The organism is Archangium sp. (genome assembly GCF_057119385.1).
This window is the reverse complement of the sequence record NZ_DBNGVP010000098.1, coordinates 1-57,671: the sequence shown is the minus strand read 5'-3', so window position 1 is coordinate 57,671 and position 57,671 is coordinate 1. Positions and strand designations below refer to the sequence as shown.

The following is a 57,671-nucleotide window of genomic DNA, read 5'->3' as shown; positions in this document are numbered from 1 at the left end:
CTATCAAGTGGAGTATGACACGCCCACGTCGGGCCGTGGCCCTGGCCACCAATCGCGCATCACGTCCAACGACCCCGACGCGAAAATCATCCTGCTGATCGTGCCCTGACGGATGAGGCTTACCTGATGACAGAGAACATGAAGGGACTGCTCCTGGATGACCGCTGGGCTCCCGTCACTTCGGAGATGGGATTCCTGGAGACCGGTGCGGAGCACGCTGCCCGTGCCTTCGCGGCGTGGCAGGCAGGGCTGTTTGTATCCCGTGGAATCACCGTCGAGGTGCGTTCTGTGCCGGGCCCATTGGAACAGGCCCTCTCCGCTCTGCTGCCTCTGACCGATGCGGAGAGGCGGCGGTACCTCTTCATGCCGACACGTAGCCCCTGGACGGCGTACGTCGATAACGGGTGGAGGGGAACCGATGTGGCGAGCCCCATATCCTACATGGCCGAGGTGCTGGGCTGCCGCGGCCTGCGGGTGGTTGCCGTGCCCAACACCCTCCGCAAGGACAAGGGCCGCTATGGGGCGGTGATGCTCTCGGTGTACGGACCCCACCGGACGGACTGGCTCAACTACGTGCGCACCCTGGGCGCGTCCAATGACGGGGGCCGCTGGGTGTTCGATCAATCCGGCGAGCCCTTCCCCTTCGAGCAGCTCGAGCAGTACCAGGCGCGCCGGGTGAGGGACCGGTTCACCTTCGACATGCTCAAGGACTACCTGCGCCACCTGGGGCTGTCCCCCTTCGAGGAGGACTTCTACCTGCCGCAAGGCGCCCCCGCGTGGCTGGTGGAGCGCAAGGGCCCGGTGCTCCCCAACCACAAGGAGTACACCCTGGCCCAGGTCCGGGCGGACTTCTGATCAGTCCAGCACGAACGTGTACGAGTACTTCATCTCCGTGGAGACGGCTTCCCCGTTCTTGATGGCCGGCTTGAAGCGGAAGCGCATCAGCGCGGTGCGCGCGGCCTCGTCCAGCCCGTAGCCGAGTCCCTTCACGACGGAGGCCTTCACCACGCGGCCCTCGTTGTCGATGGTGATGGACAGCGTCACCGTGCCCTCGATGCCGGCGCGCCGGGCCTCGTCGGGGTAGGGAATCTTCACCTCGGAGGCCACGCTGGGCTCGGTGTCCACCTGGTACACGGGCACGTACTTGGGCGCCGAGTAGGCCTTCACCTCCTTGGGATCCACGGCCTTGTCCCCCGTCTTGCCATAGAGGGTGTTGCCCACCGGGGCGGCGAAGCCACCGGCGCTCGTGGTGGAGGACATGGAGATGCCCACCACCAGCGGCACCGGCTTGGAGGGCTGCTCGGGCGGGGGCGCGTCGTTGGGCGGCGGAGGCGCCGCGTCGGGCGGAGGCGGCGGGGGGGGCTTCTCCGCCTGGGCCACCTTCACCTGTGGAGGCTTGGGCGCCACCTTCGGCTTGGGCGGGGGCGGCTTGGGCTCCTCCGGGGGCGGAGGCGGCGGCGGGGGCGGCCTGGCCACCTCCACCATCACCATCTCCAAGGGGCGCTGGGCCGGAGGCAGCGTGCGCTCCCGCACACGCGACAACATGAAGAAGCCCGCGCCGTGCACCCCGAGGGACACGAGCAGGAAGAGCAGCACCGCCCGCGACGAGTCGCGGCGGACGGGCATGGGTGGATCGATCGCGGCCTGGCTCATGGCCCTGGGATATCCCTCAGGGCGCCGCGGGTGCTGCCGCGGGCGCCACGTCCTTGTCGATGTTGAGCGCGAACTTCGCGACGCCCTGGCCCTTCACCAGGTCGAGGAGCCAGATCACCCGCGCGTAGGGCAGGCTCTGGTCCGCGCTGATGAAGGCGCGCGTCTCCTTGTCCTTCGCCAGGGCCTCGGCCACCTTGCGCCGCAGCTCGTCCTCGCTCACCTCCGCGCCGTCGAAGAAGAGCTTGCCCTGCTTGTCCAGCACCACGTTGACGAGCCCCTGCACCGACTCCCCGCCATTGGCGGCCCGGGGCAGGTCCACCTCCATCGAATCGCGGACGATGAAGTTGGCCGTCACCATGAAGATGATGAGCAGCACCAGCACCACGTCCACCAGCGGCGTGACGTTGATACCGGTGATCTCCTCGTCGTTGTCCTGAGCGCCGCCGGCCATGACCTAACGAGCCTCCCCGGACGCCAGGGCGCGAGGGGCGCCCGGGCCGCGCTCGGCGCGCAGGCTGCCCACCAGGGCGTGGCCCAGGGCGTTGGTGCGCGAGGTGAGCGTCTTGAGCTGACGGTTGAAGACGTTGAAGGCCACCACCGCGGGGATGGCGACGGCCAGACCCACCGCCGTGGCCACCAGCGCCTCGGAGATGCCCGCCATCACCGTCTGCTGCATGGCCGCGCCCTTGACGTTCATCTGGCCCAGGTCATTGAAGGCCTTGATGATGCCGAGCACCGTGCCGAACAGGCCGATGAAGGGCGCGTTGTTGCCCAGCGTGCCCAGGAAGGACAGGTAGCGCTCGTACTGGGGGCGCTCGCGGGCCACCGTGGAGGCGATGACCTGCTCCACCGTGTCCGCGCCCTGGTCCACCGAGGCCAGCGCCTCGCGCAGCACGGCGGCCTCCATGCCCTTGTGCCTGGCCACCGCGGTGCGCACGGCCTCCAGCTCACCGCGGGCCAGCCTCGCGGCCAGCTCCTCGGAGTTGGGCAGCCGGTGCGTGGCGAAGTACACGGCGCGCTCCAACATCAGCGCGATGGACAGCACGGAGAGGATGACCAGCACCCAGAGCACCCACTCGGCGCTGGTGAGCGTCACGCCGAGCAGCTTTCGGCTGAGCCAACCCAGCTGCTCGGTGTGGCCCATCTGGGCCAGGAGAACGAAGGACGTCATGGAGACCTGTGATGGCTGAGGGATGAAGCGACGCTTCCAATTCTTCCGCATCGCGTCGAAAGTCAAATGAATCAGCCACGTTGGCCCTTGCCTCCCCGCCTGTCACAGGGCCGTTTCCCGCCTGCCCGGCGAGCGGTCCGGGAATCGGCGCTCCGGCCGGTTGTTGGGAGGTCGTCGGGGTCCCTGTCCCAGCGGTGCGGGGTCCCTCCCGCGCCCGTAAGTGTCTGGAATCCGGGCGGAAACGAGACCGCCGGCCCCGGCCTGGCGCGCTCGCGTGACGAGCGCCAGGCCGTGCCGGCGGCTTCACTGTCGGGACAACGACGCTACGGCGTTCCGCAGGTGCCGTCGGGCAGGCACTGCAGGCTGGGGTCGCAGTCCGCGTTGCTCATGCACCGGGTGCCGGAGGGGCAGTCGTAGCCGCCACCACCGGACATGCCGTTGACCTTGAAGTCCAGGGTGCCGTTGACGGCCTCGGTCATGGCCCGGTTGCCGAACGAGCCCTCCTTCTGGTGCGTGACGGTCACGGTGTTGCCGCTGGCCACCGCGGTGATTTCGAAGGCGAAGTCCGTCACCTTCGTGTTGATGGCGGTGGCGATCAGGTTGGCGATCTGCGCCGCCGTATCCGAGTTGTTGTAGGTGATGCCGATGTTGTTCTTGCCCACGCCGCCGCCTCCGAACAGGTCGAACTCGAAGGTCGCCGAGGTGTTGTTGATGCCGTCGGGGATGGTGAACTTGTCACCATCCCGGAGGCTCGAGCCCGGGGCGGTGGTGATGGTGCCCGTGGCCTTGGTGAACTGGGGGCGGTTGCACGTGAGGCTGCAGGTGCCGCAGGCATCGGCGTTGCCGTCATCGCAGACCTCGGCGTTGGTGACACTCCGGTCGCCGCAGTAGGGGCCCGTGAGCGGCAGGGCCTTCGCGCACGCCGCGTCGCACCGCAGGCAGCTCGTGGTGCCGTAGGGGCACTCGGTCTCCGTGGTGGTGTTGCCGTCGTCGCACACCTCGCTCACGTCGTTCTTCACGCCGTCACCGCAGAAGCGGCCCGTCAGCGGGCGCACGGCGGAGCAGGTCGAGTCGCAGGTGTTGCAGCTCGCCTGGCCATAGGGGCACTCGGTCTCGTTGGTGGTGTTGCCGTCGTCACAGGCCTCGCTCACGTCGTTCTTCGCGCCATCGCCGCAGTAGCGGCCCGTGAGGGGGATGAGCCCCGTGCAGTCCGAGTTGCACATGTTGCAGCTCGCCTGGCCATAGGGGCACTCGGTGTTGTCGAGCTTGTCCCCGTCGTCGCACAGCTCGCTGGGGTGGTTCTTGAGGCCGTCACCGCAGAAGGCGCCGGTGAGGTTGAGGACGGCGGTGCAGTTGGCGTTGCAGGTGGAGCAGTTCGCCTGGCCATAGGGGCAGGAGCCCTCGGAGACGTTGTTGCCGTCGTCGCACGCCTCGCTCGGGTCGTTGCGGGCACCGTCACCGCAGTAGCGGCCCGTGAGCGCGATGGGCGCCGAGCAGTCCGCGGTGCACAGGGTGCAGGTCTTCTCGCCGTACCTGCACTCGGAATCGGTGATGGTGTTGCCGTCGTCACAGGCCTCGCTCGCGTCGTTCTTCGCACCGTCACCGCAGTAGCGGCCCGTGAGGGAGAGCGCCGCCGAGCAGGCCGCGTCACAGGCCGAGCAGCTCCGGGTGCCGTAGGTGCACTCGGTCTCGGTGGTGTTGTTGCCGTCGTCGCACGTCTCGCTCGCGTCGTTCTTCGAGCCGTCACCGCAGTAGCGGCCCGTCAGGTTGAGGACGGAGGAGCAGGTGCCGTTGCAGTAGGTGCAGGTGCGGGTGTTGTAGGCGCACTCGAGCTCGGTGCTGGTGTTGCCGTCGTCACAGGCCTCGGTGCGGGCGGGGCCGTTGACGTTGACGCGGCCATCCCCGCAGATGTTGGGCTGGCAGGTGCCGAGGCAGTCGTCGTCATTGGCGGTGTTGCCGTCGTCGCACTTCTCACCGGCGGCCGTGTTGAGCGTCCGGTCGCCACACAGGGGGGGCGTGCAGTCGTTGTCGCAGTAGGGCGAGTTGGGGCCGTCGTCGCACTGCTCGTTGGCCGTGGTATTGAGGTACTTGTCGCCGCAGGCCGCCGGCTTGCAGTTGGCGTTGCACGTCAGGGTGTCGCCGCCGGTGTCGCAGATCTCCCCCAGGGCGCCGTTGACGTGGCGGTCACCGCAGTAGGGGATGGTGCAGTCGTTGTCGCAGGCGGTGGTGTTGGAGGTGGAGCCGTTGTCGCACTGCTCGCCGGCGCTGGAGTTGACGATGCCATCGCCGCACCGGCGCGCCGTGCAGTTGGTGTTGCACTCGGCCGACTCGCCGCGGGTGTCGCACTGCTCTCCGGCGGTGCGGTTGAGGATGCCGTCGCCGCACAGGCGCAGGGTGCAGTTGGCGTTGCAGTTGACGGACTCGCCCGCGTCGTCGCACTGCTCCTCCGGGTCGCGCACGCCGTTGCCGCAGCCCTCGCCGGACAGACAGTCGGAGCTGCAGCCGTCGCCGCTCACGATGTTGCCGTCGTCGCAGAACTCGCCCACGGAGACGTCCTTGATGCCGTTGCCGCACGTCTCGTTGGAGCGGCAGTCGGAGCTGCAGCCGTCGGCGTTGACGTTGTTGCCGTCGTCGCAGACCTCGCCCTTGACGGTGTCCTTGTAGCCGTTGCCGCAGCTCTCCTGGGACTTGCAGTCGGAGCTGCAGCCGTCACCGCTCTCGTTGTTGCCGTCGTCGCACTTCTCGTTCTTGGCGGTGTCCGTGTAGCCGTTGCCGCACTGCTCCAGGGACAGACAGTCCGCGCTGCAGCCGTCACCCGAGCGGGTGTTGTAGTCGTCGCAGACCTCGCCCACGGCCCGGTCCACGATGCCGTTGCCGCACAGCTCGCTGGACTTGCAGTTGGCGCTGCAGCCGTCCTTGTCCCGGGTGTTGCCGTCGTCGCAGACCTCCTCCCTGGCCACGTCGACGACCAGGTTGCCGCAGATTTCAATGGACGTACACGTGCGGTTGCAGCCATCGCCGTCGACGATGTTGCCGTCGTCACAGGCCTCGCCCTGCTGGACGATGCCGTCGCCACAGTCCGTCTTGATGCACACGTCCTGCCGGGCGGCGCACTTCTGGCCGGTGGGGCAGAACAGGCCGGAGGGGCACTGGACGCTGGTGGGCTCGAAGCAGGAGGAGAGGAAGGGGAGGGCCAGGAGCGCCAGGGTGAGCGCGGCGATGCGGCCATTCATCTGGAGAGGCTGCTCTCGTCTCATAAGGGGGGGCTCTCGGAGGGGGGGACTGTCAGAACCGGAAGGTGGTGAGGATGCCGCCCGTGCCACCGCCGACGAGGGGCGCGACACTCATACCCGTCTCCAGCTTCTTCTGGTTGGGGTCGATGCGGAACGGCTGGGGCTGGTTGATGAAGACGAGCACGACGCCGGTGACGAGCGCGGCGCCGCCGACGGCGTACCCGCCGATGGCGAGCGCCTGGTAGGTGTTGCCCCGGGTGAGGGTGGCGTCGAGGGCGGGCGTCAGGAAGCAGCCACCGCACGCGGTGACGCCGGCATCCAGGGCGCGCAGGTTGTCGCGGGCCTGGAGGTGGAGCCAGCCACTGCCCGCGCCCAGGGCCACGCCCGCGCCCACCACCGTCCAGGGCATCCACGCGGCCCACTTGCGCCGGTACTCGATGAGGTCCTCGGAGGTGAACATCTTCAGCTGGAGGGCCGCCGTCTCACCGGGCAGCAGGGTGCGGCTCTGGTCGGTGGGGAGGAAGCCCTCCTTGGTGGCGACGATGCTGTGCGCGCCGGGGCGCACCAGCCCCGAGTACTTCCCGGGGGCCACGAAGAGCGTCTGGCCATCCATCGTCACGGTGGCGCCGGGCGTGTCGCAGGAGATGTCCACCCGGGCGAGCTGCCGCTCCATGAGCGTCTTGTAGTTGCGGGCGTACTCGTACTTCTCGTTCTCCAGGGGCGCGGGGCCGTAGCGCAGCGCGGCCACCAGCTGCTCGTGCACTTCCACGGGCTGGTCCAGGTTCATCAGCGCCAGCGCCAGGTTGTAGTGGATGGCCGGGTGGGGCCACGCCTCGAGCGCCTGGCGGTACTTCTCCACGGCCTGGACGAAGACGGACTCCTTGAGCAGCGCATTGGCCGACTGGAAGAGCACCATCGCCGCCTTCTGCTGCTCCGGCGACACGCCCTTGGCCCAGGGCCGATCTCCCAGCACCTCGGGGGCGGAGCTCGCCTGCTGCGTGTCGGGGGCCGGAGGCGTCAGGCCGGGCGGCGGGCTCGCCGTGTCCAGGGGCGCGTCGGACGTGGTGGGCAGCCCGGAGACGGACGTGTCGTCGGCGGGCTGCTCCTCGGCAACGGGCCGCTGCTTGCCGCGTTTCAGCTTGGAGCCGGACAGCTTGGAGCCGGGCTTCTTCGCGCCGGGCTTCTTCGTGCCGGCCGGCTTCGCTCCGGCCTTGCGCGCCACGGGGGCCTTCGGCTTGCCGCGGGGCGTCTGGGCCTCGGCGGGCAGGGTCCACAGCGCGAGGAGCGCCGCGGACAGGGTGAGCGCGAACCTGGACCTGTTCATCACCATTCTCACTTCAGGACCTCGATGACCGGACTGCCGAGCTGGGACTGCAGGCGCTGGGCGCGCTCCTGCTCGCGGCGCAGCAGGTTGGCGAGGCTCTGCGCCGCCTTGATGGCCTCTTCCTTGGCCTGGCGCGCCTCCCGCGCACTGGACTCGGCGCGCCGCTTGGCGCCCTTGGCGCGCAGCTGGGCCTCCTGCGCCCGCTTGAGCGCCAGCAGCAGCTCGTCGTTCTTGCTGAGCAGCTCCTGGTTGGCGAGCGCCACCTGCGCGTTGGCCGCCTCCGCCGCCTGCTGCGCCTTCTGGCGCTCCAGCTCCTTGGCCTGCACCTCGGCCAGACGCTGCTTGGCCTCCACCTCGGCACTGCGCGCCGTCTGCTCGGCGGTGCGCGCCACGGCCTCGGCCTTGAGGGCCACCTCCGCCTGCCGCTGGGCCTCGCGCTGCGCGTTGCTGATGACCACCAGCGCCACCGCCGCCGCGATGACCAGCAGGCCCAGGAAGGTGGTGCCGCCGAAGAGCAGCGCCTTCCTCAAGCGCCGGCCCTTCTTCGCCTGCGCGAAGACGGACGTCAGGTAGTCCTGCTGCAACTGCGGCAGCTCCCCGCGGAAGCGCCGCTGGAAGCGCAGCGCCTCCTCCACCATCTCGCCGCGCCACAGCAGGTTGTTGTCGAAGTTCTTCGCCTGCCACTGCCGGGCCGCGTTGCGCAGCTGCTCGAGGAAGCCCGCGTCCTCCTGGCCCTCGTCCAGCCAGCGCTTGAGCGTGGGCCAGCTGTGCAGCAGCGACTCGTGGACGAGCTCCACCGTCGCGCCCGTGGCCCCGCCTCCCGTCTGCACCACCAGCAGACGCGCCTGCACCAGGTGGTCGATGAGCCGCGACATCTCCCCCGAGTCCTTCGTCAGCTCGCGCAGCTCGTCCACCGACACGATGGCGCGCGTGCGCTCGGGGGTGACGAGCCGCAGGAAGACGGCGCGCACCAGCGTGCGCTCCGCGTTGGACATGCTCGCGAGCACGCTGTCGGCGTGGGTGGCGAGCGCGCCCGCGATGCCGCCGATGGACTGGTAGGCGCTCTCGGTGAGCAGCTTGTTCTTGGTGTCGCGCGACTCCCACAGCTGGGTGGCCGCGAACTGGAGCAGCGGCAGCGCGCCCTGGCTCGCGTCCAGGTGCTCCAGCATGTTGTCCACCATCGCCGGGCTCTCGAACTGGTAGCCGGCCATCTCCGCCGGCTGCACCAGGGCGTCCCGCAGGCCGTCGCGGTTGGGCGCGGTGAGGAAGTAGAGCCCCTGGCTCAGCTCGCCCATGAACTGCTCGTCCTCGGGCACCCGGTCCAGGAAGTCCGAGCGGATGGAGAGGATGACGCGGATGGGCGAGGTGGCGTCGTCCGCGATGCCCGACAGGCACGCGGTGAAGGCCAGCCGCTCGCGCGCGTCCGGCACCAGCGTGTAGAGCTCCTCGAACTGGTCGATGAAGAGCAGAATCTTCCGGCGCTCGCGGCGGGCGCGGCTGCGCAGCAGGCTGCCCACGTAACCGGGCTCCGCCTGCAGGCGCTCGACGAGCCGCTGCTGCTCGGCGATGTCCTCCTCCACGGTGGTGGAGGAGCTCACCAGCGGCGCCACGATGTTGGCCAGGGCCGCCAGCGGGTTGCGGCCGGGGCGGATGACGAGCGACTCCCAGGCCGTGCCGGAGCGCTTGAGCACGGGCACCAGGCCCGCGCGCACGAAGGAGGACTTGCCCGTACCCGAGGGGCCGACTACAGCCAGCAGCGGCCGGTCACTGATGCGGTTGACCAGCGCGGCGATCTCCCGCGTGCGGCCGAAGAAGCGGTCCGCGTCGGCTTCCTGGAAGGAGCTGAGGCCCGCGTAGGGGCTCTCGTCGATGCGCAGCTCGCGGCTGTAGCGCCCGGGGAGGAAGGGCTCCAGCGCCTTGAGCAGCGTGTGGGCGTCCGGGAAGCGCTGATCCTTCACCTTGAGCAGGCACCGGTCGATGACGGCCGCCAGGTCCGGCGGCACGTCCGGCACCACGCTCTGCAGGCGCGGCATCGGCTCGTCGAGGATGCCGGTGACCATGAGCTGCGGGCCGCGCAGCGGGTCCAACGGGTGCTTCCCGGCGATCATCCGGAACAGCATGATGCCCACGGCCCAGATGTCCGCCCGGTGGTCGATGGGCACGCCGATGCCCCACTGCTCCGGGGCCATGTACGCCATGGTGCCCATGATGGCGCCGCGGCGGGTGAGGTTGGAGACGTCCTCGCCCAGCTCCGCGGCCGAGGGCAGGTGGGGCTTGCCGTGGCCCTGGGCGATGAGGCCCTCATTGGGCTCGTCTCCCTGGAGCACCTTGGCGATACCGAAGTCGAGCACCTTGATGGCGCCCGCGTTCGTCACGACGATGTTCTCCGGCTTCAGGTCCCGGTGGACGATGCCCTGCTCGTGGGCGCACGCCAGGGCGCGCACCACCGGCACCATCAGCTCCACCGCGCGCGAGGGGGGCAGGCGCTGCTTGCCCATCACCTTCATCAGCGGCTGGCCCTCGAGGAACTCGAGCACCATGAACGGGCCGGCCTGCGACTCGCCGACCTCGTAGATGATGACGATGTTCTCGTGGCTGCAGCGCGCCGTGGTGCGCGCCTCGAGGATGAAGCGCCTGGTGACGTCCGCGTCCTGCGTGTGCAGGAACTTGATGGCCACGCGCCGGCCCAGCCGCGTGTCACGCGCCAGGAAGACGGTGCCCATGCCGCCGCTGCCCAGCTCGCGGATCAGCTCGTAGTGCTGGATGCGGGTGCCGGGCTTGAGCCCATGGCCCTCCATCTCCCCGGGGCCCGTGAAGCCGGAGCCCGACGGGCTGGAGCCGGAGAAGCCCGAGCCCGACAGGCCCGAGTTCGACTGGCCCGAGCTGGAGTGCCCGGAGCTGGAGTGGCCCGAGCTGGAGGGTCCATCCCAGGTGTGGGGCTGTGCCTGCGGCACGGGAGCGAAGAGCGACTCCACGTCAGCGGCCAGTGTCCGCTCGTCCAGATCCTCATCCACCACCACGGAGGGCGAGGAGGACCAACTCACGGCAGCTGCTTCGTTCTTTTTCATCCGGCGACGTCCCCTACGAAGCATTCACGCTCGGGGAGCGCTTCGAAGGAGACTTCGCCAGTAGCTCCGGCTCAGGGAGCTTCCAACGTCATCCCCTTTTCTCCCCGTGATTGTACGTAATCATACATGGAGGATGGAATTCGGATAGTCCGTGACCCCCAGGAACCAACGGTTCCTCGGAAAGTGGGGATTGCCCGGCAGGGGAGCGGCCGGGCAGACGGGCGAGGTAGGACTCCCGGGCGGACTCAGCGGCTGGTGAAGACGAGGACGCGGTTGTTGCCGGCGTCCGGCACCACCACCTGGGGCCACGCCAGGAGGATACCGGCCGGCTGGCTGAAGCCGTTGGCGGTGGGGGGCGAGGGCGCGTCGGCGGAGGTGAGGTTGGGCTGGCCGAGGACGACGTCCGCCGCGACCCCGCTGGTGGTGGGGAACTGGTTCCACACCAGCACCCGGTGGTTCTGGCTGTCGGCGACGAAGAGCTGCAGGCCGGTGGAGGCGATGTAGGAGGGGATTCTCAGGCCCGTGGCGGTGGTGGCCGTGTCGCGCGAGGTGAAGCCGGGCTGTCCCAGCACCAGGTCCGCGGCCTGTCCGTTCCCGGTGGGGAAGCTGTTCCAGAGGAGCACGCGGTTGTTGGCGGTATCCACCACGGCGAGGCGGATGCCATCCGTCCACACCCCGGTGGGGCTGAAGAGCGTGGACGCGGAGGACGTGGCGTCCATGGTGCCGTCGCCCGTGCTGTCATTGGGGGTACAGGTGGTGAACGAGCGCTGGCCGAGGACGAGATCCGCCGGGGCTCCGTTCGTGGTGGGCGTGCTGTTCCAGATGAGGACGCGGTTGTTGGCGCTGTCCGCCACGAGCACCTTGCCGTGGCCGATGAAGGCGCCCTCCGGAAGGAAGAGCGACCGGGCGTCACACGCGTTGCCGGTGGCGGCGAAGTCCTGCTGGCCGAGCACTCCCGTGGGCATGGCCCCGGTGCTGGCGGGAAGCGACGGGTAGAGGAGGACGCGGTGGTTGCGGGAGTCCACCACCGCGAGCCGCGTCCCATCCGTGGAGAGGCCCGTGGGTCTGCGCAGGCCGCCCTGCCCGGGGTTCTCCCCGGTGTGGGTGAAGTCCGGCTGTCCGAGGACGAAGGCCGCCGAGGCATCGTTGGCCGCGGGCACGCCGGTGAAGCCGAGGACCCGGCTGGAGTTCTGGTCGGAGACGTAGAGCCGCCCGTTGGCGAGCACCGGGTTGCCCCAGGGTCCATCCAGGGTGTTGGCCCCGGCGATGTCCGCCTGGTGGGGGAAGCCGCTGGTGAAGTCCTTCTGGCCGATGACGACGCTGGCGGCCTGGTGGGTGTCCAGGGTGTACCAGTCGACGCAGCGGACCGAGAGGTTCGTCACGTCGCCGGCCACCGTGCCGGTTGCGTTCGAGACGGTGCAGCGCTGGCCCGCGGGCTGCGTGGCCACGCCCACCGTGTACGCGCCGCCGCGCGGCAGCTTCGTCGTGAAGGTGAAGGCCCCAGTCGCGGTCACCTGGAGCGTCTCGCCTCCGAGGCTCAGCCCGAGCGTCCCGCGCAGGCCCTCCACGGTGCCCCCGAGCGTGTACGTCCTCGTCCCGCAGCGCACCTGGATGGAGCTCACGTCCGCGCCGGCCACCCTGCCCGTGCCGCCCTCCACGGCGCACTCCTGCTCCACGGGCGCGCTGGCCACCGTCACCACGTAGTCGCTCCCCTCCTTCAGCGGCGTCCCGAACGAGAACGGCCCGTTCTCGCTCCGGGTGACGCTCTGCTGTCCGTTGAGCTGGAGGAGGAGCTCGCCACCGGAGAGGCCGGAGACCGTTCCGCCCACGCGGTACGCCGCGGGGGGCTTCTCTTCGCATGCGGCCACCAGCGTGGCCAGACCCAGGAGTCCAAGACGACCAATGCGCATGCCGGGGTTTATGTCACGGGCCCCGACGGAGCGACAAGCCGCGCTCCCCGAGGCGCGGGGCCTCGGCTCAGGGCATGTCCTGGCCGCGCGTCTTCCACCAGTTCTCCCCGTAGCTGATGCACAGCTGCTCGCCGGGCTCGATGTCGCGCAGGGCGTAGAAGGTGAAGACGTCCTTGGGCGAGTGGCCCTTCTGGAAGCCCCGGTAGTACGACACGTTGGGGTCCTGCGAGTGGTTGAAGATCATCCCCGAGCCCATGACGATCGCCACCCACTCGCCGCCGCGGTCCTCCTCGTGCGGGCCCCACTCGATGTTGAAGACGTAGTCGGACAGGGTCGAGTTGCGCACGGAGCGGAAGGGCACCTTGAGGTAGTGGCACTCCTCCAGGATGGTCCCCTCGGGAATGGCCACGTCCGTGAAGACGCCATAGCCCCACTCGCATGGTCTGACCTTCAGTCCCGGGTGGACGAAGAGTGCCTCTCCTGGCTGCATCCTTGGAAACCCTCACGAATGAAAACCGCCAACGGCCCGCTGTTCACTCCCGCCGCGGGGCCGGATTCGTTGAGCCCGAAAGCATTGCCGCAGGGCGGCATCTCTTCCCAGGCCCGTTTTCGACCCGACACTCCAAGTTATTTCCAGATACGCCCGGGGTACAATAAGTTCGCGTGTTGGCGGATAAGTCTGCCTTTCTCGCGAACCGGGAAGGTACGGTTCTCGGAATCCCCCAGAGGAAGCACCAGCGCCAGGAGAAGCGTATGGCAATCAGGAAGTTTGGAACGGTCGTCGCGTTGCTCGCGTGTGCCGCCCCCGCCTTCGCGGAGGCCGCCCCGAAGGAGAAGGAGGTGTGGATCACCATCGGGACGGACGCGCTGGAGCCCGCGCGCGCCTCGTTCCAGCAGAAGGGCCTGGCCCTGCCCGCGCCGGCGCTGGAGAAGGGCGGAGTGGCGGTGCTGCGCGTGCGCGAGTCGCAGTTGGAGACGCTGGCCGCGGCCATGCACGACAAGCTCAACCGGTGCGCGGGCTTCATCGCCCATGACACCGAGGAGCAGGCGCTGGCGGCCGTGGAGGGCTCCACCGCGCCGCAGTCCCTGGCGTCGCTGGTGAGCTACAACCTCAACAACGCCCCGTCCGTCAACGCGATGCTGAGCGGGGTGCAGGAGCTCAACATCCGCAACACCATCAACTCGCTGTCCACCAACTGGACCACGCGCCGCTACAACGTGCAGTCGGGCGCGGACGCGGCCACGTGGCTCAAGAGCCAGTGGACCACCATCGCCGGCTCGCGCACGGACATCTCGGTGGCGTTCTTCGCGCACACCTGGCTGCAGCAGTCCGTCATCGCCACCATCACCGGCACCACGCACCCCAACGAGGTGGTGGTGATTGGCGGGCACCTGGACTCCATCAACCAGAGTGGCTCCACCGCCGCGGCGCCGGGCGCGGATGACGACGCCTCGGGCGTGGCCTCGCTCACCGAGGCCTTCCGGGTGGCCGTGGCCAATGGCTACAAGCCGGCGCGCACGGTGAAGTTCATGGCCTACGCCGCCGAGGAGGTGGGCCTGTACGGCTCCAACGCCATCGCCACCTCGTTCAAGAACGCCGGGACGAACGTGGTGGGCGTGCTCCAGCTGGACATGACCAACTACAAGGGCTCCAGCTACGACTTCGGCATGGTGACGGACAACACCAACGCCACGCTCAACAGCTTCACCACCAGCCTCATCTCCACGTACCAGCCGGGGCTGACCTGGACCAACATCACGTGCGGCTACGGCTGCTCGGACCACGCCTCGTGGAACAGCGCGGGCTACCCGGCCACGATGCCCTTCGAGGCGACGATGAGCACGGACAACCCGCAGATCCACACCTCGGGCGACACGCTGACGTACATGGGGGGCACGGCGGCCAACTCGGTGAAGTTCGCCAAGCTGGCGGTGTCCTTCATGGGCGAGCTGGCCAAGGGCGCGACGACGGGCAACACGCCTCCGCCGGTGGACAGCGGCACGCCCGGTGGCACCATCAACACGGCCACGTTCGACGCGACGCTCAAGGCGCCCCGGTGCACGGCGTCGGGCGCGGGCTGCGACTCGGGCACGCTGCTCAACGGCCGCGGCGGCCTGGGCCCCGAGGTGAACAAGCCCAACACCCTTGGCGGTACCTGCGCGGACGGCGCCTCGGGCACCTACCACTCGGACGAGTCCAATGACCGCCTGAAGGTGGCCACCAACGACGGGACGAACCTTGCGGCCGGCAAGCAGGTGACGGTGACGGCCACGGTGTGGGCCTACTCCAGCACGGCGGACACGCTGGACCTGTACTACACGGCCAACGCGAGCAGCCCGACGTGGACGCTCATCGGCTCGTACAAGCCGAGCGGCTCCGGGGCGCGGACCATCACCGCCACGTACACGCTGCCCGCCGGCGCCAACCAGGCCATCCGCGCGAACTTCCGCTACCAGGGCACCGCGGGCACGTGCACCACGGGCTCGTACGACGACCGCGACGACCTGATCTTCGCGGTGCAGTGACGGCGTGTCACCCCCCCTCTCCCCCTGGGAGAGGGACAGGGTGAGGGATTTCCCGCCCCGGAGCCGTGGCTCAAGAAGCCGCGGCCCGGGGCGTTCTCATTTGAGGGCTCGCGTCGACGATGGGCGCGGGGACGGGTTTGCCATCGGCGGCGGTGAGGTAGGAGCGGAGGACGAAGTCCTGGCCCATGTGCAGCTCGAGCCGGGGAGCGCCGCCGCGGCGCCACTCGGGGCCCACCTGGAGGGTGCCGAGCACCTCGCGGTCCACGCTGGTGGTGTCCAGGGACTCGAAGACGAGCACGGGCAGCGGGGTAGGCCCGGGGGGCAGGGCCTCCAGGGAGACGGACTTGCGGCAGGGGACGGGGGTGTTGGCGGGGATGACCTCGTGGGTGGCGCCGCCGGGGAGCATGACGCTGATGGGCATGGGCACCACGTCCATGAGGCCGGTGCCGCCGGGCCGGGACAGGTTGCGGCCGAGGATGGCGGCGCCCACCGCCACGCCCAGCTCCGGGTGCACGTCCTTCTCCGAGGAGAAGCGGCGGAAGTGCGACAGGCGCTCGCGGATGGCGGGCATGCGCGTCTGGCCGCCCACCAGCACCAGCTCGTCCACCTGGGTGGGCTTCAGGCCCGCGCGCTCCAGCACCTCGTCACACGCGGACACGGTGCGCTCGATGAGCCGGGACGTCATCTCCTCCAGCCGCTTGCGCGTGAGGCGGAAGTGGAAGTCCAGGAAGCCGCCGTCCGGCCCCTGCGTGATGCAGGGCACGCGCAACTCCGCCACCTCCGCCCGCGAGAGCTGAATCTTCACGGACTCGGCGGCGAAGACGAGCCGCTGCATGACGATCTTGTTGCCGCGCAGGTCCACGCCGTGCTGCCGGTGGAACTCCTCGGCCAGGTGCTCGACGATGCACTCGTCGAAGTTGGCGCCGCCGAGGAAGGCGTCTCCGCCGGTGGCCAGCACCTTCACCACCCGGTTCCGCACGGACATGAGCGTGGCGTCGAAGGTGCCGCCGCCCAGGTCGAACACCATCACCGTCTGTTCCGGGCTGCGCAGGTTGGCGTAGTAGAGCGCCGCGGCGGTGGGCTCGTTGATGATGGCGCGCACCTTCAGGCCCGCGCGCTCGGCCGCGAAGCGCACCGCCTCGCGCTGGCGGATGCTCGCGTGGGCGGGCACGGTGAGCACGCACTCGGAGAAGGGCTCTCCCGCGGCGTGGTTGGCCAGCGTGAGGATGTGCCGGAGGATGAAGTGCGCCACCTCGTTGAGCGGCGTCACCCGGTTGTACACCTTCACGGCGCAGTAGCCGTCCGTGCCTTCGATGAGGTTGAAGGCGAAGCGCTCGCGGTGCTTCTGCACGTACTCGGACTGGTAGCGCCGCCCGAGGAAGCGCTTGCTGCCGAAGAGGGTGTGGCGCGGGTCGTCGATGATCTGCCGGCGCGCGGCCGGGCCGACGATGGCCTTGTCCGCGGCGTGGTACCAGGCGACCGAGGGCAGGATGAAGTTCTTGTCCGACACCGGTACCAGCTTCAGCTTCCCCTGGCGGTCGAAGAACGCCGCCGCCGTGTTGGTCGTGCCGAAGTCGATGCCGAGGATGGGGCTGCTCATGGGGGCACTCATAGGGGGGGTGCCCACTCTAAAACGAAGCGGGCGGACATCCCATGGATGCCCGCCCGCTCATTCCCTCGGTGAATGAGGACTAGTTGCGGCCGACCAGCTCCGTGGTGGGGAGGGGGAAGCTCGAGTGGACGTTGAAGGACATGCCCACGGGGTCCTCGCGCTTGAGCTCCTCCAGCTTCCCGTAGCGGCGCATGTCGATCCACCGGTGCCCGCCCTCGAAGAGGAGCGAGAAGCGGCGCTGATAGAGCAGCTCGTTGATGGCCTGCTCGCCCTCCAGCGTCTCGGGGAGCGGCTCCAGGCCACCGGAGGCGGTCCGGATGACGTCGAGGTCGGTCTTGGCCTCCGGGTACCGAGCCAGCCGGATGTTGGCCTCGGCGCGCAGGAGGAGGAGCTCCTCGTTGCGGATGATGGGGATGGGGGCGTTGTCCGACTCGTACGCCGCGAAGCCCTTCGAGAACTTCTCGATGACTCCGGGCAGCTCGCCGGGGTTCTCCGCGTCCTTCACCTTGCGCGCCACGCGCTCATCCAGCGTGTCGTCCGCCTTGCGCTGCGCATCCAGCAGGAGGATGGGGTTGGCGAAGATGTTGGGGCCGTTGAGCGTGTTCTTCACGTCACCGGAGCCGGTGCTGTAGGCGTGGTAGACGCCCAGGTCGAGCTTGCCAGGGGCGGTGGTGATGAACGACTCGCCCAGGTCCACCAGCGCCTCTTCCCAGCGCTCGCGGTACACGTCCACCCGGGCCTTGATGGCGCGGTTGACCTTGATGAAGTTGGGCACGGTGATGTCGATCACCTTGCCGTCCGTGCGCGGGTCGAAGTCCTTGAACCCGCTGCTCAGCGGGAAGGGGAACGCGGTGCCACCGCCCTCCAGGTCCGCCTTGGCCTCGTCGAGCAGCTTCGCGATGTGCTCGAACACCTGCTCCTTGGTCGCGATGGGCGCCGGATCGCTGCCGAACGGGCGGTTCACGTCGATGGGCGCGCCGTTGGTGTCGCGGGTGTTGATGATGACCAGGAAGTCCAGCGCCTGGATCGTCTTGGCGAAGCCGCGGATGGCCTTCTTCTCGGCCTCCGTGACGCCGTCCACCTTCTCCAGGGCGTTGAGGAGGGTGTTGGCGTTGCGGATGTTGGCGTAGGGGTTGTTCCAGAAGTTGCCGCCGAAGGCCGGGCTGCCGCCGTTGAGCGAGGCGGCCTGCAGCATCTCGTTGACGTAGCGGGGGTCCGCCGAGTCCAGCACGATGCCCTCGCGGCCGAGCACGCCCATGAGGGCCACGTAGCCGTTCTGGTTCGTCATGCCGGCGCGCGTGCCGATGAGCAGACCGGTGGACGCGTTGATGACGGCGGTGCGCGTCGGGGTCTCCTGGAACGACTCGAGGCTCGGGTTGTTGAGGTCCGGGACCGTCAGGTCTCCGCACCCGCCAAGCCCCACCGTGGCGCACAGCGCCAGGACCACCTTCTTCATGTTCTTCATGTCGCGAATCCTCATGGTCCTAGAACCCCACATCGAGCGACGTCCAGAAGCTGCGGCTGGGCGGGAAGGGGGCCACGTCGACGTTACGGGCGATGGGGTGGTTGCCGAAGTTGCTCACCTCGGGATCCAGCCCGGAGTAGTTGGTGAAGACGAGCAGGTTGCGGCCGCTGATGTTGAAGCGGGCGGACTTCACCACGGGCGCCTTGGCCAGCAGGGACTGGGGCAGGTTGTAGCTGAACGTCACCTCGCGCAGCTTGAGGAACGAGGCGTCCTCCACGTACACGGCGGCGTTGGTCAGCCAGTCCTTCTGGCGCTGGGCGCCGCGCGCCACGTAGTCCACCGAGTTCTTGTTGGCGTCGTACAGGAAGCGGGTGAGGTTGATGACGTCGCTGCCCTGCTGCCAGTCGAGCAGGAAGGACAGGCTGAAGTCGCGGTACTTCACCGTGTTGGTGAAGCCCATGCGGAAGGCCGGCTCCGTGTCGCCAATCTTCTTGAGCACCGACTTGCCGTTCTCCACCACGTCGCCGACGATCTGCGTGGCGCTGGCGCCCTCCTGGAGGCGGAACTCGCCCAGGCTGGTGCCGAAGACGGGGATGGGCACGTCCCCCTCGGGCAGCGAGGTGACCTGGCTGCGGTTGAGGGTGAAGGTGGTGTTGGACGTCCACTCCCAGTCCGTGGTGCGCACCGGGGTGACCTGGAGCATGGCCTCCACACCGCGGTTGAACATCTCGCCGCCGTTGGCGTACTCGGTGGTGAAGCCCGTGGAGCCGGGGATGGTGCGCGGCAGCAGCAAGTCGTAGATGTTGCGCTGGTAGAGGGTCAGCTCCACCACGGCGTTGCCGTTGAAGAGCATCGTGTCCAGGCCGAGCTCGAACTCGCGCTGGCGCTCGGGGCGGATGTCCGGCGAGCCGGCCACGCCGGTGCCGAGGATGGCCGGCAGGCCCTCGATGTTGTTGATGGAGGACAGCGAGCGGTAATTCTGGCCGTAGGTGGGGCGGTTGCCCGTCTCACCGTACGCCAGGCGCACCTTGAACTCGTTGATGGCCGGGTGGAAGGGCTCGAAGCGGTAGGCGGTGGCCAGCTTGGGGAAGAAGAAGAGCTGGTTGGGGTCGCCGTTGGCACTGCTCTGCTCGCCGCGCACGGCGCCCACCAGGGTGAGGTGCTCGTTGAGCAGCAGCATCTCCTCCTGGAGGTAGAAGCCGCGGTCGCGCACGAGCTGCCGGTTCTGGCGCACGCTCAGCTGCGTGCCGGAGCTCACGTTCTGCTGGTCGGCGATCTGCCCGCTGCTGCGCACGTAGAGCGAGTCCACGCCGCTCTGCTCGTACTGGAAGCCGGCCGAGGTGGTGGCGTTCACGGCGCCGCCGGCGGGCTTGTAGTTGTGCACCAGGTTGACGCCGGTGTTGATGTTGAGGACCTCGCTGCTGCCGAGCAGCGAGGTGCCGGGCAGGCCGTCCAGCGGGAGCTCGAAGGCGAGCGTGCTGGGCGAGAAGATCTTGTTCTGCTGCTGGAAGCGGTCCACGCCGAGGTTGGCGAGCACCTTGAAGCTCTGCGTCTCGCTCTTGTAGGCGTTCCACACCGCGTCGGCCGAGCCGAGCAGGCGCCACACGTCCTCATCGTTCGTCATGAGGGCGGCCGTCTGCAGCGGGTTGGCCTTGCTGGAGACGAAGGGGTTGGCCGGGAAGACGCCGGCGCTGTTGGCGTTCAGGTCCACGAAGCTGGGCGTGGACGCCAGCGCCATGTAGTAGGTGATGTTGGTGTTGTCGTTGTTGGTGAGGCCGCGGTTGCCCAGGGTGTGGACGAGGTTGGCGCTGGCGTTCACCTCGAGGTCGCTGCCCAGCTTCTGCCCGAGGTTGAGGCGGAAGGACTGCTTCTGGTAGCCGGTGTTCTGGATGATGCCCTTGTCATCCCTCACCTGCGCGGAGGCGAAGTAGCGGGTGTCTCCCGAGGTGCCGCTCACGCTGGCGAGCGTCTCGTAGGAGATGTCCCGGCGGCCGGCGAGCAGGGCCTCCTGGTTGAAGGTCTTCCCCGTCCAGTACTGGGCCGCCACGGACTCGCCGTAGCGCGCCACCACGTCCTCGCGCGAGGTGAAGGGGCGCGAGCCGAGCGTGTTGGAGAGCGCGTACATGCCCACGCGCTGGGTGACGTCCACCCGGGGCGCGCCGGCCTTGCCCTTCTTGGTGGTGATGATGACCACGCCGTTGCTGGCCTTGGAGCCGTAGATGGCCGCGGCGGACGCGCCCTTGAGGACCTCGATGCTCTCGATGTCGTTGGGGTTGAGGTCCGCGATGCGGTTGACCTGGTTGTCCTGGGTGGCCGAGGGGTTGGAGCCCCGCACCGACTCGGTCAGCTGGTAGACGCCCGAGGCGATGGCCACGTCGCTGATGAGGACGCCGTCCACCACGTAGAGCACCGCGCTGGAGCCGTTGACGGTGGACACGCCGCGCAGCCTCAGCTGCATGCCGCCGCCCGGAGCGCCCGAGTTGCTCTGGATGTTGGCGCCGGCCACCTTGCCCTGGAGGGCCTGATCCACCGTGGAGGCGGGAGCGCGGTTGAGGTCCTCGTTGTTCACCGAGGCCACCGAGTTGGCCAGGTGCTTGCGGGCCAGCTCGCTGGCGCGGCCCACCACCACCATCTCCTCGACGAAGGTGGCGTCCAGCGACACCGTCACGGTGTCACGGTTGGCGCCGACGACGACCTCGCGATCCTTGTGGTCCTGGCTGGAGAAGAGCAGCGTGACCGGCCCCTTGGGGATGTCCAGGCTGAAGGAGCCGTCCAGCTCCGTCTCCACGCCCTTGGTGGTGCCCTTGATGATGACGCGCGTGAGCGGCAGGCCATCGTTCGTCAGCGCGTCCAGCACCTTGCCGGAGATCTTGCGCATGTTGGCCGGAGTGGCGGCCGGAGCCACGGTGGCGGCCGGCTGCGGAGCCTCGGGCTGCGGGGCGGCAGCGCCCTGCTCCTGAGCCTTGGCTTCCACGGAAAGGAGTGCGAGTGCGCACCCCGAAATCAACGCTTGTTTCAGCGTCATTCGCTCTTCACCTCAACGTTGCTGCGGATGGAGCGGCCCCCCTGTATGGGCTGCCGTTGGCCGCGAATCGTGTGTGGGAAGAGGGCCTACCGTCAACGTCGCTAATCCAACGGAAAACCGTGTATGCTAGGGCAGACTTTCCGGTGACGCGGAAATTTTCGCACCCCAGCTGTCTGGGTTCACGCCCGGTGTTGCCGCGCCCGGTACCCACGTCCGGAGGGCAGGCGGCCAGGGCAGCACCCCCCGAGGGGACTCCGGATCAGGCCCAGGATGCGCAGGAGCGGGCCTCGGACGAGCAGAAGCAGGGGGCCGACGCGCGCCAGGACGTGGAGAAGGCGCGGCAGGATCTGCAGCAGGCGGAGGCCAAGGCGCAGCAGGAGTTCCAGGAGGCCCAGCGGGCCCAGCAGCAGGCCGCCAATCAGGCGACGCAGGCTCAGGCGGAGGTCCAGCAGTCCCAGCAGCAGGCGCTGGAGGCCCAGCGTCAGCAGCAGCAGGAGCTGGCGCAGGCGCAGCAGCAGTCCGCGCAGCAGCAGGAGCAGAGGGCGCGCACCCAGCAGCAGAACGCCCAGGTGCAGGGGAGCCAGCGGCTTCAACAGCTGGTGACGGGCCGGGTGGTGAGCGCGAGCCCGGATGAGCTGCTGCTGAGCAGCGCGGGTGGAGCGGGGCAGCCGCAGATCCGCCTGCAGCTCAACGCGCGGACGCAGGTGATGGTGGATGGGCGTCAGGACTCCAGCGCGGACATCGCCGAGGGCAGCCAGGTGCGCGCCTCGTACCAGGACGTGGGCGGTGAGCCGACGGCGCTGCGCGTGGACGTGACGAGCCAGGGCGGCCTGCAGCAGGGCACGGGCGGCAGCCAGGACCTGAGCGGCCAGGACGTGCAGCAGCAGCAACAGCCGCAGCAGTAGCCACGGGACGTGGCGGCATCGCGGGGCTCCGGCGGCTCGGCTGCCGGGGCTTCGTCGTGCGCGGCGTGCTCATGAAGAGGTGGAGGCCCGTCCGGGAGTCGAACCCGGCAACAACGGTTTTGCAGACCGCCGCCGCCCCGGGCGGAACGGGCCTCATCGGGAGCGTCCGGGGTGTCCCTCGAATCGCTCCGGGAAGAGAGACGGCGCGCGCGTGATGTCCTGACACGCCACCTCCGCCAGGCATGTGAGGGGCACCGCGGGCGCTCCGGTTCACTTCCACGCACGTGGATACGCCAAGGCGGCGGACTTCGCGCTCGCGGCCGGTGACGTGGGGGCCGTGCCCATCGACGTCCCCCAGGAGGGGGGCACCGTGGTGTCCAAGCCCTTCGCCGAGTGCAACCTGGAGGAGATGCTCAGCGCGGTGAAGCACAAGCGCAGTCCTTCGAGGCCGTCCATGCCTCCGCCGGACGTGGCCCGCGTGGACTTCATGCGCGAGAGCTTCTCGCGGCACTTCGCCCAGGGCGCGCGCGTGCAACTCAAGACGAGCGTTCAGGCAGGCAGGACGCTGCTCACCATCCAGGGGGTGCCCGTCGATGACGTGGAGCGGCTCGTGGAGGCGCTCCTGGACGGTCTCCAGCCCAAGCTCGTGCGCTCCGTGGGCTGACCTGCCCTAGGCGCCGGCCGACCCGTGCTCCGCCAGGGCGTGCGCTTCCCCCGCCGTCCGCACGGCTTCGTCCGAGGCGAAGAGCTCCGAGTCGATGCGCTCCGCCTCGGCCCTCGCCTCCAGCAACTCCGCGAGGGCTTCCCGCGCACCGTAGGTGGGATGGCTCGCCGCGAGGCAGGCGTCCAGGTCGGCCTTCAGCGCGGCGGCGGTGGGGTAGCGCTGCGAGGGGTGGCGGTTGAGGAGCTTGTGGAGGATGGAGCGCAAGGGCCCGGACACCGCTCGGGTCAGGTGTGAGACGTGCTCGGGACGGAAGGCCGCGGCACGCCGGGCCATCTCCTCCACGGAGGTCCAGCTGTCCGACTCGGCTCGCCACTCCTCGCACTCCGGGGCTCCAGCGGGGGGCGGGGGCAGGTGCGCGGCGGCCCGCTCCACCTCCTCCGTGTGGTAGAGGTGTTCCCCCGTGGCCAGCTCCAGCATGACGAGGCCGAGGGAGAACTGGTCCGAGCGCTCATCCACCGGGGCATCCACCGCGCGGCACAGGCGCTCCGGGGCGGCGAAGTCGAGCTCCCCGCGCACCTTCCAGGTGGTGGTCGGCTCGCGCCCGGGCAGCCGCGAGAAGGCCGCGGTGAAGTGGGCCAGCATCACCTCGCCGTCGTCCCTCATGAGGAGGGTGTAGGGGTTGACGTTGCGGTGGATGATGCGCAATTGCCGCCCCTCCGCATCCGTGAGTCCGTGCACGTAGGACAGCACGCCCGCCACCCGAGAGGCCACGTAGAGGATGAAGGACTCGGACAAGGGCCGGTCGCGCACGCAGGCGGAGGAGCAGGCCATGTTCATGCTGATGCCAGACACGTATTCCGTGACGAGGTAACGCGTGCCGCGGTGTTTGTACTGGCCGTGGACGCGGGGAATGGCCGGGTGGGACAACAGGGCGCCCAACCGCGCCGCCTCTATCATCCGGGCGTGGCCGATGCGGCGCCCCTGGCGGTCGAGCACGGCGACCTCCACCAGCGCGCCGTACATCTGTCCGGTGCGCGGCCGGCACAGGTAGAGCTTTTCTCCGAACGGCCCCTCTTCCAGTTTCTGGAGGCGCAGATAGTCGGTACCGCCCTGGGAGAAGAGCACGGGCAAGCCGCTGGCGGGCGCCTTGCGCCCACGCGTGTCATCAGACATGGAAGAAATCTCCTCGCTTCGCGGTGGAAAGGCCCGGGCTGCCCGCTGACGGCTCGGGGACCGGCCCTGGCGCGAAGGTGGGAGGAAGGTTACGGCCGGAGTGGGGCGGGAGGGAACGACCCGGGGGGTTGCCCGAGGAGACTTTTCAGAGGCCGGGGGGCTTGCCAAGGCGCTTTACATTCCAGGACGTTCCGGTGGGGCTTTGCACACCCGGGAGACTCACCAGCGGTGGGGTGTGAAGAGGCAGTCGATGAGTTTCGCCTCGCCGAGCACGAAGTTGGAAGACTTCGGCACGAGGTCCAGCACGGGGGTGTGCAGGACATCGTTGGACAGGCGGGTGAAGCCAAAGGTGGACTCGATGAGCGCGGCGAGTCTGGCCTCGTGGGACTGGAACTTGGGGGGAAACGGCGGAAAGCGCAGCCAGTAGCCCTCCTCGCTGGGGTCGTTCTTGTCTGTATGGGAGGCGTAGAGGGCGTATACCGGGACGAACTGGCTCAGCAGACAGACGACGCAGTCGTAGAGGGGGTCACCTACCTGGAAGCCGGGCAGGGAGACACGGATGCTGTAGCAGGGGTCCAGATAGGGGACTGTCGTATCCCAGAGGGAGCAGTCCGAGAACTCCTGGCGGAGTCGTGTGATGAAGGCCGTCCAGGTAGCCGAGGGCTGCACATGAGTGTCCTGCAGTTCCCTGAGCCGTTGGATTTCCTTCGACACCTTGTACGCGAGATCGTCAATGAGCAGCCCCGCCGGGTAGTAGCGGTGGACGAGTCGGACGAGCGCGTCGGCTGTCAGTTCTGGCTTCGTTTCTGGGTTCATGAATGGACTTCTTGCCGGGGGACGTCCAAGGGGAGGCGCTTGGAGCTCCCAACCTGTTGGATGCGCATGGGTCCGTCCTCACGGAGACGTCGACCGCGGGACGTCCCATTGGAACCCGGTGACTCGCGCACCAGGGAGGGCGCCGGTGTTCTTGTCCGTCAAGATGCGCTGCATCTCTATCTGGACGGCGGGATGTGGCCGCCGACACAGGCGAGCAGGGTTGCTCCAAGAAGCGTCAGCGATAGCACCACTCCACGTGCAGTGACCCGGAGCCGCGGATGCATGGGACCTCCCTTTCCACGCACCGTGTGAGGAGGGTCGCTGACACCTGACCGTCCAGCCAGCGGGACGCGATACGGCGCCTACGGGAACGTCACGCCGCGCACGGTGAGGGTGCGCGGCCCGCCCGCCTCGCCCAGCTTCAACAGGAAGGCGCCTTGGGTCTGCTCCGGTGCGGCTTCCGCCTCCACCATGAGCGGGCCTCTGCTCCCCGGAAGGAGGGGGGCCGGCTGCCACACCCGCAGAATCCGCAGCCGCTCGCCGTCGGCGCCCACCAGCTCCGTCCCTTGCACGCCCTCCGCCATCCAGGGCGTGTCGCCCGTGTTCTCCATCTCCAACTCCACCGCCACCCGCTCCATCTTCCCAGCATGGTAGCCCCAGGCGTTCGTCACCCACAGGACCTCTCCGGGGCGTTGGGTGATGTCCTCGAGGATGCGCTTCACGGCCACGCCTGTGTTCCCGTCCACCAGGTCGGCCTCGCGCAGGTCCGTGAGGCTCTCGGGGGAGCGGCCCTCGGTCTCCACCCGGGCCAGCCGTGCCTCGCACCGTTCCGCCCGCTCGCGCTCCCGTTGCTCCGCCTGCCGGTAGGACTCGGCCGGGCGGGGCAGGCGGTACACCTCCACCTGCCGCTCGGCCCGGGTGGCGTGTACGACCAGCCGGAAGCGGGCCCACCCGGGCACGGCGTCATCGGCGAAGCGCGCCGTCATCATCAACTCCCTTCCGGGCGGCAGCGCCCCGGAGGGCAGGAGGTTGACCACGCCGGCCCCCTCATCCACCGTCACCGACAGGAAGAGCTCGCGCGCCTCCACCGCCACCGTGCCGGACCGCAGGGGGGAGTGGAACACGAACGTGGTGGCGCGCTGGGGCCCGATGGTGACGGTGTGCACCTGCCCGGCGGCATCCGCCGTGAGCTCCACATGGCGCTCACCCCCCGGATCCCACTCCCCGGTGGCGGGCCGGGCGACGGGCGGGGGGGTGGAAAATGCGAGCAGCAGAGGCAGGACGGCCAGAGGCGGGAGCATGGGCGGGAGTACTTCCGAAGTGGCCCGGACTGACAAGTACCTCCCACGTCGGCCCCACGGCCTTTCCCGCCCTGCTCCCCATCCGCCCAGAGCTACTCACGCTCTGGCACCGCGTAGAACCTCGGTACGGTCCGGAGCTGCACGCCGGTGGAGATGGTGGCGGTATCCGCGGTGCCATCCTGCTCATGGCGGAGCACGCCCCGCTCGATCCACTCATAGAGCTCCAGGCACATGGGGTAGGTGTGGCCCTCGGGCGTACGGGCCTGGGTGAAGCGGCCGTACACACGCTTCGGTCCGACGAACAGCTCCCCGGAGAACACGGTGCCGTCGGGGAGCGGGTACGAGTAAGCGCGCGAGCCTCCTAGATGAAGGAGGGTGCTGGGACCCGAGCGCACGGTGACTCTCTGTCGAGGTCCTCTCACGGTACCAGGGATGAGAACCGACCCGTACTTGCCCTCACGCATGCCCAGTTCCTTCATGGCCTGGAGGGAGCCTTCCGGGCAGGGGGCCTCCGGCAGGGACAGCGGTGTGGGCCGGACCTGGGGAGCGGTGGGGGCGGGGCAGCCGGTGGCCAGCGAGCAGGTGAGGGCGAGTCCGCCCACCGTGCGGGCCACGCCGCGCGACTGTCTTGGAAGCGCTGGGGTGGTGGGGAGGGGAGAGGGGGATGGACGCTTCACGCGCGTGTCCTTGGGAGGCGCCGCACGGGCGGCGGGCGCGGGGGTGGGAGTCGCTTCGAGCGCCGCGCCGCCGCCACCTTCGAGTGGCTCGTGCCCGGGCGCCACTTCCTGGCCGGACACGGGCCCCACCCCGGACGTGGGAGGGGCGGCGACCACCGGAGACGTCACCCCGGGTGCGTCGCCGGGAGACGGGCGGTGGGAGAGCCCGGGTCCGAAGCCCAGCACGAGCCCCAGGCCGACGACGGCGCCCCACCGCCAGGGCGTGCCCCGGGTGCGCGGCGGCTCGGAGGCGGGTGGGCTGGGCGTCTGCGCGGGGGCGGGCGTCTGGGGCGCGGCGGGAGGCGGGCCCTCGCCAGGCGCCGCCTCACGGGTGGGCGGGGCCGGGGTGGCGGGCTCCTCGGGGGTGAAGGGAGCGCCGCGCACTGGGTGGCGCCGCTCATAGGCCTCCAGCCGCCGCCACCGCGTCTCCTCCTCCGCGTCCTCCAACTCCTCCTCCGCCTCGGTGGTGGCGGTGTCCGGGCCATACGCTTGGCACAGGGGCACGTCCCAGGCCGCGTCCGCCCCGGCCAGTGCCGCCCCGAGCGCGGCCTCCACCGCCTGCGCGTCCGGGTAGCGCGCCGTGGGTTGCTTCTCCAGCATGCGCAGACACACGGCCGCCAGCGCCGCGGGCACGCGCGGGTTGCGCACCTGGGGCGGCTCGGGCGCCTGGTGCACGAGGGCCTCGCCCAGCGCCCGGGCGTCGGCCAGTGAGTCCCCCGTCTCCTCCACCTGGAAGGGGAAGGTGCCGGTGAGCAGCCAATAGAGGACGACGCCCAGGGCCCACAAGTCGTCGCGGGCGTGCGCCTCGTATGGCCCCCGCTCCTGCCGGTGGCCCTCGGCCTCGGGGCTGCGGTAGGGCGCGGTGCCCGGCACCCGGGGCCCCGTCACCGGGTGGGCGCCAGGGAAGGTGCCTACCCCGAAGTCCACCATCACCGGCCGCCCGTCCTTCTCGCGCACCACCACGTTGGCGCACTTGACGTCGCGGTGCACCACCCCGGCGCGGTGCACCGCCGCCAGTTGCCGCGCCAGCGCGCGCACCACCTCCGCCACCCGCCGCGCCGTGGGGTTGTGCCTCCCGGCCCACGTGTGCAGCGACATGCCCTGCACGTACTCCATGACGAGGTAGACGAAGCGCGGCGCCTTCTCCGGCCACTCCCCATGCCCACGCACCGCCACCCAGCCCAGCCGCCGCAGCCGCAGCAGCACTTCCAGCTCCCTCCAGGCCCATGCCGCCGCGCGCGGCAGGTGGATGAACTTCACCGCGTACGGTTTGCCCCCCGGGCTCCGGGCCCGGTACACCGTGCCGTAGCCGCCCGCGCCCAGCCTCGCCTCCAGCACCAGGCCCCCTACCTGCGTCCCAGGCAAGGGCAGCTGTGGCTCCAGGGGCTCCAGGACGGCCTGTCTCCACAGGAGGCGCCGCCGGGCCCTGAGCCACTTGTCCCCAACCTTCCCGGCCTGCACGCCATCCATGCGCACCACCTCCCAGGTGGGCCAGCATAACACCACCTGTCACCGGGTGAGGCGCCCCAAGTCTGGCTCCAGGGGCGTGGGTTTCACTTCTACGTACGTGGAAGTGGATTCATCGAGGAACGGTCCCGGGAAATGGACGGTCCGGCGCCGGGGGGCTGCCGGGCCCTTCTTCCTTCCTCAAGGGACTCTCTCCGGCTGGCTGAGGAAGAGGGCATGGAAGAGCGTCGTCGTCGGCGGCTCCTGGGGCTCCACGATGAGCGGGATGGGCGTCTGAGCGATGCCATGGGGAAGGGCCTCGACCCCGAACGCCGCCTCGATTCTCCTGGCGATGATGGCGGCGGGAACCTGCATCCCGGGCGGCAGCGAATCGAGGAAGACCTCGTGGCTCCGCTCCCCGCCGCGATAGGTGTATTGGACGCCGTAGACGGTGTACACGGGCGCCAGGATGCTGACACAGCCGACGACAGCCGAGCCAGTCGGCTGTGCGTTGGGATAAGCTGCGCAACGGAAGCAGGAAGTGCACGTCGCCGTGGCGTTCCCGATGTCAAAATCCGGTAGCGCTCCCTTGAGCTCGCGCAGGAATACCCGCCATTGCTCCATCTTCTTGATCTCTTGCTCCCATTTCTCCGAGAACCTGTCTTCCTCGGGGCTGTTTTCTGGCCTGTAGTTGAACTCCTTGTCCAGACGGAAATAATTCCGGACAATGGACAGCAGTTCCTCTGCTGAAAGTGGCATGAGCTCAAAAGTTGAATTGGATGATGGTGGGTGTTGTTTTCTTGTGACACGACGTCGTGACCATTGAGCCGCGCACGGCACGAGCCAGGATTTCGTTGAACTTCGCTTTGAATTGTTCACAAACAAAGCCAGGACCACGCCAGCCATCCGCTCCTGGCTCGGTCTTTTCCACGACAGTTACGAAGTCGAAGTGACGGGGCAGATAGTGGTTGAGGGTGCAGCCCGCGAGAACGGGTAGTGTCACAAGGAGCAGCCGGAGCGGTAGGCATACAGGCTCTCGTGCAAGCGTCATGGTCGTGCCCAGGCTACTCTACCTGCCCGCGCAGGTATGGACCTGGGCCTCCCCTTGACACGTACGCCCTGGAGGTGTGGGCGGTAGAAACCTCCTGGGACTTCCTTCTGCCCAGGAGCAGGTGGCTTGTGGAAGGGCCTTCGAGTGTCCGAGACTCGGAGCCCTCATGCCCGCCAGCGATGAACGCCGCCTGCAGGCCCTCGTCCTCGCTCCCGTCCGGCGCGTACGGCGGCGTCTCAACGCCGTCCTCTGGACCGAGGCGGCGGTGGCTCCCGTGTGGGCCGCCGCCACGGGCTGCGTGCTGGTCCGGATGTTGTTGCGCGACGCCGCCGTCTGGGTGCTCCCGGTGCCACTGCTCGCCGCGGGCGCGTGGTGGCTCGTCCGGGCCCGCGCCCGGAGCGTGTCCCTGACGCACGCGGCGGTGCTGGCGGATCGCTCGGCCGGGGCGGGTGGCTTGCTCCTCACCCGGCTGGAGCGTCCCGTGGGCGAGTGGGAGCTCTCCGCCAACCAGTTCGCCCGCGCGGTGACGTTGCCCCCGGTGGCCTGGAAGCGCCCGGTGGGAGCGTTGCTCGCGGCGCTCGCCTTCCTCGGGGTGGGATTCCTCCTGCCGCTGCCCGCGCGCCAGGTGCGGCCCGCCAACGCGGCCGCCGCGGCGAAGGTGGCCGCCGTGCAGGCCAAGGCCGAGGCGCTCGCCCGCGAGGAGCCGCTGGGCACCCCGCTGGAGGAGGAGCTGCGCCGGCTGTCCGAGGAGGTCGCCGAGGGCCGCTTCGACAGCGCCGACTGGGAGGCCGCCGACAGCCTGGAGAAGTCGCTGGAGGCCCGCGCCGCCAAGGCCGCCGCCGAGCTGGCCGCCGCGTCCGAGGCCGCTCGCGAGCTGGAGGCGTCGCTGGACGCCGCCGCCGGAGCCGAGGCCGCCACCCGGGAGCGCGAGGCCCTCGAGAAGGCGCTGATGGCGCTGGGCTCCGACAACGCCGCCCAGCAGCGGCAACAGCAGGGCCAGGAGAATGGGAATCCCGCCTCCGGCAACAGCGGGGGCGCGCCGGGCGCGGGGGATGGTGGCACCCGCGGTCAGCAGGCCCAGGGGCAGCCGGGTGGCAGTGGCAGTGGAGGTGCGCGCTCGCGTGATGAGGTGGCCAGCCTGCGCGAGACGCTCGAGCGCCGCCAACGCGAGCTGGAGCAGCGCTTCGGCCAGGGCAATGGACGCAACGGCTCGCGTCAGGGACAAGGCGAGGGTGAAGGCGAGGGCGAGGGGCAGGAGGGACGCCAGGGCGGCCACGCGAGCCGCCAGACGCGGCAGGGCCAGGGCAAGGGCGGCACGGGACGGGGTGGGGAGAGCCAGCCGCTCGTCTTCGGCGAGCAGGCGGAGATGGATCCGGAGCGGCTCGCCTTCAAGCCGCTGCCGAAGGGGCAGGGCGGCGAGGCACAGGGGCTGTGGGGCCTGCGCTCCGCGGAGCCCCAGCGGCGCGAGGGCGGTGGCGGTGGGGGCGCGCAGGGGACGGGCGCGCAGGGCGACGCGGAGGCGGGACATTCGACGGGGCCGCTGCTGCCCCGCAACCGGGACCTGGTGAAGCGGTATTTCGGGGGGGAACCCTAGGAGAGGAGTCGGCCGTGTCGGAACTGTTGAGCCCCGCCGAGGTGCAGGGCGCGGCGGAGAGGGTGGCGCAGCTCCAGAAGGGGCTGAATCAGGTGTTGCTCGACCAGACGCAGGTGGTGGAGCAGGTGACGGCGGCGGTGCTCGCGCGCGGCCACGTGCTGCTGGAGGGCCTGCCGGGCCTGGGCAAGACGGAGCTGTGCAAGGCGCTCGCGCGGCTGCTCGGGCTGCCCTTCCGCCGCATCCAGTTCACCCCGGACCTGCTGCCCGGTGACATCACCGGCACCTACGTCCTCGAGGGCGAGGGCCGCCGCGACTTCACCTTCCGCGAGGGGCCCCTCTTCGCCAACGTGGTGCTCGCGGACGAAATCAACCGCTCCAGCCCCAAGACGCAATCCGCGCTGCTGGAGGCCATGCAGGAGCGCAGCGTGACGGTGCTCGGCCAGACGCGCCCGCTGCCCGAGCCCTTCTTCGTGCTCGCCACCCAGAATCCCATCGAGCTGGAGGGCACCTACCCGCTGCCCGAGGCGCAGCTGGACCGCTTCCTCTTCCGCGTCCAGGTGCCGCCCGTGGGCGCGAAGACGCTCACCACCCTGCTCACCACGCGCGTGCGCGGCACTCCACCCGTGCTGCCGCAGGCGACGGACGCCGAGGGCCTTGCCTCCCTCTTCGCCGCGGTGGACCGGGTACACCTGCCCGTGCCGGTGGCGGACTTCATCGGCCGGCTGGTGGAGGCGAGCGACCCGCGGGGCCCGGGTGCGCCGGAGCCGGTGCGCCGCTTCGTGCGCTATGGGGCCAGCCCTCGCGCGGCGCTGGCGCTGGCGGCGGCCGGACGGGCACTCGCGTTGATGCGGGGCAAGCCCAACGTGGGCTTCGACGAGGTGGTGGCCGCCGCTCCCGCCGTCCTCAACCACCGCCTGGTGCTCGCCTACGAGGCCTCGCTGGAGAAGGTGGGCACCCTGGACGTGGTGCGTGCCCTGTTGCAGGCCATCCCCGAGGTGCCTCGTGCGTGAGCGTCTTCCCGCCGCGCTGCTCGCCCTGCTGCTGTGCGCGGGCCCCTCGCTCGCGGTGGCCAACGAGCCCCCGGTGGCGCAGACCGCGGTCGCCGTGGAGGCGCCCGACGAGGAGGAAGCGGGCTCCGAGGAGAGCGAAGAGCCCTGGGTTCCCGGCTACGAGGAGATGCCGGGCCAGCCGGTGGAGGTGACCGAGGGCGGTGCCCTGAAGGCCACGGTGGTCAACAGCATCCTGCGCCCCGCGGGCGGCTACATCCCGCTGGAGGTGGTGCTCTTCAACCCGGGTGCCACGCCTCAGGCCGTGAGCATCCGCGTGGAGTCGCAGCGCGTGGGCCGCTCCCAGGTGTCCACGCGGCAGGTGGAGGTGGGGCCTCGTCAGCGGCTCTCCGCCTGGGTGCCCGTTCCCAGCATCGCGCAGGGCGGCCTGGTGCGCGTGAGCAGCCCGGGCAGCACCTTCCGGACCTTCAACTTCTACTCGGTGGACCCGTCGGGCCAGGCGGTGCTCGTGCTGGGCTCGGAGCAGGCCTTCCAGTCGGGCACGAAGCTGCCCCGGGTGAAGAACAAGCCGAAGCTGTCGGTCCGCTTCATCACGCCGCAGGACGCGCCGCGCGAGCTCGCCCTCTACGTGGGCCACCGGATGGTGGTGGTGGCCGGGGACGTCACCACGATTCCGGCGGATGCCTGGAGCGCGCTCGAGGCCTACGCCGCCACCGGTGGCTCCCTGATCCTCCTGCGTCCTCCGCGCGACGTGGTGTCGCGCCTGCCGCTGCTCACCCAGACGCCCACGGGCGAGGTGCCCTACGGCTTCGGCCGGTTGCGGCTGTGCGCGAAGGCGCAGGCGTGCGGCGAGGCGCTGATCGGCGACGTGAACCTCATGGGGGAGCCGGAGCAGGGCCAGGTGAGCGTCGTCGTTCCCGCGGGGCCTCCGCCGAGCTGGCAGCGCGGGCCCTTCAACAGCAACCACCTGTTGAACAACGGCGAGGCGCCGCTGCTGCCCGGAGTCCAGGCGCCGGTGGGCCGCTTCCTGGTGCTCATCACCCTCTTCGTGCTGGCGGTGGGGCCCGGAGGCCTCATGCTCGCCCGGCGCAAGGGGCCCGTGGCGCTGCTCATCGCCGTGCCCTCGGTGGCGCTCGCCACGTGCATGGCCATCGTCGCCTGGTCCGTGCTCGTGGAGGGCTTCGTCATCCACGCCTCCCGCTACAGCCTCATCTGGCTGGACCGGGACCGGGACCGGGCGGTGATGGTGGGCGTCGGCGGCTACTATGCCAACCTGGAGCCGGAGGGCGTGCGGATTCCCGCGCAGGCCGCGCTGCTCGGGCCGGACGTGGATTGGGAGTCGCAGGCCACCGAGGCGGACTGGACGAATGGCATGGCGGTGACGGGTGGCTTCCTGCCCTCGCGCACCTACCGCGAGTGGGGCGAGGTGGCGATGCTGCCCTCGCGCGCCCGGCTCACCGTGCGCCGCGAGGGCCAGGGGCTGCGGGTGCAGAACGCGCTCGGCGCACCACTGGTGTCGGGCTACGTGCGGCTCGGCGGCAAGCTGTGGGCGCTGCCGGCGCTCGCCGATGGCGCCGAGGGCGAGGCCACGCTGGCCACCGCCACCGAGGACAAGGTGTCCTTCCTCCACGTGGTGGACTTCTCCGCGTCCGCGACCCGCCGCTTCTCGCGAGTGGCCTGGCGCCTGCTGGACGAGCCGCTGCCGGAGGGGATTTTCGCCGCGCGGCTGGAGGGACCGGGACTGCTGCCCCTGTCGGCGCTCCCGGTGGAGCTGCACGAGGGCATGCACTTCGTGCAGGGAAGGGTGGACGGACCATGAGCCTGCTGGAGGTGAAGGGACTGCGGCGCGACTACGGCGCCCTGCGCGCGGTGGACGACGTGTCCTTCGAGCTGGAGGCCGGCACCATCCTGGGCTTCATCGGGCCCAACGGCGCCGGCAAGAGCACCACCATGCGGATACTGGCCACCCTGGACACGCCCAACGCGGGCCAGGTGACGCTGGACGGGCACTCGCTGGTTGACACCCCGGACAAGGTGCGGCCGCTCATCGGCTACATGCCGGACCGCTACGGCACCTATGACGACGTCACCGTGCTCGAGTTCCTCGACTTCTTCGCGCGCGCCTACGGCCTCCACGGCAAGGAGCGGGACAAGCGCGTGGCCTCGGTCATGGAGTTCACCGGGCTGCTGCCGCTCCAGGACAAGCTCACCAGCGCGCTCTCCAAGGGCATGAAGCAGCGCGTGGCGCTCGGGCGCACGCTGCTGCACGACCCCAAGCTGCTCATCCTCGACGAGCCGGCGGACGGCCTGGATCCCCGTGCCCGCATCGAGTTGCGCGAGCTGCTGCGCGCGCTCGCGGACCAGGGCAAGGCGGTGCTCATCTCCAGCCACATCCTCACCGAGCTGGCGGAAATCTGTGACACCTGCGCCATCATCGAGCAGGGCCGGCTGCTGGCCACGGGCAAGGTGGCGGACATCCTCGCGCAGGCCGCGGGGGCGGCGGTGGCGGAGCTGATGGTGCGCCTCTTCCCGGGCGAGGAGGGCGAGGCGGTGTGGGGCCGCGCCGAGCGGCTGTTGCTGGAGCAGCCCCGGGTGAAGCAGGTGGCGCGCGAGGGCGACGCGCTGCGGGTGCGGCTGGAGCACGAGGGCGGCGCGGCGGGCACCTGGGTGGACGAGTCGGCGGCGCGGCTGCTGGCGGTGCTGGTGGGGGCGGGCGTGCCCGTGTGTGCCTTCAGCCACCGCGAGCGCAACCTGGAGGATGCGTTCATGCACGTGACGAAGGGGAGGGTGGCGTGAGCGCGCTCGCCACGGACACCGCGGGCACCGCCCCGCGCGAGGCGGCCCGGCCCGGAGTGCTGGAGCGGCTGGGGGACCGGCTCAACCCGCTGGTGGTGAAGGAGGTGCGCCAGGGCCTGCGCTCGCGCGTCTTCTGGGTGAGCTTCGGGCTGATGCTGCTGTCCTGCTTCATCATCTCCATGGTGGCCTACGCCACCACGCGGGAGGACGGGCTCTCCACCCAGGGACAGGGCTTCTTCTTCAGCTTCTACATCTGCCTGGCGATGGTGCACTTCTTCATCATCCCCTACAGCGCCTACCGCTCCCTGGCGCGCGAGCGCGAGGACGAGACGTGGGTGCTGCTCATCCTCACCGGCCTGGGGCCCCGGCGGATTCTGCGCGGCAAGGTGACGTCCTTCCTGGTGCAGGCCGGGCTGTACGCCTCCGCCGTGGGGCCCTTCCTCCTCTTCAGCTACTACCTCAACGGCATCGACCTGCCGACCATCCTCCTGGTGCTCGCCCTGGGCGCCAGCTGGCTCGTCTTCGTCACCGTGGTGGCGGTGTGCGCGGCCACGCTCGCGGACGGACGCATGGGGCGCGCCCTGGTGAACCTCGTGCTGCTGGGCGCGCTGGGCCTGGCGCTCATCTACGCGCTGATCGCCGCCTTCTTCCTGAGCGAGCAGGGCTACCGCTCCGTCGTGCGCGAGAATGGTTTCCTCCTCGCCACCGGCATCATCCTCTGGGTGATGTTCTCCTACGCGTGGTTGCTCTTCGAGACGGCCGCCGCGCGCCTGTCGCTGGCCACGGAGAACTACACGTGGGGCCCCCGGCTGGCGCTCACCGTGCAGATGGTGCTGTCCGGCGCGGGGGTGGTGGGCCTGTGGCTGTGGGACACCCCCCCGACGGCAGTGGCCGCGGTGGCGAGTGTCATGGGGTGTCTGCACCTGGCCGTCATCGGCGTCTTCGTGGCCACGGACGTGGATGGACAGGCCCGGGCGCTGCGGGCCCGCACGCGGCCCTGGTCCCTCCTGCGCCCGGGCGCGGTGCGTGGCTTCCGGCTCATCGTGCTGCTGGTGCTCGGCTGGACGGGGCTGTGCATGGGCTTGTTCTTCCTGTCCCAGGGCAGCTCCAGCGCCGCCTCCCAGGCCCATGTGCTCGGGGTGCTCGCCGCACCGGCCTATGCCATCTTCTACCTGTCGCTGCCCCTGGTGGTGGGGCGCATGCCGCGCTCGGACCAGCTCGCCTCGCCGGCCGTGGTGCGCGTCCTCTTCTTCGCGCTGTCGGGCCTGGCCGGGGCGCTGCTGCCGCTGATCTCCGTCCTCTTCGATCAGCGTGTGGATGACCCGCTCTTCAACCTGCTCAACCCCTTCATCGGAATCGCGAACTTCAGCGACTACAACGACTCGACGGAGGAGACGAAGATGAACCTGGGGTTGCTCGCCTGCGTGTGGCTGGTGGCCGTGCTCGCCGCCTTCGCCGCGGACCGGGCCCTCGTCGAGCGCGAGCGCCGGGCCCACGCCTCATGAGCACCGCCCCGGACTTCGACGAGGCGGAGGTGGCCCGGCTGGCCCCGGGCCTCGCGTTGGCCCTGCCTCGTACGCCGCAACGCGGCCGGGTGGGCGAGGTGCGCGCGGCCTCGGCCGGCTCCTCGCTGGAGCTGCATGACTTCCGCGTGTACCAGCCGGGAGACGACCTGCGGCAGATGGACTGGAACGCGGTGGCGCGCACCGGCGAGCTGATTCTGCGCGTGCGCCAGGACGAGGTGTCCCCGCGCCTGGAGGTGCTGCTGGACGGCTCGCGCAGCATGGCGCTGTCGCCCCGCAAGGCCGCGTGCGCGCGCGAGCTGGCGCTGCTGGCCACCGAGGTGGGCGCCCACCAGGGACTCAGCCCCACGTTGCTGGTGGGCGGCGCGCGTCCCGAGCGCGTGCAGGGCCAGGTGTGCCGCTCCGCCCTGCGCTCCGCCACCTTCGACGCGAAGGATGATCTGCACGCCGCGCTGGGACGCCTGCCACCGTTGCGCCCATGCGGCCTGCGCGTGGTGGTGAGCGACTTCCTCTTCGAGGCTCCGCTGCCGGCGCTGGTGTCGCGGCTGGCGCAGGGGGCCGCGGCCCTCTTCCTGGTGCAGGTGCTGGACGCGGAGGACCTGGAGCCCACGGGCGGCGAGGGCGCGCGCCTGGTGGACGCGGAGAGCGGCGCGGCGCTGGAGGAGCTCCTCACGGAAGAGGTGCTGGCGGCCTATGCGCGGCGCTTCGCCGAGCACCAGAAGGCGCTCGGGGCCGCGGCGGCGAGGGCCCGGGCGGTGCACCTGGTGGCCCCCGCGCCCCAGGCCCTGCGCACGCTGGTGGCCGGAGCGCTGCGGCCGCTCTTCCTCCCGGCGGGGGTGGCATGAGCTTCGGTTTTCCCTGGGGACTGCTGGCGCTGGGCGCGCTCGTACCGCTGGTGGCGGCGTACTTCCTGCGGCGCAAGCAGAAGCCGGTGGTGGTGAGCGCCCTCTTCCTCTGGCGCACGCCCCGCCCCCGCGCCGAGGCCGGCCCCCGCTTCGAGCGCTTCACCCGCGAGGCCTCGCTGCTGCTGGAGGCGCTGGCGGTGGTGGCCGCGGCCCTCTTCCTCGCGGACGTGCGCCTGGGCGAGGACGCCCGGACCCGGCACCTGGTGCTGGTGGTGGACGGGAGCCTTTCACTGTCGGCGCGAGGCGCGGACGGACGCTCCGTGCTGGAGAAGGTGCGCGCGGAGGCGGCCCGGCGCGTGGAGGAGGAGAAGGCCACGAGCGTGACGGTGCTGGCCAGTGGCACGGTGCCTCGCGTGCTGGCGGGGCCGGAGGCGGAGCCCTCGCGCGCCCTGGCCGCGCTGGAGTCCTTCCGGGCCCTGGGCGCGGACCATGACGTGGCGCCCACGCTGCTGTGGGCCCAGGAGCTGGCGGGCCCGGGACGGCGCGTGCACTTCTTCACCGATGCTCCGCCCGCGGAAGGGGTGGCCGTGCCCGCGGCGGTGCGGTGGACGGCGCTGGGCGCGCCTCGGGACAACGTGGCGCTGGTGTCCGCGTGGCGCAGGGACGAGGGCTCCACGGCCACGGTGACGCTGCGGGTGGCGCGTTTCGGCACGGGGCCCGAGGAGACGGAGGTGCGCGTGCGGGCGCGGCCCGGCCCGGGAGCGAAGGAGGGCACCGAGCGGCGCGAGCGGGTGCGGCTGCCCGAGGAGGGCGCGGCCACGCTGCGCTTCACCTTCGAGAACGCGGGAGACGTGGAGGTGGCGCTGCCCGCGGACGCGCTGCCCGAGGACGGCGAGGCCCGTCTGCCACCGGCCCCGGAGCGGCGGGTGCGCGTGGCGCTGGCCGAGGGACTGGACGCTCAGGCGCGCTCGACGCTGGAGCGCTTCCTCGCGGTGTCGCCCGGTGTGGAGCAGGGGCCGGGAGAGGGAGCCCTGGTGGTGGGCCCGCGGGGCTCGGACGCGCGGGTGACGGTGGGGGCGGGCGGTGCCGTGCGCACCTTCGTGGGCCCCTTCTTCGCGGAGAAGGGCCACCCGCTGCTGGATGACGTGCAACTGGGCGGCGTGCGCTGGGCGGCCGGTGCCGAGGCGCCTCCGGGCCGGGCGCTGATGACGGCGGGCACGGTGGTGCTCCTCTCCGAGTCCGAGGGGCAGGTGCACCTCAACGTGGACCTGGCGCGCTCCAACGTGCAGCGCACGACCGCGTGGCCGGTACTGCTGGGCAATCTGTTGCGCGAGGTGCGGCGCTCGCAGGAGGGCTTCCCCCGGCGGCAGCTGTCGCTCGGCGAGACCCTGGCGGTGGTGACGCGCCCGGGCTCGCGTTACACGCTGGAGGGTCCGGAGGGAACGCGGCCCCTGTTCGGCGCGGGGGCGTTGAGCCTGCCTCCTCCCGCGGTGCCCGGCCGTTACACGCTGGAGCGGGACGGCGAGCCGGTGGACGCGGTGGAGGTGCTGCCGCTGGATGCCCGCGAGTCGGACCTGCGTGGGCGCGGCGAGGGCGACAGACCCGCGCAGGCGGCGGGAGATGACGAGGACGGAGGCGCCGCTCCCGGACGGGCGCGCTGGCCACTGCTGGTGCTGCTCGCGGCGCTGCTCGTGGATTTCCACATCACGCGGCGAACCGAGGCGAAGTGAGCCTCATTGAATCGCGGAGTCCTGCTCAGGCTGGCGGGCCTGACCTGGTGGCTCGCGCCGTACACGCCGCTGTACCACTGTTCGACAACGCCCAGATGGGGAGAAGTAGAGTCCGGGGATGAGCACTCAATACGATGGAGTGGCCGAGCAGTACTCCTCCACCGAGGAGATGCCGCTGCGGATCTTCGTCGAGGTCCCCCGCGTTCTCGAGCTTCTCGGGGAGCTGCGTGGGAAGTCGGTCCTGGACCTCGCGTGTGGTAGCGGCTTCCTCACGCGGCTCTTCCGGCAGCGGGGCGTGGCCCGCGTGGTGGGGGCCGACCTCTCGGAGGACATGAGCCGGATCGCCCGGCAGCAGGCCGCGGCGGCGGGGCTCGACATCGAGTACCGCGTCCACGATGTGAGCAGTGCTTCGCTGGGCGGTGACTTCGACCTCGTCTCCGCCGTGTGGCTGCTGCACTACGCGGGGCAGCCCGAGGCGCTCGAGCGGATGTGCCAGAACATCCACGACAGCCTGAAGCCGGGCGGCCACCTCGTTGCGCTGGTGCCGAGAAGTCCACGCTTCACCCGAGGGAGAACGGGAACTGGAGGCAGTCGTCTACTACCTCCGGGAACGGGGGACGAAGACGACTGGAAAAGTCACCCGGCAGGTATTAACCTGTTTGATGCGGGAACAGCGAGCGGAGGAACTGATGTGGACGGAGGGACAGCGGCTCCGGGCAGAAGGACGCCGGCAAGGAAGGGCCGAGGGGAAGGCTGAAGGACGGGCGGAGGGGCGGGCCGAAGGACTTGCGGAGAGCGTGCTGCGGATCCTCGCCGCCCGCGGCCTGTCCGTGGATGGCAAGTCCCGCCAGCGCATCCTGGGCTGTACCGACCTGGACCTGCTCGACCTCTGGCTCGAGCGGGCGCTGCGCGCCAACCACCTCTCGGACGTGCTGATTCAGAAGCCGTCCACGACAGGGCGCGCATCCGCCAGGGCGCGCTAGAGCACTCCGGCCTCGCCCCAGCGCTGGCGCGCCCACTCCAGCGTGCGGGCGTTCCCGGGTACCTGTTGCAGGAAGCGCTCGCGGGCATCGGCGTCCGGAATGTCACGAGCGTGCTCGCGCAGGTAACGCAGGGCCTCACGCAGTGCCGCCTCGCCCGCGTGGGTGTCTCCCCCGGCGAAGCAGGCCTCGGCCAGGGCCATCCGCAGGGCCACGGCCCCGGAGCCCTCGCTGCCGTCCTGCTCCAGCCGCCGCACGCCGAGCGCCGCCACCTCCCGTGCCTCGGCCGCCCGCCCCTGGGCGAGCAGCACCCGGCTCAACAGCGTCCGGGCCGTGTGCTGGTGGAAGACGAAGGAGGCCAGCACCTCGCAGGCCTCGCGCGCCCGCGTCTCGGCCTCGGCCCGTGCGCCACGGTTCTCCGCCAGCTTCGCCTTCAACAGGTGCGCCAGACCCGGGAGGATGTTGCGGCCCGCGAGCTCCTGGCCGTCCGCCAGGGCCCGTGCCTCCTCTCTCCGGGCCGGGTCGGTGCTGCCCGCCAGCAACAGGGCCAGACTCAACCGTGCGTAGATGTCCGAGACGTGGATTCTCGAGCGCCGGGCCTGGGCCAGGTTGTCGCGGAACAGGGCTTCGGCACCGGCCCTGTCCCCCAGCGCCTCCAGGGCATGCGCCCACATCACCTGGGCCCCCATCGCGAGACGTTCCATGCCCACCTCGAAGAGCCCGCGATACCCCTGCTCCAGCCAGACGTGGGCCTGCCACGGCCGGGCCTCGAAGATGAAGGAGTAGAAGCCCCCCGCGCAGCGGCTGAAGGCCTGCTCCATGCGCGCCTCGGGCACGGCCTCGGTGTCCGGCTCGACGAGGCGCGCCAGGAGCGCGGAGGCCTCCTGGCGGCCGCTGCTGTACAGGCGCATGTACATCACGGCCCAGCGCGCCTCCAGGCTGGGCACCCGGGCCCCCGGTTCCGGCCGCGTCCGCAGCAACTCCCGCTCGAGTGCCGAGAGCTCCTCCTGCCCCCCATTGACGGCATGGCCCAGGTACAGCCCGCTGAGCAGCGAGTACCACGGGCGGCTTCCGGCCCTCAGCTCGGCCAACACCTTCGGGCCCATGTCGAAGAGCCGGGTGAAGTCACCCAGCCAGAAGGCCAGGGTGGCCTGGAGCGCGCGCAGGGGCGTCAGCTCCGCTCCCCGGGCATCCAGGGCCAGGGCGGCGTCCACGCACCGCACCGTGGCGGGGAGATCGTGGCGCTCGAAGTGCTGCTCGGCGGCCCGGGTGAGGAAGTGCACGGCGCGCTCGGGCTGCTGGCCCAGTACGGCGTGCTCGGCGAGCACGCGCGGGTCGCTCTCTCCGGCCTGCTCCAACCACTGGCCCGCCAGACGGTGACCGCCGGGTTTGTGGCCGTCGGGCACCAGTCCGTAGGCCGCGTCCCGCACCAGCGCGTGGCGGAAGCGGTACTCCTCCTCGCCGGGGAAGCGGCTGGCCCGTTGTGGCTCCACCCACTCCCGCTCCACCAGGTGCTGGAGCCAGCTCTTCAGCGCCTCCGCCGTCATCCCCCCGTCCAGGAGCGCCCGCACGCCGCCCCTCCAGAAGGTGCGGCCCAGGAAGCTGGCGGCCCACAGCACCTGACGGGCCTCGGGCTCCAACCGCGCCAGGCGCGCCTGCAACATGGCCAGCACCGTTTCGGGTGGAGTCTCGCCCCGGCCCTCCACCACCGAGCGGATGAGCTCCTCCAGGAAGAGGGCGTTGCCCGCCGACTGCTCCACCAGCCTGTCGACGAGGGCGCCGGGCGCGTCCGCTCCCAGCATCTCGCGCACCAGCCGGGCGCCGGCCTTGCGGCTCAGTCCACGCAGGGGCATGGGCTGCATGCGTTGCGCCCACGGGCCGGGCAGCAATTGCTCCACCTCGGGCCGGGCCAGGGCCAGCACCAGGAAGGGGTGCTCGGCCAGCTCCCGCAGCGCCTCGTCCATCAGCCGCACCGAGAGCGGGTCTCCCCAGTGCAGGTCCTCCAGCACCAGCAGCACCGGATGATGGGCGCACTCGGCTTCGAGGAAGCCCACCAGCGCCCGGCCCATCTGGAGGCTCATCATCTGGGGATCCCCACGCGCGGCGTGCAGGCGGGGGCTGTGCTCATCGGGAAAGGGGCTGGCGCACAGCTCGCCGAGGAACTCCACCACCTCCCGGGCCCGCGCCTCGGGCAGGTGCTGGGAGAGGCGCTGGGACAGCTTCGCCCGGCGTTCCTCGAGCGGCTCGCCGCCGCGAATGCCGCACAGCCGGCGCAGGGCCTGGGCGAGCAGTCCATCCGCCGAGCCCGCGCTCATGGGGTCTCCCCGGCCCAGCAGCACCAAGGGCGCCGGCGCGTGGTGCTCCAGGCGGCGGAGGAACTCGTGGCGCAGCCGGGACTTGCCGGTGCCCGCCGGGGCCGTCACCAGCACCGCCTGGGCGCCCGGCTCCTCCACACAGGCCGCGAAGGCGATCTCCAGCACGGCCAGCTCGTGCTCGCGGCCCACGCACGGGGTGGGCTTGCCCAGCAGGGGGCGCGACTCGTCGGTACCTGGCTGCTCGCCGTGCAGCAGGAAGCCGCCGGACGGGGAGCGGGAGAGCTGGAAGCCGGGCCCGAGCAGCCCCGCCGTCACCTCGTCCAGCAGTACCGGGGCGGAGGGGGTGGGGAGCGGCTCCGCCTGGCGCAGCAGCTGGCCGGCACGGTCCATGGCCTCGCCCACCGGCAGGTGGGAGTCGAGGGAGCCGCGGCCGGTGGTGAGCACGACGACGGCCTCGGGCCAGCGCTCGAGGAGCGAGAGGGCGCAGCGTGCGGCGAGGGAGGCGGGGTCGGTGGCCGAGCCGAGGGAGGCGGCGAGGGTGAGCACCAGGGCGCCATCGGCCAGCAACTCCACCCGGGCGCCCCGCGGGGCCAGCAAGGTGCGCAGCGAGTCGCGCAGTGCCTGCCGGGAGTCCTGTTCCACCGGGAAGTGCCCCGTGTTGAGGCGAGGAGCGGCCAGCAGCACGGTGACGAGTTGCTGCCCGGCTGCCGCCAGGCGGGGCGGAAGGACGTCCGGGGCCGAGGCGGTGCCCGTGTCCGTGTCCAGCGAGGCGCCCAGCTCCTCCAGCGCCCCCAGCAGGTGGGTGGCATCCGAGTGCCGGTGGGCGGGCTCCCGGGCGAGCATGCGCTCCACCAGCTCCAGCAGGGCCACGGGCAGCTCGGGCCGCAGCTCGCGCAGGGGCGCCGGTTCGGTGAAGAGAATCTTGGCCAGGGTGGCCACCAGGTGCGGCGCGGAGAAGGGCGGCTGGCCGGTGAGGCACTCGTAGAGGACACAGCCCAGGGAGAAGATATCGGTCCTGGGCGTGGGCGAGGACTGCCCCGACACCTGTTCGGGTGCCATGTAGCCCGGGGTGCCGAGCATCGTCTGGCTGGCCGTCACGAAGGAGGACGGCTGCATGTTGCGGGCGAGGCCGAAGTCCAACAGCACCACGTCCTCGGGACGGCCCTGGCGCAGCAAGAGGTTGGAGGGCTTGAGGTCGCGGTGGATGACGCCCTGTTGGTGGGCGAAGGCGAGCGCCCGGGCGGCGTGGCGCAGCAGGGCGAGCGTTTCCTCCAGGCGCAGGGGCTCGTCGGCGAGGCGCTGGGCGAGGGTCTCCCCCTCCAGCCACTCCATGGCGAGGAAGGGGTGCTCCGGCCCGTGCTGGCCATGGGCGACGTAGGCGACGATGCCGGGGTGGCGCAGGGAGGAGAGGACTTCCGCCTCGCGGGTGAAGCGGCGGGGGGCGTCGGGGCTGGAGAAGGAGCGCAGCAGCTTGAGGGCGACGGGCTGACCGGAGAGGGCGTCCGTGGCGCGGTAGACGGTGCCCATGCCGCCGCGGCCCGCGAGCTCCTCCACGGTGAAGCGGCCGGCGATGACGGTGCCCACCGGCAGCGACGCGGCCGATGGCGCGGGGGGCTCGGACGGGGGCCGGCGGAGGAGGGTGCTGTCCATGGGGGCGGAGTCTAGGGCCGGACTCCCAGGGGAGCCTACCCCCGGGCAGTCGGGAGACCCGGGCCGCGCACTCCGAGTCGTATACGCTGCCGGCGAAGAACTTCGAGGGGACGCTGCGGATGATGACGCTCGACCTCGACGCCAGCGGGGTCTGCGCGCGTCTGCCCGTCGAGAGCGAGCCGGGCGTGTGGAAGTGCACCAGCGCCGAGGACACGGATTGCTTCAAGTTCGGCGGCTTCACGTCGGGAGGCGTGCCGGAGGTGATGGTGATCAACGCTCCGGTCGCGCGGGCCCGGGTCGAGGAAGTCCCTCGAGTGACGAGGAGGTCCTGCTCCAGAGCCCGCTGCTCTACAGGCGGATCCTCCGTTCGGGGGGCGCGCGGTGGACGTGCCGTAGCGCCCGGGTCCCCTTTCCCCGGGTGGGGCCGGGTGGGTAGCATGGCGCGACCTCCTCCATGAGCTTCTCCCTACCGCAGGCGCTGGTGCTCCTCCTCCCGCTGGGCCTCTTCCTGTGGAAGCGAGGCCAGCGGCCCGGTCCCCCCATGGCGCTGCGGTGGGCGCTGCTGCTGCTCGTGGTGGGCGCGCTGGCCGGCCCCGAGTGGGTGCTGCGCCACGCGGGCAGTGACGTGGTGGTGGTGGTGGACCGCTCGCGCTCCATGCCGGCCGACGCGGGGCGCGTGGCCGCGGAGCTGGTGGGCCTGCTGGAGACGCAGCGGCGCACCGGCGACAGGGTGGGCGTCATCTCCTTCGGCCGTGAGGCGCGGGTGGAGCAGCCGCTGTCGGAGGCGGGGCGCTTCGGCGGCTTCACCCGGCCGGTGGACGGGGAGGCCTCGGACCTGTCGGCGGCGCTGGACGCGGCGGGGGCGCTCATTCCTCCGGGCCGCACGGGCCGGGTGCTGGTGGTGTCCGATGGACGGGCCACCGGCGCGGACGCTCGCGGCGCGGCGCGCAGGCTGGCGGCCCGGGGCATCGCCGTGGACTTCCGCCACGTGGCGCGCGAGGACTCGCCGCTCGACCTCGCCGTGCTCTCGCTGGACGTGCCCGCCGCGGTGAAGGCGCACGAGCCCTTCCAGATGAGCGGGGTGGTGGTGGCCTCGGCGCCCGTCTCCGGCACGGTGCGCCTGGAGCGCAACGGCCGCGTGCGGGTGAAGGGTCCCTTCGACTTCCAGGCCGGGCCCAACCTGCTGCCCTTCCGCGACCTGGTGGACGAGCCGGGCCTCGTGGCCTACCGGCTGACGGTGGAGGCGCCGGGCGATGGCGTGGTGGAGAACGACGTGGGGCAGGCGGTGCTGCGGGTGGAGGGCCCTCCCCGGGTGCTGCTGCTCACGAAGCAGCCCGAGGGCACGCTGGCCCGGGCGCTGCGCTCGGCGGGGCTGCTGCTGGAGGTGCGCGCGCCCTTCCCCGTGACGCTCGATGCGCTGGACGGCGTGGGCACGGTGGTGCTGGAGAACGTGGATGCGAACCAGCTCGGCGAGCCGGCGCTGAACGTGCTGGCCGCGTACGTGGAGCAGGCCGGTGGCGGGCTGGTGATGACGGGTGGCCGCTCCAGCTTCGGCGAGGGAGGTTACCGCCGCTCGCCGGTGGAGCCGCTGCTGCCGGTGTCGCTGGAGATGCGCGAGGAGCAGCGCCGCACGGCCCTGGCCATGAGCGTGCTGATGGACTGCAGCTGCTCCATGGGCGCCACCGTGGCGGACGGGCGCACGAAGATGGAGGTGGCCGCCGAGGGCGTGGTGGGCGCGCTCACGCTGCTCAACGAGAAGGACGAGGTGTCCGTGCACATGGTGGACACCCAGGTGCACGAAATCTTCCCGATGAGCCCCGTGGAGAACGGGCTGCCGCTGGACGCGGTGTCGCGCGGCTTCAGCGGCGGAGGCGGCATCTTCGTGGGCGAGGCCCTGCGCGAGGGCCGCGAGCAGATTCTTCGCAGCGACAAGCTCACGCGGCACGTGCTGCTCTTCTCGGACGCGGCGGACTCGGAGGAGCCGGACGACTTCCTGAAGACGCTCGCGGAGCTGCGGCGCCAGAAGGTGACGGTGTCCGTCATCGGCCTGGGCTCGAAGTCGGACCCGGACGCGGCGCTGCTCGAGGAGATCGCGGTGAAGGGCGGAGGCCGCATCTACTTCGCCGAGGACGCGATGAGCCTGCCGCGCATCTTCAGCCAGGAGACCATCGCCGTGGCGCGGGCCACCTTCGTGGACGAGCCCGCCTCGCTGGAGGCGGCGCCGGACCTGCCGCTGCTCGGCAGGCTGCCGGCGATGGGGCTGCCGCAGATTGGCGGCTACAACCTCACGTACCTGCGGCCGCGCGCGAGCGTGGCGCTGCGGACGCTGGACGACAACGCGGCGCCGGTGCTGGCGCTGTGGCCGCGCGGCTCGGGGCGGGTGGTGGCCCTCATGGCGGAGGTGGATGGGGCCTTCACCGGCGAGCTGCGCACCTGGAGCGGGCTGCGCGCGGCGCTGGAGGGCATGGTGCGCTGGAGCATGGGCGGCGCGGGGGACGCGGGCGAGGCGGTGGCGCGCTCGGAGCGGCGGGGCAACCAGCTGCGGGTGACGCTGGACTTCGCGCCGGGAGAGGCGTTGCCGGGCGCGCTGCCCTCGCTGGTGCTGCTGCCGGGAGACGGGCGGGGCGCGCCGGTGGAGCTGCCCATGCGCTGGGAGGACGAGGACCGGGTGGCGGCCGAGTACACGCTGCCGGGCAGTGGCACGTGGCACCCGGTGGTGAAGCTGGGCGGGCGGGTGCTGCGGGCGCCTCCGGTGACGCTGCCCTACGCGCCCGAGTTCGAGCCCGGCAGTGCCCAGGAGGGCCTGGCGGTGCTGCGCGGGGTGGCGGCGGTGGGTGGAGGGCTGGAGCGGCTCTCCATGACGGGCCTCTTCGCGGAGGCGCCCGAGTCCGAGGGCCGCGTGGCGCTGGCGCCCTGGCTGGTGGCCCTGGCGGTGGCGGTGCTGCTGGCGGAGGTGGGGGTGCGCCGCTTCCTGTCGGGCCCGAGGCTCCGGCGCGCGGTGGCCGCCTCCACTCCAGCGGCCGTGGCGGTGCCGGGCATGCCGGCTTCCTCCGCCGCGACTCCGCCCACGAGCAGGCCCGCGGCCGGGACGGGTCCGGAAGCTCCGGCCGCCGCCGCGCCCGAGACGAAGCCGCGCGAGGAGCGGAGCGTGGACTCGGCGCTCGAGGCCGCCCGGGAGCGGGCCCGCCGCCGCATGGGGCGTTAGTGCAGGGGCGCGCCCTCCCGCTCGGGACGGGGCTTCGGGTGCGGCGAGGGCTCCTCCACGGGGTTGTAGGTCCGCACCAGCCAGTACGGCAGCCAGTGCACGTCCGCTCTCCTGTCCCAGGGCAGGGCGGGATCCGCGGTGAGCTCCCTTTCGATGTCCGTGGTGAGCCACTGCGCCAGCTCGGGCCCGGGCTCCTCGAAACCATGCGAGCGGTAGAACTGCACCTCCTCCGCCCACCGGTGCCGCCTGGCGGCCGAGGCTTCCCGGTCCACCAGCAACCTCACCGCCATCAGCGTCCCGCGCGAGACGTCGAAGGCCTTGTTCTCCAACAGCTCGGTGGACGAGGTGATGCGCCGCAGGAAGTCCTCGCGGATGCCGGCGCCCCACAGCCCGGGCGGCACGTAGAAGTCGTCACCCTGCCACACCATCACCTGCCGGCCTCCGCTCCCATCGGCATCCCAGAGCAGCGGCTTGCCGTTGGCGTGGTGCGTGCGCGCGATGAGCTGGGCGGCCTGGATGTAGTACTGCGGCTCTCCCTCACAGGGCATCTTGAGCTGATAGGAGATGAGCCGCTCGAGGGGGACCGGACGCGGCGTCTGATGGTCCTCGGGCGTCTCGTCCCGGGCGGGCCGGCCTCTCTGGTGCCTCCAGCAGGACATCGCGAAGCCATGCTCCTCCCGCGACAGCCGCCCGATGTCCTTCCTGTCCATGGGCGGCAGGTAGAAGCGCTTCTCCAGGAAGTAGGTGAAGCGCGGGGAGTACTGCGTCTTCAGCAGCGGCCACCAGGCCCGGAAGAGCGACGAGTAGGCCCACCGCGCGAAGTAGTTCATCAGGCCCAGGTAGGCCGGATGGTTGTAGTGGGTGGCGAGATCCTCGGAGAGGAACACCTCCTCCATGAAGAGCAGCGCGAGCCGCAGGATGTGGAGCGCCTCGGACAGCTCCTGGGGCGTGGGGTTGAACTCCTCCGGGTGGCCGTCTCCATCCCCCGTCTTGTGCCGCGTCCACCTCTTGCGCAGCGTGCCCCCGTGCATCGGGGCCTGCTCCTTGGCCTCCCGGTCCAGCTCGTTGATCTCCTTGAAGACCTCGCGGAACAGCCTTCCGGACGTCTGCTGTTGCAGCATGGCGTCGAGCTCGGCGGCGCGCGCCACGAAGCGCGAGAATCGCTCCTGGTAGCCCTCGGGCACGGGCATCCAATCGGAGCGGGCCCGGGCGAAGAGCTGCGCGGCCCGCTCCTTGCTCCGCTCCGTGGCCTCCCGCAGGGGCCGGAAGGCCGTGAGCGCGGCGTGCTCGCCCAGCCGGCGGTACGCCTCCCACTGCGCCTCGTCGTAGAACTGGTCCCCCGTCGTCTCGTGCGGGAAGTCCACGTTGCGCGCCTTGTACTGTCTGACGTCGGGCGGCTCGTTCCCCGTCAGCGTGGGTTTGAGCAACAACAGCACCCCGGTGTCGCCGTCCGGGTATTCGATGTCCCCCACGACGATGGGCTGGCGCGACAGTCCTCCCTCCGCGGCGCGCAGGGGCGAGAGGTCGATGCGCAGCTCCACGCCGAAGTCCTCGCGCACGCGCCGCACGGCATTGGCGAAGTCGTCGAAGGTGGTGCCCGAGTCCGTGCCGCAGTCGGAGACGAGGATGAACCGGCAGTGGCGGCGCACCAGCTCGTAGAGCGCCAGGTTCTCGAAGTGGCCGCCGTCCGACAGCAGCACGTCCCGGCTGCGCGCCCGTGAGCGGCCGAGCAGCTCCTTGTAGAAGGGCAGCCCCACGAAGAGCTGCTCGTACCAGCGCCGGTGGGCGCGGGTCGGGTGGGGACTCCAGAGGCCGAGCCGGAGGTTGAAGGCCGTCATCAGGAAGGTGACCGCCTTGCCCAGCCGCATGGACACGGCGCCCATGTGCGAGTTGAAGGCCGCTCCGGAGGCCGTCATCGCCGAGGCCAGCGTGGGGACCGTGCCTCCCTCCTTGCGCAGCCTCTTCCAGCTCTTCCACTCCTTGCCCACGGAGAAGCCCACGCTCGAGAGCACCGCGCTGTCGGCTCCCCGGTAGAGGTTGGCCATGGGGTCCACCGAGGAGAGATCGTTCGCCGCGCAGCAGATGAGATGGAGCGGCCCGGGCCGTGGCCGCAGATCGTCCAGGGGCAGGTCATCCTTCGTGTGGGGCTCGGTCTGGCCGGGTCCCTCTCCGTGCGCCGCGCCGATGAAGGTCCGCGCGATGCGGCCACGGTAGAAGACGTGCAGGCCCACGAGGTTGGGATCGAAGAGGAGCAGCGTGAGCACGGTGAGGGTCACCGCCGCCACCTGGAGCCCGGTGAGCCAGCCCCCGTGCTCCGCCGCGTGGATGAGCAGCACCATTCCCAGGGCCACCAGCGCCAGCGTCACGTACCCCAGCCACTTGGGCAGGTGCGCCTTCACCCGCTCTTTGAGGCTGGGGCTGACCGGTCTGCTCGTCTGCCGCCCGAGGAATTGATGGGCCTTGGCGAGCAGGGCCGTGAGCGCGGTCACCGCTCCCGCCAGGCCCGCGTAGGCCTGGGCCGGGGTTCCGCTCCCGAGGATGAAGCCGTGCAACCTGCCCCCGGCCACCCAGAGCGCCGCGAAGATGGACCAGAGGATCGCCAGCAGCAGCAGCCGGCTGATGACGCGCTCGACCGCGGCCAGCTTCGTCCGCTGCATCCACTCGGTCACGTAGCGCGAGCCGAACCACCGGAGCATCACCAGCAGGACGATGCTTCCCACCCAGGCCAGGGGCGGCAGGAACACGTAGAGCGGCTCCAGGTCGCCCGTGTGCGCCTCCGGCGGCCAGGGGCCCTCGCGCCTCGCGCCGATCCGGTCATGGTAGCCGTGGACGAGCCCCCACCAGAGCAGCAACACGGCTCCCATCGCCAGCAAGGCGGTGGGCAGGTAGTAGCCGAACCTCCGGAACTCGAGCTCCTGGGCGTCCTCCTGGCTCGGCGGGGGGATGTTCCGGGCGAGCCTCACCTGCTCGTTCTGCCGGGCCAGCAGCCACTCGAAGAAGAAGAGCCCTCCGCCCGTCATCAGGAGCATCAACGCATACGAGATGCCCAGCCCCACGGGCGGCGGCCCGTCCCAGGGTGACCACTCGACGAGCAGGAACCGGGCGAGCTGCCGCCACAGCAGGGGCGCCAGGATGAGGAGCGAGAGGGCCGCGAGGAGCGCGGGGAGGACGGCGCTCAGGGCCGCGACGAGCAGCCGCCCCGTGTCGAGGCTCATCAGGCCCAGCCGGGGATTGAGGAAGTTGCTGAACTCCCGCAGGTGGCTGACCTCGGGGAGCTTCGCCCCGCGAGAGCCCTGGGTGGTGGTGGGAAAGAGCCGGGACTCCCACGTCCTCCGGGCCGCGTGGCCCTGGCGGGTCCGCTTGCCGTGGTAGTGCCGCCACGCCGTCCAGAAGCCACCGATGTACCCCCCGCCCGAGACGGTGGCGAGGTAGTCGAACATCTCCAGCAACCCCAGCTGGTGCAGGCCCTGCAACAGTCCCAGGTTGAACGTCGCGCTGCGCATGCCTCCGCCCGAGAGCGCCAGGCCGCACAAGTCCCGCCGGTCGCTGACGAGCTGGGGCGTCACCGGCGCCGGCGTCCCCTGTTTCGCGCCTCGGGGCCGCCTCGCGCGCGTCCTGTCCAGGTACCGCCGCTCTCGCGCCAGCAGGCGGCTGTCGATGCTCGCTCCCTCCTCCCCGGTGGGCCTGGATGGCTTGCGCATGGCTCTCTCCGGGCACGTTCCCGCCCTCGCACGGTAGGTCCGCCCTCCCGCGGCGGGCATTGCCCCCGGGCCAGACGCGAGTGTTGGTTTCTTCCAAGATTCGGAAAAAACAGGAAATGCTGCCTTTGCGGGTGCTAAGACGCGCGCTCCCCCCGCCGTGGAGCCGGGCCTCCCCCGTCCGGCTGCGCGGCCATCCCCGAGGCACGCGATGAAGCTGCGATACGCGCTGTGGTTGTTGCCGGCCCTGTGGGCCGTGGGCTGCGGCCCGTCCGAGGACGAGGCCGTGGTGGACGAGCTCACGGGCCAGGTGCTCGAGCCGGCCACCACCGAGTACGACATGCACCGGCTGCTGGAGGACACGGACATCACCGGCGGCCAGTGGATCACGGTGGCGCAGGTGCAGGCGTTCCTGCAGCAGAAGGGCTCGTACCTGGCCACCTACAAGGATCCGGCCTGGAGCAACAAGACGGCGGCGACGCTCATCGTGGAGCGCTCCAAGGCGTACACCATCAGCCCGCTGTACATGCTGGCGCGCATCCAGACGGAGTCGAGCCTCATCACCAGCGGCACCTCCACCAACCTGGCCAAGGCCACCGGCTGTGGCTGCCCGGACAGCGGCGGGTGCACCGTGTCCTACGCGGGCTTCGGCAATCAGATCGAGTGCTCGGCGAAGAAGCTGCGCGGCTACCTCACGGACCTGGACGCGGGCCGGGCCACCATCTCCGGGTGGAAGCCTGGCGTGACGAAGAGCACCTCGGACCCGTGCTCGGTGAAGCCGGTCAACAAAGCCACCGCGGCGCTCTACACGTACACCCCGTGGGTGGGCGCGTACGCCATCCAGTGCGGCCGCACGGACATCGGCGGCTCGTCGCTGGTGGCGGTGAAGTACAACCAGTTCAAGGGCGAGTACGCCTGGGGCACCGGCGGCTCCACCGTCACGTGCTACTCGGGCACGGTGGAGGCGAACGTGGCCGTGGGCGTGTGCGTGCAGAGCTCCTCGGACGCCATCTGGCGGCAGTGCCAGGCCGACGGCACCTTCACGGCGGGCACCACCACCAAGCCCACCACCTGCACGGCGTCCTGGCCGTGGTGCTCGTCCGCCACCCTGGGCCGCTCGGTGCCGGCGCGCACGTGCGTGCAGTCCAGTGGGGACCTGCAGTGGCACCAGTGTGGCTCCGAGGGCGCGTGGCTCTCGGCGCCGAACGCGCCCACCACGGGCAGCGGCCCGGTGGGCACCTGCTACGCCAGCTACGCCCTCTGAGGCACGCGGTGGCTCAGTTGAAGCCGCCCAGGGTGCGGATCAGCGAGAGGTAGATGCCGCCGCACAGGCAGCAGGAGAGCAGGGGCGTGACCAGGCATCCCGCGAGCGCCACGCCCCAGCTCGTCCGGTGCAGCCCGCGGTAGGCGAAGACGCGGGCCACCAGCCCCCAGACGGGCGCCACGTAGGGGCCGATGCACGGCACCGCGCCGAGCAGCCAGGGCGCCTGGGAGAAGGCGTTGGCCCGGAGCGTCACCTGGAAGCCCCGGGTGACGCCGCCCATCTTCAGCACCAGGTGGTCGAGCCCCGCCTGGATGACGGTGTAGGCCGCGGAGAGCAGCGGGCCGAGGATCATGATGGCCACGAACATGGCGGGCCCCAACCACGAGGGGACGCTGTCCCTGGACGGGTTCCCCGAGGAGAGCAGGTAGGGCACGAAGGAGAGGAAGCCCATATAGGAGAGGCCCCCCACGATGCTGGTGGGCACGGCGCACAGCACGGCGAACAGCAGGGACTCACCGGCGCTGCCCTCGGGACGGAAGGTGGGGAAGGTGTCCGGGTGGAACATCACGGCCACCACCGTCTTCCACCAGGCGGTGAAGGTGCCCAGCTCCTCGCGCAAGTCCCACGGCAGCGGCGTGTCCTGCTCGAGCGCATGGCAGCGCTGGCACACCACCTCCTGGCGCGAGTTGAGCCGCAGGCACTCGGCGCAGGCGAAGGTGCCGCAGCGGTCGCAGATGGCCAGGCTCAGGCGCCGGGGGTGGTAGCCGCACGTGGGCTCGGCGCTCTGCGGCGTGGCCTCCCGCAGCAGGGAGGTGCCACAACCCGGACACGTCGTGGCTCCGGGGGTGATGGGATGCTGGCAATAGGGACACGGGATGTTCATGCGCCACCCATCCTGGCATGAACCCCCCGCGCGGTGCTTCCGGAAGGCGTGGGCTCAGAAGGCCACGGGCAGGCGCTGCAGGCCGTTGACGAGGATGCCGTCGCGCCAGCGCAGCCGGGCCGGGTCCTCCGCGAAGCGCAGCCGGGGCATGCGCTCCAGCAGCAGGTTGATGGCGAGGGTGCCCTCGAGCCGGGCCAGGGGCGCGCCCAGGCAGAAGTGGATGCCGAAGCCGAAGGCGATGTGCCGGTTGGGCTCGCGGGTGATGTCGAAGCGCTCCGGCTCGGGGAAGTGCTCGGGGTCATGGTCGGCCGCCAGCAGCGAGGCCACCACGCTCTCGCCCGCGGGAATCCTCTGGCCGCGGAACTCGAGCTCCTGCGTGGCCCAGCGCTGGGTGCTGGTCTCCACCGGGCCGCGGAAGCGCAGCATCTCCTCCACCGCGGACTCGATGAGGGCCGGGTTGGCGCGCAGCCGCTCCAGCTGCTCCGGGTGGTGGAGCAGCGCCCAGACGCCATTGCCGATGAGGTTCACCGTCGTCTCGTGGCCCGCCACCAGCAGCAGGAAGAGCATGCTGCTGAGCTCCTTGGGCGAGAGCCGGTCTCCCTGCTCCTCCACGGCCAGCAGGGCGCTGAGCAGATCGTCCCGCGGCTCGGCCCGGCGTCTGGCCATCAGGGTCTGGAAGTACTGGGCGAACTGCATGCCGGCCTTGCGGATGGTCTGCATGTCTCCATCCAGGGGCGGGTTGATGATGATGTGCGTCCACTCGCGGAACTGGTCCTGGTCCTCCTGGGGCACGCCGAGCAGCTCGGCGATGACCGTCACCGGCAGGGGGAAGGCGTAGGCGTCGAGCAGATCCATGGAGCCGCTCGCCTGCACGGCGTCCAGCAGCCGGTGGGCGATGGCGGTGACGCGCGGGCGCAGCTCCTCCACGCGGCGCGGGGTGAAGGCCTTGGACACCAGCGTGCGCAGGCGCGTGTGGTCCGGCGGATCCGCCGAGAGCATGTGCTGGTTGAAGACGTCGCTCTCCTCGGAGCGAAGCTGCTTGGACGGTGAGTCGTCAGGCAGCTTGCGCATGTCCTTGGTGAAGCGCGGGTCGCGCATCAGCTCCACCGCGTCCTTGTAGCGGGTCGCCACCCAGACGGGGACCTTGTAGTAGGGGTCGAGCAGCCGGACGAGGGGCGCTTCCTGCCGCATGCGGGCGTAGACGGGCAGGGGGTTGGCGCGCGCCTCCTGTGCCCACAGGTCGTGACGGTTGGTGCTCGTGCTCAAGATGGACGCTCCAGGGTGAGAAGGGGGGGCCCTGGATAACGCCTGTCGCGGCCCCATGCGCGGGTGATGTGCGCGGCGGTGGCGGAGATGACGGATTCTCGATGTGGGGAGGCCTGGGGCAGAGTGCCCCCCGTGGGGCAGAATGACCCGGCGCCACGCGGCCCTCCGTGAGGGGGGGAGCCCGTTGGCACAGGCCATGCTGTGGAAGGCAGTTCCCTCTCCGCCCGGGTGGTGTGCCGTGATGTCTTCCCCTCCCTCGGACCCCCACCCTCCGCGCATCCTGCTGGCCGAGGACGACACCGAGTTGCGCTCGCTCCTCACGCTGACGTTGGCGCGGGCGGGCTACGCGGTGGTCGCGCTGGAGGATGGCTTCGAGCTGTCCGACTACGTGTCGTTGACGCAGGTGTGTGGCGGCCCGCTGCTGCCGCCGGATCTCATCCTGTCGGATGTGCGGATGCCGGGGCCCACCGGGTTGGACGTGCTCAACCAGGCGCAGGCGGCCGGGCTCTTCTGCCCGGTGGTCATCCTGTCGGCCTTCGCGGATGACGCGACGCGTGAGGCCGCGCGGCGGTTGGGAGTGAATGCCTTCCTGGACAAGCCGGTGGACATGAAGGTCCTGACGGCCACCGTGCGCCGGGAGATTTCCACGACCCATGGCCCGGGGCTCCCGAAGAGTGAGGTGGAGCCGTGATGAAGAGAATCTTGTTGGGGTGGGTGATGCTGGTGGCCGGAGGCGCGTTCGCCCTCGGGGGCGGGCGGATGCTCTACCGGGCCAAGGCGAGCGAGCACTGGCCGGTGGTGAAGGGCTCGGTGCTGTCCTCCTCGGTGGAGACGCTGCGCAGCAAGCGCTCGGTGAGCTTCCGGCCGCACGTGCGCTACAGCTACACGGTGGGGGCGGAGCACTACACGGCGGAGACGATCGCCTTCGCCGCCATGGACACGGGCAACCTGGCGGAGGCGAACGCGTACGTGCGGCGCTTCCCGGTGGGCGCTCCCGTCGAGCTGCACTATTCGCCCGCGGACCCGTCGATTGCCTGCATCGAGTGCGGACTGGCGGGCCTGGCGGACTACGTGGTGACCGCGGCCGGAGCGGCGATGATGTTGTTCGCCGTCTCGGGGCTGCTGGATGTTTTGCGCGGCGACCTTCGTGCACGGTGGCGTCAGCGGGCGTCGCCTCCAAGCGGTACGGCCCCTCCGCAGGCGACACGCGGTTGAGATGGCGTTTCACCCAAGCCCCCCCTTTCACATGCCCCGCTCCCGTACGCTCCTCCTCGCGGTTGCCGTCCTCCTCGTGTTGGCGGGTGGGGCTGTCGTGCTCCGGCGCCCGTCCACGCCGGACGCTCCGCCCGCCGCTCCGGCGCGGACGGCCGTCTCCGCTGCTCCAGCCGCTGCGCCCGTGGCCATGCCGCCCGCGCGGAAGGCCACGGCGGAGCTGCTGCCTCCGCCTCTTGGCTACGTCGGCTCGGAGAAGTGCGGCGAGTGCCATGACGACGAGCACACCGCGTGGCGCAAGGACTGGCATGCCCGTGCGCTCTCGGAGGCCACCCCGGACTCCGTGGTCGGCGACTTCCGCAACGCCCACTACCAGGGAGACTCCAGCGAGGCGTGGATGATCTCCCAGGACGCGCACTACGCCATGCGCACGAAGGGGCCGGGCGGCGCGCTCGGTGTGTACCCGGTGGACTGGGTGGTGGGCGGCAAGCGGATGCAGGATCCCGTCACGATGATGCCGGACGGGCGCTGGCAGGTGCTGCCCATCTACTACCACGTCACCGGCAAGGGCGAGTGGGTGGACTACTCCGAGTCCAAGCAGGGCGTGCTGACGCCGGACCATCCCTTCTTCTGGGCCAACTGGCAGCGCAACAGCCAGCACTCGTGTCTGGACTGCCACGTCACCGGGCTCAACACGCGCTACGACCGGGGCAGCCACAAGTGGAGCACCGGCTTCGCGGACGCGGGCGTGGCCTGCGAGAGCTGCCATGGCCCCGGCGCGCGCCACGTGGAGACGCAGCTCACCCAGGACATCGTCCAGCCGTCGAAGCTTCCGCCCCAGCAGGCGCTGGCCGTGTGCGCGCAGTGCCACGGGCCGCACCGCACGCTCTTCCCGTTGCTGGACGCGGGGCACCGGTATCAGCCGGGCAAGCGCTACGAGGACTACTACCAGCCCATGGTGGTGATGCTGGGCAACCAGCGCTCCGGCGACTTCTTCGAGGACGGGCGCCCGAAGACATCCAGCTTCGAGTACCAGGCCCTCACCCAGTCCCGCTGCTACCTGCAGGGCGGCGCCACGTGCCTCACCTGCCACACCGCGCCCCACGCGGAGCATGGGGACAATGAGATCAAACAGCCCAAGCACCTCGCGAAGGGCGTGACGGTGGGCTCGGCGAGCTGCCAGGGCTGCCATGCGAAGGAAGCCGCCGAGGGCTCCAGGCACACGCACCACACCTCGGTCGAGGCGCAGGACTGCGTGGCCTGCCACATGCCGCCGACGGTGTCGGGCGTGCTGGACCACCTGGCGGACCACGCCATCGACGTGCCGGTGCCGCGCAACACGGTGAAGCACGACATCCCCAACGGGTGCAACGCGTGCCACACGCACGAGAAGGCCTCGCCCGAGGCGATGGCGGAGTCGCTGGAGAAGTGGTGGCCCAACGCGAAGCAGCGGCAGGCACGGCGCATGCGGCTGGCGGACGCCATCGCGGTGAAGACGGCCGCGGACAGCCGCGAGCCGCTGGAGCAGGTGCTGGCGGACAAGAAGGAGGCCCCGGCCCTGCGCGGCGTGGCGGCCCAGTTGCTGGCCCAGCGCTTCCACAAGGAGGCGGTGCCCGCGCTGAAGGCGGCGCTCGCCACGGCCACGGATCCGGTGCTGCGCTCGGATATCGCCGAGGCGCTGGCCACCACGGGCACGCGGGACGTGGTGGACGTGCTCGCCCCGCTGCTGAAGGACAAGTCGCTGTGGGTGCGGCAGGCCGCCGCCATTCCGCTCGCGGGCGTGGGAGACTCGCGCGGGCTCGCGGCGCTGGAGGCGCTGGCGCACCAGCCCGAGTCGGAGGGGCTGACGATGCCGCACGTGATGCTCGGCCAGCTGGCGCTGCGCCGGGGAGACCTGACCACCGGTGTCCAGGAGTTGGAGCGCTCCCTGGACATGCAGCCGTACAACGCCGAGATGCTGGTGGTGCTGGCGGATGTGTACGCGCGCCAGGGAGACCTGCCGAAGGCGAAGGAGCGGCTGGAGGAGGCGCTGCGGTTCGACTCGCAGCACCGGGGAGCGCGGCAGCGGCTGGAGTTCCTGCGGCGGGGGAGGCCCCCGGGCCGCTGAGCCCGCCGCTGCTGCTGTCCCAGGCCGCGGGGGGCCGGCTCCGCACCCCGCCAGGGCGGTGACTTCGCCGCTCCCACAGGCGCTGTCCGAGTGGCGATTGCCGGAGCGGCCCATATGGCTTGGGAGGTGGGTAGGGTGCGGCGACTCCTCAAGTCATCTGCTGACTGTTCTGTCGTGGCTCTCCGGTTTGAGGGGAAGCTCCTGGTACCATGGGATGTCTCCACCGGAGGCCCTCATGACGCCAACACTGCTGGTGCTGTTGCTGCTCTCCCAGGCGGAATGGCCAGAGGACCCGCCTGCTGGAGCCATGGAGCCACCGCTCCCTGCCGCCATGGCGGGGGGATGGCACTCCCTCACGCGCGTGGAGGCTTCCGGGCTGGCGCTGTTGCCGGGCGGCGGGGCGGAAGGGCTGGAGAGCTACGCCCAACTGACCCCCATGCTGATCTTCCACGCACGCTGCTCTCCTTGTCACAGCTCTTTATGTGTGAGCCGTGGGGCTCGGGTTCCAGGCCATTAGTGCCTCAGCGCGGTCCGAAG

At 70.7% G+C, this 57,671-nt stretch carries 40 protein-coding genes and 1 tRNA gene (1 of these 41 running past the window's edge); 19 read left to right on the top strand and 22 right to left on the bottom strand.

Annotation, left to right across the window (positions count from 1 at the left end):
* Both AC16DP_RS24425 and AC16DP_RS24420 read left to right on the top strand, forming a co-directional pair.
* Positions 1–109, top strand: partial view of a hypothetical protein gene (locus tag AC16DP_RS24425; protein ID WP_329735194.1) — the final stretch only. The gene continues 1,115 nt to the left of window position 1, outside the view; 109 of the gene's 1,224 nt are visible here — the last part of the coding sequence; its start codon lies off the left edge, out of view; it ends in the stop codon at positions 107–109.
* A 311-nt stretch (positions 110–420) separates the two neighbouring features.
* Complete coding sequence (locus tag AC16DP_RS24420; protein ID WP_329735193.1) at positions 421–855, top strand: hypothetical protein; 435 nt, start codon at positions 421–423, stop codon at positions 853–855.
* Here the strand turns inward: AC16DP_RS24420 and AC16DP_RS24415 are convergent, their stop codons facing one another.
* From AC16DP_RS24415 to AC16DP_RS24380, 8 genes are all read right to left on the bottom strand, one after another.
* A complete protein-coding gene (locus AC16DP_RS24415; RefSeq protein ID WP_329735192.1) occupies positions 856–1,653 on the bottom strand; it encodes an energy transducer TonB in 798 nt (265 codons plus the stop codon).
* Between the two features lie 16 nt (positions 1,654–1,669).
* Positions 1,670–2,104 (bottom strand): ExbD/TolR family protein, encoded by a 435-nt coding sequence (locus tag AC16DP_RS24410; RefSeq protein WP_329735191.1) that lies wholly within the window; start codon positions 2,102–2,104, stop codon positions 1,670–1,672.
* A 3-nt stretch (positions 2,105–2,107) separates the two neighbouring features.
* Positions 2,108–2,824: a MotA/TolQ/ExbB proton channel family protein gene (locus AC16DP_RS24405; RefSeq protein WP_329735190.1), complete on the bottom strand. Its 717-nt coding sequence runs from the start codon at positions 2,822–2,824 to the stop codon at positions 2,108–2,110.
* A 323-nt stretch (positions 2,825–3,147) separates the two neighbouring features.
* Positions 3,148–6,081: a DUF4215 domain-containing protein gene (locus AC16DP_RS24400; protein ID WP_329735189.1), complete on the bottom strand. Its 2,934-nt coding sequence runs from the start codon at positions 6,079–6,081 to the stop codon at positions 3,148–3,150.
* Positions 6,082–6,109: 28 nt separating this feature from the next.
* Positions 6,110–7,381: a hypothetical protein gene (locus AC16DP_RS24395; protein ID WP_329735188.1), complete on the bottom strand. Its 1,272-nt coding sequence runs from the start codon at positions 7,379–7,381 to the stop codon at positions 6,110–6,112.
* A gap of 8 nt (positions 7,382–7,389) precedes the next feature.
* A complete protein-coding gene (locus AC16DP_RS24390) occupies positions 7,390–10,179 on the bottom strand; it encodes a serine/threonine-protein kinase (protein ID WP_483956865.1) in 2,790 nt (929 codons plus the stop codon).
* A 515-nt stretch (positions 10,180–10,694) separates the two neighbouring features.
* Positions 10,695–12,359 carry an NHL repeat-containing protein gene (locus AC16DP_RS24385; RefSeq protein ID WP_329735186.1) on the bottom strand — a complete coding sequence of 555 codons (1,665 nt, stop codon included), beginning with the start codon at positions 12,357–12,359 and terminating at the stop codon, positions 10,695–10,697.
* A gap of 67 nt (positions 12,360–12,426) precedes the next feature.
* Positions 12,427–12,849 carry an SET domain-containing protein-lysine N-methyltransferase gene (locus AC16DP_RS24380; RefSeq protein WP_329735185.1) on the bottom strand — a complete coding sequence of 141 codons (423 nt, stop codon included), beginning with the start codon at positions 12,847–12,849 and terminating at the stop codon, positions 12,427–12,429.
* Positions 12,850–13,112: 263 nt separating this feature from the next.
* On the opposite strand from AC16DP_RS24380, the gene AC16DP_RS24375 reads away from it, so the two are divergent.
* Positions 13,113–14,885, top strand: coding sequence for a M20/M25/M40 family metallo-hydrolase (locus tag AC16DP_RS24375; RefSeq protein ID WP_329735184.1), 1,773 nt, complete (start codon positions 13,113–13,115; stop codon positions 14,883–14,885).
* Positions 14,886–14,955: 70 nt separating this feature from the next.
* On the opposite strand, the gene AC16DP_RS24370 is transcribed toward AC16DP_RS24375, so the two are convergent.
* From AC16DP_RS24370 to AC16DP_RS24360, 3 genes are all read right to left on the bottom strand, one after another.
* Positions 14,956–16,485 carry an Hsp70 family protein gene (locus AC16DP_RS24370; protein ID WP_329735183.1) on the bottom strand — a complete coding sequence of 510 codons (1,530 nt, stop codon included), beginning with the start codon at positions 16,483–16,485 and terminating at the stop codon, positions 14,956–14,958.
* 91 nt (positions 16,486–16,576) lie between these two features.
* The gene (locus tag AC16DP_RS24365) at positions 16,577–17,962 is read right to left on the bottom strand and encodes a RagB/SusD family nutrient uptake outer membrane protein (protein WP_329735182.1); all 1,386 of its coding nucleotides are present in this window, start codon (positions 17,960–17,962) and stop codon (positions 16,577–16,579) included.
* Positions 17,963–17,981: 19 nt separating this feature from the next.
* Positions 17,982–20,987 carry a SusC/RagA family TonB-linked outer membrane protein gene (locus tag AC16DP_RS24360; RefSeq protein WP_329735181.1) on the bottom strand — a complete coding sequence of 1,002 codons (3,006 nt, stop codon included), beginning with the start codon at positions 20,985–20,987 and terminating at the stop codon, positions 17,982–17,984.
* A 191-nt stretch (positions 20,988–21,178) separates the two neighbouring features.
* Between AC16DP_RS24360 and AC16DP_RS24355 the strand changes: the two genes are divergently transcribed.
* Complete coding sequence (locus AC16DP_RS24355) at positions 21,179–21,892, top strand: hypothetical protein (RefSeq protein ID WP_329735180.1); 714 nt, start codon at positions 21,179–21,181, stop codon at positions 21,890–21,892.
* An 80-nt stretch (positions 21,893–21,972) separates the two neighbouring features.
* On the opposite strand, the gene AC16DP_RS24350 is transcribed toward AC16DP_RS24355, so the two are convergent.
* Positions 21,973–22,045 (bottom strand) — tRNA-Cys (locus AC16DP_RS24350).
* Between the two features lie 91 nt (positions 22,046–22,136).
* On the opposite strand from AC16DP_RS24350, the gene AC16DP_RS24345 reads away from it, so the two are divergent.
* On the top strand, positions 22,137–22,556 hold the full coding sequence (locus tag AC16DP_RS24345; RefSeq protein ID WP_329735179.1) for a hypothetical protein: 420 nt from the start codon (positions 22,137–22,139) through the stop codon (positions 22,554–22,556).
* A gap of 6 nt (positions 22,557–22,562) precedes the next feature.
* Here the strand turns inward: AC16DP_RS24345 and AC16DP_RS24340 are convergent, their stop codons facing one another.
* The 6 genes from AC16DP_RS24340 to AC16DP_RS24315 all read right to left on the bottom strand — a co-directional run bounded on the left by AC16DP_RS24340 (position 22,563) and on the right by AC16DP_RS24315 (position 28,939).
* Positions 22,563–23,729, bottom strand: coding sequence for a serine/threonine protein kinase (locus AC16DP_RS24340; RefSeq protein ID WP_329735178.1), 1,167 nt, complete (start codon positions 23,727–23,729; stop codon positions 22,563–22,565).
* A 219-nt stretch (positions 23,730–23,948) separates the two neighbouring features.
* Complete coding sequence (locus AC16DP_RS24335; protein ID WP_329735177.1) at positions 23,949–24,545, bottom strand: hypothetical protein; 597 nt, start codon at positions 24,543–24,545, stop codon at positions 23,949–23,951.
* Between the two features lie 362 nt (positions 24,546–24,907).
* A complete protein-coding gene (locus AC16DP_RS24330) occupies positions 24,908–25,846 on the bottom strand; it encodes a DUF2381 family protein (RefSeq protein WP_329735176.1) in 939 nt (312 codons plus the stop codon).
* A gap of 92 nt (positions 25,847–25,938) precedes the next feature.
* Complete coding sequence (locus AC16DP_RS24325; RefSeq protein ID WP_329735175.1) at positions 25,939–28,032, bottom strand: serine/threonine-protein kinase; 2,094 nt, start codon at positions 28,030–28,032, stop codon at positions 25,939–25,941.
* 177 nt (positions 28,033–28,209) lie between these two features.
* Positions 28,210–28,767, bottom strand: coding sequence for a hypothetical protein (locus AC16DP_RS24320; protein WP_329735174.1), 558 nt, complete (start codon positions 28,765–28,767; stop codon positions 28,210–28,212).
* A gap of 4 nt (positions 28,768–28,771) precedes the next feature.
* Complete coding sequence (locus tag AC16DP_RS24315) at positions 28,772–28,939, bottom strand: hypothetical protein (protein ID WP_329735173.1); 168 nt, start codon at positions 28,937–28,939, stop codon at positions 28,772–28,774.
* Positions 28,940–29,225: 286 nt separating this feature from the next.
* Here AC16DP_RS24315 and AC16DP_RS24310 point away from each other — a divergent pair, with 286 nt between their 5' ends.
* From AC16DP_RS24310 to AC16DP_RS24270, 9 genes are all read left to right on the top strand, one after another.
* Positions 29,226–30,653 (top strand): hypothetical protein, encoded by a 1,428-nt coding sequence (locus AC16DP_RS24310; RefSeq protein WP_329735172.1) that lies wholly within the window; start codon positions 29,226–29,228, stop codon positions 30,651–30,653.
* Positions 30,654–30,667: 14 nt separating this feature from the next.
* The gene (locus tag AC16DP_RS24305) at positions 30,668–31,663 is read left to right on the top strand and encodes an AAA family ATPase (RefSeq protein ID WP_329735171.1); all 996 of its coding nucleotides are present in this window, start codon (positions 30,668–30,670) and stop codon (positions 31,661–31,663) included.
* Positions 31,656–33,479, top strand: a complete 1,824-nt coding sequence (locus tag AC16DP_RS24300; RefSeq protein WP_329735170.1) for a hypothetical protein — start codon at positions 31,656–31,658, stop codon at positions 33,477–33,479. Before AC16DP_RS24305 ends, AC16DP_RS24300 begins: the two co-directional genes overlap by 8 nt.
* Positions 33,476–34,456, top strand: a complete 981-nt coding sequence (locus AC16DP_RS24295) for an ABC transporter ATP-binding protein (protein WP_329735169.1) — start codon at positions 33,476–33,478, stop codon at positions 34,454–34,456. The genes AC16DP_RS24300 and AC16DP_RS24295 overlap by 4 nt, the downstream gene beginning before the upstream one ends.
* Positions 34,453–35,961 (top strand): ABC transporter permease, encoded by a 1,509-nt coding sequence (locus AC16DP_RS24290; protein WP_329735168.1) that lies wholly within the window; start codon positions 34,453–34,455, stop codon positions 35,959–35,961. Before AC16DP_RS24295 ends, AC16DP_RS24290 begins: the two co-directional genes overlap by 4 nt.
* Complete coding sequence (locus tag AC16DP_RS24285; protein WP_329735167.1) at positions 35,958–36,824, top strand: DUF58 domain-containing protein; 867 nt, start codon at positions 35,958–35,960, stop codon at positions 36,822–36,824. Before AC16DP_RS24290 ends, AC16DP_RS24285 begins: the two co-directional genes overlap by 4 nt.
* Positions 36,821–38,554, top strand: a complete 1,734-nt coding sequence (locus AC16DP_RS24280; RefSeq protein WP_329735166.1) for a BatA and WFA domain-containing protein — start codon at positions 36,821–36,823, stop codon at positions 38,552–38,554. Before AC16DP_RS24285 ends, AC16DP_RS24280 begins: the two co-directional genes overlap by 4 nt.
* A 118-nt stretch (positions 38,555–38,672) precedes the next feature.
* Positions 38,673–39,311: a class I SAM-dependent methyltransferase gene (locus AC16DP_RS24275; RefSeq protein ID WP_329735165.1), complete on the top strand. Its 639-nt coding sequence runs from the start codon at positions 38,673–38,675 to the stop codon at positions 39,309–39,311.
* A 40-nt stretch (positions 39,312–39,351) separates the two neighbouring features.
* On the top strand, positions 39,352–39,537 hold the full coding sequence (locus AC16DP_RS24270) for a hypothetical protein (RefSeq protein WP_329735164.1): 186 nt from the start codon (positions 39,352–39,354) through the stop codon (positions 39,535–39,537).
* Here AC16DP_RS24270 and AC16DP_RS24265 read toward each other — a convergent pair.
* Complete coding sequence (locus AC16DP_RS24265) at positions 39,534–43,499, bottom strand: serine/threonine-protein kinase (RefSeq protein WP_329735163.1); 3,966 nt, start codon at positions 43,497–43,499, stop codon at positions 39,534–39,536. The two genes, AC16DP_RS24270 and AC16DP_RS24265, sit on opposite strands and share 4 nt — an antisense overlap.
* 454 nt (positions 43,500–43,953) lie before the next feature.
* Between AC16DP_RS24265 and AC16DP_RS24260 the strand changes: the two genes are divergently transcribed.
* Positions 43,954–46,704 (top strand): VWA domain-containing protein, encoded by a 2,751-nt coding sequence (locus AC16DP_RS24260; RefSeq protein ID WP_329735162.1) that lies wholly within the window; start codon positions 43,954–43,956, stop codon positions 46,702–46,704.
* Here AC16DP_RS24260 and AC16DP_RS24255 read toward each other — a convergent pair.
* Positions 46,701–50,405: a patatin-like phospholipase family protein gene (locus AC16DP_RS24255; RefSeq protein WP_329735161.1), complete on the bottom strand. Its 3,705-nt coding sequence runs from the start codon at positions 50,403–50,405 to the stop codon at positions 46,701–46,703. The two genes, AC16DP_RS24260 and AC16DP_RS24255, sit on opposite strands and share 4 nt — an antisense overlap.
* Before the next feature lie 208 nt (positions 50,406–50,613).
* Between AC16DP_RS24255 and AC16DP_RS24250 the strand changes: the two genes are divergently transcribed.
* Complete coding sequence (locus AC16DP_RS24250) at positions 50,614–51,666, top strand: hypothetical protein (protein WP_329735160.1); 1,053 nt, start codon at positions 50,614–50,616, stop codon at positions 51,664–51,666.
* A 13-nt stretch (positions 51,667–51,679) separates the two neighbouring features.
* Here AC16DP_RS24250 and AC16DP_RS24245 read toward each other — a convergent pair whose 3' ends face one another.
* Both AC16DP_RS24245 and AC16DP_RS24240 read right to left on the bottom strand, forming a co-directional pair.
* The gene (locus AC16DP_RS24245; RefSeq protein ID WP_329735159.1) at positions 51,680–52,549 is read right to left on the bottom strand and encodes a YIP1 family protein; all 870 of its coding nucleotides are present in this window, start codon (positions 52,547–52,549) and stop codon (positions 51,680–51,682) included.
* Positions 52,550–52,603: 54 nt separating this feature from the next.
* Positions 52,604–53,815 (bottom strand): cytochrome P450 family protein, encoded by a 1,212-nt coding sequence (locus AC16DP_RS24240; protein WP_329735158.1) that lies wholly within the window; start codon positions 53,813–53,815, stop codon positions 52,604–52,606.
* A 241-nt stretch (positions 53,816–54,056) separates the two neighbouring features.
* Between AC16DP_RS24240 and AC16DP_RS24235 the strand changes: the two genes are divergently transcribed.
* The 3 genes from AC16DP_RS24235 to AC16DP_RS24225 all read left to right on the top strand — a co-directional run bounded on the left by AC16DP_RS24235 (position 54,057) and on the right by AC16DP_RS24225 (position 57,134).
* A complete protein-coding gene (locus AC16DP_RS24235) occupies positions 54,057–54,506 on the top strand; it encodes a response regulator (protein WP_329735157.1) in 450 nt (149 codons plus the stop codon).
* Positions 54,506–55,030 (top strand): DUF3592 domain-containing protein, encoded by a 525-nt coding sequence (locus AC16DP_RS24230; RefSeq protein ID WP_329735214.1) that lies wholly within the window; start codon positions 54,506–54,508, stop codon positions 55,028–55,030. Before AC16DP_RS24235 ends, AC16DP_RS24230 begins: the two co-directional genes overlap by 1 nt.
* A 97-nt stretch (positions 55,031–55,127) precedes the next feature.
* Positions 55,128–57,134: a HEAT repeat domain-containing protein gene (locus AC16DP_RS24225; RefSeq protein ID WP_329735156.1), complete on the top strand. Its 2,007-nt coding sequence runs from the start codon at positions 55,128–55,130 to the stop codon at positions 57,132–57,134.
* The last annotated feature ends 537 nt before the right edge of the window (positions 57,135–57,671 follow it).

What these genes read in the sequence shown, in the direction of transcription:
- AC16DP_RS24410 (WP_329735191.1), bottom strand. Translation starts at nt 2,104, where the DNA reads ATGGCCGGCGGCGCTCAGGACAACGACGAGGAGATCACCGGTATCAAC.
- AC16DP_RS24265 (WP_329735163.1), bottom strand. Translation starts at nt 43,499, where the DNA reads ATGGACAGCACCCTCCTCCGCCGGCCCCCGTCCGAGCCCCCCGCGCCA.
- AC16DP_RS24320 (WP_329735174.1), bottom strand. Translation starts at nt 28,767, where the DNA reads ATGCCACTTTCAGCAGAGGAACTGCTGTCCATTGTCCGGAATTATTTC.
- AC16DP_RS24395 (WP_329735188.1), bottom strand. Translation starts at nt 7,381, where the DNA reads ATGAACAGGTCCAGGTTCGCGCTCACCCTGTCCGCGGCGCTCCTCGCG.
- AC16DP_RS24380 (WP_329735185.1), bottom strand. Translation starts at nt 12,849, where the DNA reads ATGCAGCCAGGAGAGGCACTCTTCGTCCACCCGGGACTGAAGGTCAGA.
- AC16DP_RS24230 (WP_329735214.1), top strand. Translation starts at nt 54,506, where the DNA reads ATGAAGAGAATCTTGTTGGGGTGGGTGATGCTGGTGGCCGGAGGCGCG.
- AC16DP_RS24245 (WP_329735159.1), bottom strand. Translation starts at nt 52,549, where the DNA reads ATGAACATCCCGTGTCCCTATTGCCAGCATCCCATCACCCCCGGAGCC.
- AC16DP_RS24250 (WP_329735160.1), top strand. Translation starts at nt 50,614, where the DNA reads ATGAAGCTGCGATACGCGCTGTGGTTGTTGCCGGCCCTGTGGGCCGTG.
- AC16DP_RS24405 (WP_329735190.1), bottom strand. Translation starts at nt 2,824, where the DNA reads ATGACGTCCTTCGTTCTCCTGGCCCAGATGGGCCACACCGAGCAGCTG.
- AC16DP_RS24235 (WP_329735157.1), top strand. Translation starts at nt 54,057, where the DNA reads ATGTCTTCCCCTCCCTCGGACCCCCACCCTCCGCGCATCCTGCTGGCC.
- AC16DP_RS24325 (WP_329735175.1), bottom strand. Translation starts at nt 28,032, where the DNA reads ATGGATGGCGTGCAGGCCGGGAAGGTTGGGGACAAGTGGCTCAGGGCC.
- AC16DP_RS24295 (WP_329735169.1), top strand. Translation starts at nt 33,476, where the DNA reads ATGAGCCTGCTGGAGGTGAAGGGACTGCGGCGCGACTACGGCGCCCTG.
- AC16DP_RS24285 (WP_329735167.1), top strand. Translation starts at nt 35,958, where the DNA reads ATGAGCACCGCCCCGGACTTCGACGAGGCGGAGGTGGCCCGGCTGGCC.
- AC16DP_RS24340 (WP_329735178.1), bottom strand. Translation starts at nt 23,729, where the DNA reads ATGTCTGATGACACGCGTGGGCGCAAGGCGCCCGCCAGCGGCTTGCCC.
- AC16DP_RS24365 (WP_329735182.1), bottom strand. Translation starts at nt 17,962, where the DNA reads ATGAAGAACATGAAGAAGGTGGTCCTGGCGCTGTGCGCCACGGTGGGG.
- AC16DP_RS24400 (WP_329735189.1), bottom strand. Translation starts at nt 6,081, where the DNA reads ATGAGACGAGAGCAGCCTCTCCAGATGAATGGCCGCATCGCCGCGCTC.
- AC16DP_RS24370 (WP_329735183.1), bottom strand. Translation starts at nt 16,485, where the DNA reads ATGAGCAGCCCCATCCTCGGCATCGACTTCGGCACGACCAACACGGCG.
- AC16DP_RS24335 (WP_329735177.1), bottom strand. Translation starts at nt 24,545, where the DNA reads ATGAACCCAGAAACGAAGCCAGAACTGACAGCCGACGCGCTCGTCCGA.
- AC16DP_RS24375 (WP_329735184.1), top strand. Translation starts at nt 13,113, where the DNA reads ATGGCAATCAGGAAGTTTGGAACGGTCGTCGCGTTGCTCGCGTGTGCC.
- AC16DP_RS24255 (WP_329735161.1), bottom strand. Translation starts at nt 50,405, where the DNA reads ATGCGCAAGCCATCCAGGCCCACCGGGGAGGAGGGAGCGAGCATCGAC.
- AC16DP_RS24260 (WP_329735162.1), top strand. Translation starts at nt 43,954, where the DNA reads ATGAGCTTCTCCCTACCGCAGGCGCTGGTGCTCCTCCTCCCGCTGGGC.
- AC16DP_RS24330 (WP_329735176.1), bottom strand. Translation starts at nt 25,846, where the DNA reads ATGCTCCCGCCTCTGGCCGTCCTGCCTCTGCTGCTCGCATTTTCCACC.
- AC16DP_RS24280 (WP_329735166.1), top strand. Translation starts at nt 36,821, where the DNA reads ATGAGCTTCGGTTTTCCCTGGGGACTGCTGGCGCTGGGCGCGCTCGTA.
- AC16DP_RS24385 (WP_329735186.1), bottom strand. Translation starts at nt 12,359, where the DNA reads ATGCGCATTGGTCGTCTTGGACTCCTGGGTCTGGCCACGCTGGTGGCC.
- AC16DP_RS24415 (WP_329735192.1), bottom strand. Translation starts at nt 1,653, where the DNA reads ATGAGCCAGGCCGCGATCGATCCACCCATGCCCGTCCGCCGCGACTCG.
- AC16DP_RS24360 (WP_329735181.1), bottom strand. Translation starts at nt 20,987, where the DNA reads ATGACGCTGAAACAAGCGTTGATTTCGGGGTGCGCACTCGCACTCCTT.
- AC16DP_RS24390 (WP_483956865.1), bottom strand. Translation starts at nt 10,179, where the DNA reads ATGGAGGGCCATGGGCTCAAGCCCGGCACCCGCATCCAGCACTACGAG.
- AC16DP_RS24275 (WP_329735165.1), top strand. Translation starts at nt 38,673, where the DNA reads ATGAGCACTCAATACGATGGAGTGGCCGAGCAGTACTCCTCCACCGAG.
- AC16DP_RS24310 (WP_329735172.1), top strand. Translation starts at nt 29,226, where the DNA reads ATGCCCGCCAGCGATGAACGCCGCCTGCAGGCCCTCGTCCTCGCTCCC.